Below are 56,718 nucleotides of genomic sequence, written 5' to 3' on the forward strand. Positions count from 1 at the left end.
AACCCCCCGCTGGAGTGGGTGTCGGGGAAACCGGGCGGGGGGGAGGATTGGCCGGTCCCCCCCCCCCGGGGGCTGTGCGGGGGGTGGTGCCGCCGGGGTGGTGCGGTGGTGGGATGTTCCCGGGTCAGCTCCGGGTGGCCACCAGCTGGCTGGAGCCGTCCGGCAGGCCCGCGATGGCGGCGCGCTGGGCCGGGAAGGTGCTCGCGCCGTACGCGCCCTGGACCGCGGCGAAGCCGGACCAGGCGCCGCTGGTGAAGCGGGTCTCGTGGTAGAGGTTGCCGTCGTTGCCGATCACCGCCACCTGGGACGAACCGTCCGGCAGACCGGCGATGCCGACCGCCCGCGCGGCCATGGTGGGCGTGCCGCTGCCGGGAAGCGCGGCGAAGCCGGACCAGTTGCCGTCGGCGAAGCGGGCCTCGTGGTAGATGTTCACGTCGCCGCCGATCACCAGGACCTGCGAGGAGCCGTCCGACAGCCCCGTGATGGCCACCCGCGAGGCCGCCATCCGCGAGCTGTTCACACCCGGGAGCGGGGCGAAGCCGCTCCAACTGCCGTTGGAGAAGCGGGTCTCGTGGTAGACGTTCCCGTCGTTGCCGATCGCCAGGACCTGGGCGGACCCGTCGGGCAGGCCGGCGATGGCGATGTCCGCGGCCCCCATGGTCGGGGTGCCGACCCCGGGGAGTGCCCCGTAGCCGGACCAGTTGCCGTCGGCCGAGCGGATCCGGTGGTAGACGTTGCCGTCGCTGCCGACGGTCACCACCTGCGAGGAGCCGTCCGGCATGCCCGCGATGCCGGTCCGGCGGGCCTGGGTGGCCGGCGTGCCGTCGTCGGGCACCCCGGCGAAGCCGCTCCAACTGCCGTTCGAGGCGCGGACCCCGTGGTAGAGCCGGCCGTCCAGGCCGATGCCCAGCTCCTGCGAGGAGCCGCCCGGCAGCCCGGTGATCGCGGCCTCCGAGCCGCGGAACACGCCCGCGCCGCCCGTCAGCGGGCTGAAGCCGGGCCAGGCGCCCGAGCTCTGGCGCACGCCGAGGAAGAACGCGGAGGACTGGGACGGCGGGGCGGCGGTGAGCTGGATGTCCAGGTAGTCCTGGTCGATCGCGATCGCGTAGCCGCCCCAGGTCTCCGGGTTCTGCGGCGAGGCGTACTGGTGGGCGCGCTGGTGGTTGTTCCAGTAGCCGGCCGGTATCGACGGGTCGGCGGTGTCCTCCTTGCCGTTCCAGTTGGCGCTGAAGACGGCGTCGGGCATGGCGTAGGCGCTGTTGCCGGCGTTCGCGGCCAGGTCCTTCATGCCGGACGAGGAGCTGCTGTAGACGCCGGAGTTGTAGCCCCAGGCGTGCAGTTCGTTGGTCCAGGCGGTGAGGAAGGCGAGCACCGCGGCCGAGTACTGCGGGGTGGTGTACGCCTCCATGTCGTAGTAGAGGATCGTGCCGGGGCCGAAGCCGAGGGCCTGGGCCTGGCTCACCGCGTCGTCGGCGGCGTTGGCGCCCTCGGTGGCGGGGTAGCTGATCTTCGGGGCCTGCACGCCGACGTACATCGGCATGAAGGCCCAGCCCGCGGCCTGCTGCTGCTGGACCCAGGAGGCCGTCAGGTTCGGCTGGGCGCAGGCCCGCCTGACACCGCCGATGTAGACGCCGACCGCCCGGTACGGGGAGGAGGCCATCCACGCGTTCATCGCGGCGCCGGAGGGCGCCGTACAGGCGTCGAAGCCCTTGCCGGTGTAGTTCGTCGCCGACGCGGGAACCGACGCCGCCGCGGCCGAAGCAGCCGGTGCGGCGACTGCGGCCATGGCCTGGCCGGACGGCGCGGCAGCGGTGGACTTCGGGGCGGCGGTGCCGGCGGACTTCGGGGCGGCGGTCGTCCCGGGCCCGGCGGGCGCCGGCTGCGGTCGGTGCGTCGGCGCGGGGGTGAGCCCGGCGCCGGTGATGATCCGCCGCACCAGCGGCTGGTCCGTGTCGTACGTCCCGGTCACCGCGACGACGCCGTCGGTCGCCCGGACCGTCTGCGCGACCGGGTTGGAGCCCTCCCGGTCCGGCGCCGCGCCCTCGGCGGGCTCGACCAGCAGGGCCTCCGTGCGGCCGGTCAACCGCGGCGGGCAGGCCTGCTGCTCGCCCGGGTGGCCGAGGTACACCGCGTGCTGGTCGAAGCGGACGCAGGCCTGCGGGTCCGCGGCCAGGTCCACCACCGGCCAGGCCGAAGGCACCTGGAAGACGCGGCCCTGGTACGTCACCGCCTTGGTGTCCGGGCTTGCGGCGGGAGCTGCGGCGGCGGAGCCTGCGGCGGCGGGCGCCGCCATCAGCACGGCCGCCACGACGGCCGCGGCGCTCCGGAGCGCTGTCATTGGGGACTTCACCCAGTTCTCTCCTGACGTGACGAAAGACCGCACGCCGAGGAGTCGGCCGCGCGGCGTCGGCCACGATATCCACGCCTTCGACGGGTGCCGCCACAGGCCCCTCCCGTCAGCCGACTGTCCGTCAGTCCGGCCGGCCGTCAGCCGCTGGTCCCGGCACGGTCCGACCGGCTCCGGGCCACGGTCCGGACGAGGGCGTCGTCGTCCGGTCCGGAACCGACGACGGGCGGTGAGCGGCCGCCTGGGGGGCGCGCCCGCTCCAGGCGATCGGGCGCGCGGGAGTCGCCCGGTTTCCCCCGGCCCGCTCAGGCCCGCCCGGAGCTCCATCCGCGCTCGTGGAGCCGCGCGAAGCCGTCGAGGAGGAGGTCGAGGGCGAACTCGAACTCGAACTGGTCGTCGCAGCCGCTGCCGACGACCGACGCGCCGTCGTGGGCCCGGGCCATGGCGATCTCGGCGATGTGCGGGTACCTGGCCGCCATCGCCTGGAGCGCGGCGGCCTGCTCCCCGGGCTCGTCTCCCGGAGAAGCCGGGAACAGCTCCTGGGTGAAGCCCCAGACGCGACTGCCCAGCGCGTGCATCGCGTGGTGGGTCAGGTCGACGGAGAGGCCGCCCCCGCGGAACGTGCCGATCACGGAGTCCAGGTAGTCCAGCACGGCGGGGGTGGGGGTGCCGCGGGACTCGATGACGCGCAGGGCCCACGGGTGGCGCAGCAGCGCCCGCCGGGCCGACAGGACGCGCTCGCGGATCGCGCTCCTCCAGTCGGGGCCGTCGGCCGGGGGGTCGATCTCCCCGACGACGAGTTCGACCATGCCGTCGAGGAGCTGCTCCTTGTTGGCCACGTGCTTGTAGAGGGCCATCGGCACGACGCCCAGTTCCTGGGCGAGGCTGCGCATGCTCAGCGCCTCGATCCCGGACTGGTCGGCGCGGGCGACGGCGGCGCGCAGCACGCGGTCCCGGTTGAGCGGCTTCCTCCGCTCGGTGGCCGCCTGTTGGGCGTCTGCCTGCTTGGCCATGGTCCTCACCGATCCCCCTTGACAGGTGTACGGGGTACACCATACCGTCCCGCCGTGAGGTGTACGGCGTACACCTCTTCCCGCCTCCACGGCCGAAGGAGCCCCAAGTGGCCTCACCGAGAACCCTCGCGACAGCGACGGGCACGTGCTTCCTCGTCACCCACGTCACCTCGATCGGCGGGCTCGTCCTGTACGGCCCGATCCTGAAGACCGCCGACTACGTGCTCGGCGCCGGCCCGGACACCCGAGTGCTCCTGGGCGCCCTGTTCGAGGTGCTCCTCACCATCGGCATCGTCGGCACCGCATTCGCGATGTACCCCGTCGCCCGCCGGCACGGCGAAGGCCTCGCCGTCGGGTACCTCGGCCTGCGCACCCTGGAAGCCGCCGTCATCGCCGTCGGCATCGTCAGCCTGCTGGCCGTGGTGACCCTCCGCCAACACCCGCCGCAGGGAGCGGACAGCGCCGCGCTCCTCACCGCGGGGAAGGCCCTGGTCGCCGTCCACGACTGGACGTTCCTGCTCGGCCCCAACTTCATCTGCGGGGCCAACACCGCGGTGCTCGCCTGCCTGCTGTACCGCTCCCGGCTGATACCGCGCTTCATCGCCGTACTGGGGCTCGTCGGCGGCGCACTGATCTTCACCTCCGCGATCGCCGTCCTGTTCGGCCTCTACCCGCAGGTCTCCGGGCCGGGGATGCTCGCCGCCGTTCCGGTCTTCGCCTGGGAGCTGTGCCTGGCCTTCCGGCTGATCACCAAGGGATTCAACCCGACGACCGCCGCCGACACGGGTGACGGCGATGCGCCGTAGTCGCGCAGCCGGATCGGGGTGGTGCGGGTGCTCTCAGGTGCCTGGGCGGCCAGCATGTCCAGAATCCCCTGGGTGGGGGCGGGCATGAAGAACCGCTCTGCGCCCTCGCGACCCAGGGCCTGGTGCTCCGTCACGTAGCCGCGCATCTCGCGCTCGTACGCGGCGAAGGCCGTCGTGTGGTCACCACCGGAGGCGGCGAGTTCGCCGGCCAGGATGTACGCGCCGATCAGGGCCTGCGAGGTGCCGCGGCCGGAGGTCGGGCCGGCGCAGTACCCGGCGTCGCCGAGCAGCACGACCCGCCCCTTGGACCAGGTGTCCATCTCCACCTGGGCGTTGGCGTCGAAGAAGAAGTCCGATGCCCGCGCCATCTCCTGGAGCAGGCGCGGGATCTCCCAGCCGCCGTCCGCGAAGCGTTCGGCGATGAGGCGCTGCTGCCCGGCGCGGTCGTGGCGGTCGTACTCCAGATGCCCGGCGGCGAAGTGGAAGGCGGCGCGGGCCTCGCTGTTGGCGCGGGCGGTGAAGATGTTGGCGGCCCTGCCCGGGGCGGCGTGGAGACGGCCGGTGTTCTGCAGGCCGAGGTAGTTGTCCAGACTGAAGACGGCGGTGTAGATGCCGAGGTGGCGCACGAACTGCTCCTCGGGGCCGAAGGTGAGCGTCCGGGTGCGCGAGTGCAGGCCGTCGGCGCCGACGACCAGGTCGAAGCGGCGGGGAGCGCCGCGCTCGAAGGTGACCTCGACGCCGTGCTCGTCCTCGGTCAGGCTCGCGATGGAGTCCCCGAAGACGTACTCGACGTCGTCGCGGGTGGCCTCGTACAGCATCCTGGTCAGATCGCCCTTGAGGACCTCCAGGTCTCCCGCGAAGATCACGGCCGGCAGGGTCGCGTACTGGCGGCCCTCGGCGTCCACCATCGCCGCGTCGCCCATCTCGGTGTCCAGCTCGCGGATCCGCTCCAGCAGGCCCATCCGGTCCAGCACGTCCAGGGCTTCGCCGCGGAAGTCCACCGCGTAGCCGCCCTCGCGCACCGCTTCGGCGCGCTCCACCACGGTGGGGACGAAGCCGTGGCGGCGCAGCCAGTGGGCGAGCGCCGGGCCGGCCACGCTGGCGCCGGAGATCAGCACAGTGCGGGTTGTGGTGGTGGTGTTCTTGGTCATCCCGGGTTCCTCTCTCAGGTCTGTGCGTACAACGTATGAGGCTCAAGTTCGCCTGTGAAGTGTGAAGATCGAGAAGGAACCCTAGTGCGCTAGGATTCATGCACTAGTACACCAAGGAGTGCATCATGTCGGCCTTGCCGCCGTACGCGAGGATCGCCGCCGAACTTCGGCATCGCATCGAGGTCGGTGAGCTGCGTCCGGGTGACCGGGTGCCCTCCACGCGGGCGGTCACGCAGCGGTGGGGGGTGGCCATGGCCACGGCGACCAAGGCGCTGGCGGTCCTGCGGCAGGAGGGTCTGGTCCGGGCGGTGCCGGGGGTGGGGACCGTGGTTTGCGCCGCCCCCCGTGCGCCGCGGGCGGCCCGAGGGGCGGCCGACCGGCGCACGGAGGGACCGTCGGAGGAGTCGGCGGCGCGCCGACGCCTGGTGCTGGCAGGAATCGCGATCGCCGACGCGGAAGGGGTGGCCGCGCTCACCATGCGGCGGCTGGCCGCCGAACTCGGCACCTCGGCCATGTCCCTGTACCGGCACGTGCAGAACCGGGACCAGCTCCTCGCGCTGATGGTCGACGCGGCCTACGCGCAGGCGCCGCTGCCGACCCCGGCCCCGCCGCACTGGCGGTCCTGCCTGGACCTCTCGGCCCGGGCGCAGTGGCGGCTCTACCAGGAGCACCCCTGGCTGGCGGCCACGATGAACCTCGCCCGGCCGCTGCTCGCACCGAACGGCATGCGCCACATCGAATGGGCCCTGGCGGCGCTGGAGGGCCTCGGCCTCGATGCCGACACCCGCATGCACGCGGCGGTCTCGCTCTTCGGATTCGTCCGGGGCTGCGCGGTCGACCTCGCGGCGGAGCAGGCGGCGGGTCAGGCCAGCGGTGTCACCGGCGATCAGTGGATGCAGGTCCAGGAGGGCCGGATGGCCGCGCTGCTGTCGGACGGCACCTTCCCGGCGTTCACCGCCGCCCGCGCCGACCCCGGCCTGGGCCTGTCCGCCGAATCCCTGTTCACCTTCGGCCTCGACCGCCACCTCGACGGCTTGGCGGCCCTCATCGCCGCCGCGGGCGACCGGTCGAACCTCGGCGGGACGAGCGGCGCGGTCGGCAATCTCCAGTGAGGCCGGTGAAACCTCGCCGAGACGGGACAGCAGGGTCCTACGCGACCCTGACCACGTACTTGCCCCGGACGCCGCCCGCCTCCAGCGCCCGGTGCGCCGCCGCTGTCTCCTCCAGGGGGAAGACCGTGTCCACCGCGGGGCTCAGCTTGCCCTCGGCCACATGGCGGGCGAGGTCGTCGAAGTCCGCCCGCTTGGGGTCGCCGCTGAAGTAGCGCACCCGGCCGGGTCCGTGGACCGTACTGGCCGCGAGGTAGCCGAACGTCGCAGCGGGCCGTTTCGGGTCGAAGGCGATGGTGACCATGCGCCCGCCGGAATCCAGTAGGCGCCGGAAGGCCCGCAGGTCGGTCCCCGCGGTGTCCAGGACCACGTCGAAGCGGCCCAGTTCCGCCGGCCGCACGGTCCGGTGGTCGACGGCCTCGTGCGCGCCGAGCCCGCGGACGAAGTCCAGGCCGGCCGCCCGGGCGAGGGCCGTGACCTCGGCGCCGTACGCCCGTCCGAGCTGGACGGCGGCGTTGCCGACACCGCCCGCCGCGCCCCGGACGAGGAGCCGTTCGCCGGGGCGCAGCCCGGCTTTGTCCCGCAGCGCGGTGATGGCCGTGGTGGCCACCGGCAGCGCGGCGGCCTCCACCGGGTCAAGACCGTCAGGGAGCCGGCCGACCCGCTCGGCGGGCACGGCCACGTACTCGGCGGCGCTGCCGAACCCGGAGGTGCGGCCCAGGACCCCCCATACGCGCTCGCCGGCCGCGAACCCTGTGACTCCGGCCCCCAGTTCGGCGACCTCGCCGGTGAAGTCCAAGCCGACCCGCTTGGGGAATGTCCGGCCGCTCAGGAGGCGGAGACGGCCGGCACGGACGGCCAGTTCGCCGCCGTTGACGCTGAACGCGCGCACCTTCACGAGGACCTCGCCGCGGGCCGGCTCGGGGCGTGGCACGCGGCCCGTGTAGAGCACATCGGGGCCGCCGTAGCGGTCGTAGAGCACTGCCTTCATCATGCGGTCGTTCATCGTTCCGCCTCTGCCGCCGGGAGCCGTACGGGATCTGGCACCGACCGTAAGCTCTCAAGTGGACGCAATCGTCCGCTTGGACCGGAAGCGAGAGACAGTGATGGCGGAATCCTCTCGGATCACAGCCCGGGACGGGATGCGGGCGGACGCCCGGCGCAACCGGGAGCGCGTCCTCGTCGCCGCCCGCGCGGTCTTCGCGGAGCACGGGATCGACGCCCCGATGGCGACCGTGGCCCGTCGGGCCGGGGTCGGCGTGGCGACGCTGTACCGACATTTCCCGACCCGGGACGCTCTGGTGCGGGGCGCGTTCGCGCAGCAGATGGAGACCTGCGCGCGGGCTCTCACCGAGGCACTGGCCGCCCCCGACCCTTGGCAGGGCTTCCAGCAGCTGATCGAGACGGTCTGCGCTCTGCAACGGGAGGAACGCGGGTTCCCGGCCGCGTTCGTCACGGCGTTCCCGGAAAGCACGTCGGAACACGCGCAGTCCCGGCACCAGGCCGAACGGGACTTCACGACCCTGGTACGCAGAGCACAGGCGTCGGGCGCGCTGCGGGCCGACTTCCACCCTTCCGACCTCGTCGTGGTCCTGTTGGCACACGGCGGCCTGGTGACCGCCCTGCCGGATGACGGTGCGGCCTCCCGGCGCCTGGTGGCCTATCTGCTCCAGTCGTTCCGCACCGGCACGGCCGACGAACCACTGCCTCCACCGGCCGCGCTGACACTGCGCAGCCTCCCGATCGCAACGGACAGTCCCCAGGGGCAGCGGCCCACCAGAGCCTGACCCGAGACGGAACCTGCCGCAGGGCACGACCGTCGGCCGTACTGCACGGTGCCGTCCGTGGTGCCGTGCACGCCGCCGTGCTCGTGCCCGGAGGTTCTTCCGAACCCGACATCCGGAAAGCGGCCGTCGTGCAAGGATCGTCGACATGCGGAGCATTCGGACCGAGGCCGCCGGCCTTGTCTCAGTCGAACGTTCGCAGTTCGGGCTGTGGGAGGAGGACGAGTTCGCCGAGGACGGCAGCTGGCTGGAACTGCCACTGGCTGACGGGACTCCTGGAGTCACACTGACCGACGGGGCGGTCAAGGTCCGCAGTTCGATTCGGGAGCACTATGCGGAGGTGACCCTTGAGTTGACCGACCGTCCCGTGCGTCCGGAGGGGTTCAGCCTCCTTGCCAGGGTTCCGTACAGGTCGCGGACGGGCCGCATCGACGTGTGGACCCTCTTCTCGGGTCCTGCCGATGTGGCGCTGGAGTTCGAACTCGAAGGAAAGCCACGCGATTTCACACTCAGCGTGTTCTGGGCACGTGCAGCTGATTCGGACGATCGGATGAGCGCGGACCTGCCCCGCGGGGTGGAAAGGTTCCGCTTCGCGTTCGCGCCGGTGGTGGCAGCGGCGGAATGACCGGCAACCGTCCCGCCGCCGGCCGTGATCCTTCGGGGCCACGACAGGGTCGAGACTCCGCACTTGTCGTCCGGGAACACAGTCGTCCCTGGCATGTGGAGTGACCGGACACCGCAGTGTCACTTCACCCGATCCGGATGGCGGCGACCCTGTTGAGCGATCACCGACGCCCTGCTTCAGGGGCACAGAGGAGCCGTGGATGCGCCACTCCGAATGTCAGCACGACGCACGTCTGGCCGCCTACGGGACCATTGCCACCCGCCTGTCCCTGGTGAGCGACCGGCGTCTCGGCGAGATCGTGGCGTCCGCTCCTCCGGTCGGATCCGGTATCGGCGGCAGGTCGGCGGAGCTGGCCATCGACGGGACGCGGGTCTTCGTCAAGAGAGTGCCGTTGACGGACGTCGAGACCCGGCCGGAGAACGTCCGGTCCACGGCGAACCTCTTCGGGCTGCCGATGTTCTACCAGTACGGAGTGGGCTCGGCCGGGTTCGGTGCCTGGCGGGAGCTGGCCGTCCACATCATGACCACCAACTGGGTCCTCGGGAAGGAGTACGAGGGCTTTCCCCTGATGTACCACTGGCGTGTCCTGCCCGACTCTCCTCCCGAGGGCTTCGTGGACGAGTTCGGGGGCATCGACGGAGCGGTCGCCCACTGGGAAGGCTCGCAGGCAGTACGCGAGCGCCTGGAAGCCATCGGCCGATCCTCCCGCAGCCTGGTGCTGTTCCTGGAACACATGCCGCAGACACTCCGCACCTTGTTGCGCGAGCACGGGGCGACCGCGGTGGCCGGCGGCAGCTCTCCCGCGTGGGTGGAGGATGCTTTGGCGCGGGGCACGGCATTCATGAGCTCTCACGGACTCGTGCACTTCGACGCCCACTTCGACAACCTGCTGACCGACGGCCGGCTGATCTGCTTCGCGGACTTCGGGCTGGCGCTGAGCTCGGGTTTCGAGCTGTCAGCAGCCGAGCAGCAGTTCCTCTCGGACCACCTCGGGTACGACCGCGACTGCACTGCGAGCCATCTGATCCACCACCTCGTCGACCGCGTCCGGGGCGGTATCGAAGCAGACGTGTTCCTTCAGAAGTGGATCGCGGGTCGGAGGCCCGAGGCTGTTCCGCCCGAGATCGCCGCGATCGTCGAGCGGCATGCCAGGGCCAGCGTCGTCCTGGACGGCTTCCACCGCCGGCTGCTGTCGGAAAGCAAGCAGACGCCGTACCCCGGTGCCGAGCTCAACCGCGTCGCAGACGCCGGTGAGACATCGCGCTGACATTCGAAGGAGCGGGCCCCGGCCGCGACTTGTCAAGGAGGCGACCTGCGGGCCCGCAGCCACAGGCCGACGGCATCCCCGGGACTCCAGCGCCTGGACACTCCGCCCCGGTCGGGAAGGTCAGTCGATCCAAAACCGTTCTTCGTGGGCGGCCCGGGTCCTTCGCAAGAGATGTGCGCGTCACCGGATGCTCGGCTGGTCGGTCACCGGTCGCCGCCGGTGTGGTCGGCCTGCGGCGTGCCCAAGGTCCGTGTCGCACATCACATCGAGATCCTCAAGATTTTTTGCCGGAACGGCCTCCGCTCGGGCTTGTAGGTAAAAGAGCTTGATGTTTCGACACCGACCTGGAGACGCGCATGGCCATCATCCCCTCGACTCAGGGCGTTAGCTGCCACCCGCCGACCGCCCCCGGGGCCTGCCTTCGAGGACAGGCGGCAGGCGTGCCTTCCGCGCTTCCCGGCCTCAGCCCCGTTTGTGCTGCCCGGAGGCCGCGGCGGTCGGTGGAGGTGTCGCTCGGGACGGTCGGGGAACGACCCTTCCTGGAGGAGGAGGTGGATCCTTATCGGCTCGTGGGAGCCATGATTGTCGGGCTTCTGCAAAGGAAAGCTGCCGTTGAGGACCGGAGCTCTCTGGATGTCGGGCTGACAGCGCTGTTGGGCGGCTTGCTGTTGAAGGTCGCCGCCTATACGGGTGCGCTCGCCTGCGAGCCGCCGAAGCGAGAGGCCCTGGTGGCCGCGCTCGCAGCCCGCGGCGCCGCCATCAGGGGCAACACCGGCACGGTGAATGAATTCAGCCGGACCTGGCTGGGACTGTCCGACCCGGATCGGTGGCACGCAGCCGTGGAGGCGGCCCTGCTCGGGGACTGGGTGGAGGAACTGGGCAGGGGCTGGAGCGAGGACCCCGAGATCATCACGCTGTTGCGGCGCTGCTCTCGCGAGGAGCACCGCAATTTCCTGCCGCTGTGGGAACGGAAGGCTCAGGGACGGCGGTTGATGCTCCTCGGCCAGCACATCGGTGCGGACCTCACCGTCGCGGACCTGCTGGTCGACCGCCGCGCTCCGGAGGCCGAGGCGCTGAGCGCGGAACTGGCCGACAGCCGGCTCCTCGCGGTCCTTCGGGGCCTGGCCCCTGACGAGGTCGCCACCACCCGGGCCTGGGCCGCCGGCGAGGAGACCTGGGCCCTGGCGGCCCTCGCGGTCGGCCTGCCCGCTGAGTTCGGCGAGCGGGTGCGTCGCAAGCTCAAGCGCCTCGGAACCCGTCACACCGAGCGTGCCCTCGCCGCGGGGACAGTGACGCGATGAGCCGACGGCCGGTTTCTCCCGAGACGGAGCGCGGCCTGCTGGTGCGCGTGCCGGCCGCGCCGACCTGCACCGCCGTGGCCGGTACCGGCTCGGTCGGCGGTGCCCTGCTGTCCGGCACCGTGCCACCCGATTCCCCGCTGGTGTGGCCGCTCATCGTCCTGGCCCTCGGCTCCATGGCCTACGACCTCGGCGTCCGAGCCCTCCGGGGCCGGGACCGCTGACGGTGCGCCCAGGGCCCGGGAAGGAACGTCACCCCGGGGCCTGGGACATCAGCCCTCGGCCCGCCACAGCTTCGATCTCACCGATCCAAGCTTCGGCTTCAGCGCGTTGGCGCCGCCGCGGCAGTTCCTGTCGCGTCGGTGATCATGCGCGCTTCCCGCCTCAGTAGCCCCTGACGAGGAGCTTGGCTCTGGTCTGGGGCCACGTGGTGTGCACGTAGTGGTCCTCGGCGGCGCGCCAACGCCTGATCCACGCCTCGGGGTTCTCGCCGCGTGCTCGCACCCGCTGCAGGCAGACACCTCGCGGGGTGTCGACGTAGGCGGTGAAGTGGTAGTAGCGGGCCAGCTCCGGGCGGGCGGAGTAGACCCCTTCGACGATCACCACGGTTCCGGAAGCGATCTCGCGCCAGGCCCCGAGCTGTCCGGTGGTCCAGTCGTAGACCTGATAGCGGGCGGCCCGGTCGTCCCGCAGCGGGATCAGGACCTGGTCCCGGAGGCGTTCCCAGTCGAAGTAGCGGTGGTAGCCCTGTTCCGCGTCGAGCAGCTCCCGCTCGCGGTCGGGCATCGGACGGTAGAAGTCGTCGACGTGGACGATGACGGCGCCGTCGAGGTGTCCGGCCACCGCGGCAGCCAACGTCGTCTTGCCGGATCCTCCCGTGCCGTCGATGGCGACGATCCTGGTGGCCCCTTGGGTCCGGGACAGCTGCAGGAGGCCGTCGGCAACGTCCTTCGCTCGCTCCGCCACGTCCACGAGTTGCTGACGCGTCCGCAGCTCGGTGGTCCGCGCGGCGCTCGACAGCACAATCTCCTGTGCTTCCCCGAGGCCGACTCCCAGCAGTTCCCGGGTGACGGCGATCGAGTCCATGACCCCGGCCCCGAGGTCCCGCAGCAGCCGCTGGACATGTTCCATGCCCTCGTCCTGGTCCAGCAACGGCCCGCATCGCTCGACCAGGTAGGCCAGTCGTGCGGCACGCTCTGGAGAAACGCCCTGGATGTTTTCGAGCATGAGAACTCCTCGTGGGTGGCGTGCGGGGCGGGGACAAGCTACTTCCTGCGCACCTCGGGCGACCACTTCTTTGCCGGCCGCCTCCGCCGACTGCCCGCTCCCCCGCGGGGTGGTCGTTCTAGGTGCGACGGCAGGACTCCTGGCGCCCGAGCCAGCCGGTCGCGGCGGTGAGTGACGGATCCCCCTCCTTGCGGGTGTCCACGGCCTCGTCCGGCTCGATCGGCCCCGCGTGGATCCGGCCCGTGCGATCCGCCTCGGCGGCGCCCGTGAGCAGGACGACCGCGCCGTCCGACAACCGGTGCGCGGCGTTGCCGGTGGGCACCCCGTAGGTGCGCGCGCCGAAACTGCGGGTGTCCGGGCGGCCGATGAACGCGATGGCGACGGCCTCGCCCGCGCTGCCCGTGCCCGGGCCGGTGAGGACGGCGACGGGCAAGCCCTGCCCCGGGTCACCGCCGGCCCCGGAGGGCTCCGCCTGTGGAGTCCCGTCCAGGAACGGCACGCCCCCGCGCACCGACCAGACGCTGCGGGTGCCGTCCGCCGTGACGAAGGCCCCCACCGGACCGTCCCCGAGCAGCGGAGCCGCCACCGCCAGCGGCGCCCACATCCCGCCGCCGCTCTCCCGGCGCAGGTCCACCACCCAGCCGCAGGCGGTCGCCCCGGCGACGGCGGCGCGGCCGCGGGCGACGTACTCGGCGTAGGTGCGCTCCGAACCGTTCACTGCCGGAAGACTCAACCTGGCGATGCCGCCGGGAAGTTGTTCGACCGTCGGGGCGTCGACCGTCGCGGGGTCGGCATCCACGGCCGCTGCCTCACCGGGCGGGTAGAACCTGCTATGACTGTCCCCGAGAGCCGCGACCGCGCCGCCGACCGCACCGTGGGTGTCGGCCGTCGTCCGCGCCCCGGCCGCCCGCGCGAACGCCTCGTCCCGCAGTTTCGGCCAGTCCACCGTCGCGGTGTTCAACGACTCCCGCTGCAACAGGTCCAGCGCCTCCGACAGGTAGCCGTGCGCCTGCGCCGACATGCCTCCGGATCCCCCGGAATCCCCGGAATCCCCCGAACCTCCTGAAGCGCACCCCGCGACCAGCGCCAAGGCGCCCGCCGCCGCCCCGGCGATCCGCACCGCCCTCATCCGCGCCCCTCTGCCGGTTCGTGCAGCCGTAGCATCCCCGGTCAGGCGTCGAGCACCTGGCCGTCGCGCCTGACGACCGGTCCTTCCGTCGACCACGGGAACTCGATCCAGTCGTCGGTCCTCTTCCACACGTACTCGCACTTCACCAGGGAGTGCGACTTCTCGTAGATGACGGCGGACCGGACCTCGGCGACATGGTCGAGGCAGAAGTCGTGCACGAGCCGCAGTGTCTTGCCGGTGTCGGCGACATCGTCGGTGATCAGGACCTTCTTGTCGGTGAAGTCGATCACGGCGGGAACGGGCGCCAACATGACGGGCATCTCCAGAGTGGTGCCCACGCCCGTGTAGAACTCGACGTTCACCAGGTGGATGTTCTTGCAGTCCAGCGCGTACGCCAGACCGCCCGCGACGAACACCCCGCCGCGGGCGATGCTCAGGACGAGGTCGGGTTCGTATCCGTCGTCGGCGATCGTCTGCGCGAGTTCGCGCACCGCTCGCCCGAAGGTCTGGTAGTCCAAGGTTTCGCGCACATCAGTCACGGCGACCAGTGTCCTCGGCCGTCGGCCGGGCGGCGAGTACCGGCACGCTCAGGAGCGGAAGTGTGGTGTTTCACACCTCGGTCGCACACTCCGGGTCGGGAGCGGGCCGGGACTGGGCCGGAAGGGCCGTGCCCCACTCCCGGGTGCCCCACTCCCGGATCCCCTACTCCCGGATGCCTGCGGCCTCGATCGCCCGGAAGCGGGTCGCGCGCAAGGCCGCTCCCCACCCGGTGATCACGGTGACGAGGGCGCAGAGCGCGACGGTCCCCAGGATCTGCGTCCACGGGATCACCGTCGGTGCCGAGGTGACGAGTTCGCTCAGCGAAACGTGCTGGGTCACCGCGGCGAGCCCGGTCGCCGCGGCCGCGAGCAGCGTGCCGACGACCACCGCCACGGCCGACTCGGCCACGGCCACCTTCGCGATCTGGCCGCGCACCGCGCCGGCCAGCCCGAGCAGGGCGAACTCCCGCCGCCGCCCGGCCATCGCCATGATCAGGGTGTTGGCGACGGCGATCAGCGCGTAGGCCAGCGCGATCCCCAGGATGACCACCGCGGCGTTGTCCGTCTGCTCGGCGGCGCGTGCGCGCTGGGCCTCCAGGTAGGCGTCATGGGTCATGACGTGCGCGCCGGAGCCGGCCAGCGCCTGGTTCACCGCCGCCGTCTGCTGTTCGTCGAGCGGCCGGCCCGGGCCCGTCCGGGAGTCGAGGTAGACCCGGTTCGGCGTCACCGCGCCGGTCAGCGACGCGGACAGGTAGGTGTCGTCGCCGTTCAGGCCGCGTGCGACGACCGCCGCGACGACGGTCGGCACCCGAGCGCCGGTCGGCAGCAGCGTGACCACCTGGTCCCCCACCGACAGACCGTCGGATCGGGCCGCGTGCTCGTCGATGACCAGGAAGTTCTCGGGCAGCGAGGTGAGCGAGCCGGAGAGCACGGGCGGCGTGACGGTCGTGCCCAGCGCGGACGCGGGCACGGCGTTCGTGCTCAGCGAGTCGATCTGGTCGCCCTTCGCGGTGCCGATCCGGATGTTCATCGAGGTGACCGGGGTGACCCGGACCCCGGGCACGGCCGCCAGCTTCTCCAGCGTCCGCGCGTCGATCCCCGTGCCGCCGGGCACCACCACGCCGGCCGCGTGGATCTCCTGCTGCTGTCGGGCGAGCACCACCGCGTCACCGGACTTCTGCACCGTCAGCAGGGTGGCGACCAGTCCGACGGCCACCACGATCGGCGCCACCGTGGCGGCCGTACGCCGCCGGGAGGTGAGGATGTTCTCGCGCACCAGCAGCGGGCCGGCCTTGGCCGAGCCGCGCAGCGGGCCGATCAGCGCCCGGGTGACCGGCCGCAGCAGGATCGGCGCCAGCAGGGTGACCGCGCCCACGTACAGGACCGGAACGGCCTCGTACTTGCGGGCGCTGGCCGCCAGGTACGGCTCGGTCCGGGCGATGACGATCCCGGAGGCGACCGCGCCGATCAGCATCCCGATCCCGAGCAGCCAGCGGATCGGCGTCATCCCGCGGCGCTCCACCGCGCTCTCGCGCAGCACCTCGATCGGCCGGATCAGCGAGACCCGGACCAGGGTGGCGGCCGAGCCGGCCAGCGCCGCGGCCACGCCGATGACGAAGGAGACCAGCAGCGGCAGGGGGTTGAAGGGGATGGTGAACCAGGACGGGGCCACGTTGTGGTCGAGCATCCAGGAGCGCAGCGGCACGGTGCACAGCGGGGCGAGGACACAGCCGACGACCGCCGCCGCCAGGCCGATCAGCAGCGCCTCGCCGAGCACCATGCGCCGCACCTGCCGGGGCGCGGCGCCCACCAGCCGCATCAGCGCCAGTTCACGGCGGCGCTGCTCGGTGGCAAAGGCGAAGGTCGCGATGACGACGAACACCGCGACGAACACCGCCAGTCCGGTCGTACTGCCCGCCATTGCCTGGGCGTTGGCCAGCGCCTGGGCGCCGCCGGTGGAGTCGGCGTCGAGCCGGGTCAGGTCGTCACCACCGAGGACCACGGCCCGGCCGCCCACGAGGGCGGACAGCTGCTGCGGGTTCTGGTCGGTGACCAGGGCGTTGACCCCGGGCGAGAGGCGCTGGGCCTCGGCATCGCTGAAGAAGACGGCGCTCTCGAACCAGCGCGCGTCGGTGACCCCCACCACCTGGTAGCGGCCGGCGTTGTCGGATGTGGCGGCCTCGGCCTGGCGCCCGATCAGCGACTGGTCTCCGCCGCCGACGACGATCTCGTCCGGGGCCTGCGGCGCGCGCCCGGCCAGCAGGCGGTAGCCCGCGAAGGCGGCCGATGACCAGGGATGGCCGGTCGTCCCCCCGGAGCCGGGGTTCAGCCGTACCGGGAAGCTGCGGTCGGGTGTGGCCTTGCCCGAGGCGGTCACCTGCGTCACGACCTCGGCCGGCAACACCGCCGGGGCCTTCATCGGGCGCCCCTCGAAGCCCTGCGGCGCGACCACGACCCGGGCTTCCTTGAACCGCTGCGGCCCCGGGTGCGGCGTGCCGAAGGTGGCCGCCAGGGTCAGCGTCATCATGCCGATCATCGTCGTGCCGAGCGCGAGGGCGAGGAAGGCGCCGACGAAGCCCATCAAGCGGTGACGCAGGGTGGCTACGGCGAGCTTCAGCACGGGTTCGCCCCGCTCCCGCCGGGCTCCAACGCCGCCATCCGCAGCGCCACGGTCTCGGCCGTCGGCTCGAACAGCTCGCCGGTCACCCTGCCATCGGCGAGGAAGACCACCCGCTGCGCGTACGAGGCCGCCACCGGGTCGTGCGTGACCATGATCACCGTCTGCCCGTGCTCCTCGACGACGCCGCGCAGCAGCGCCAGGACCTCCCGCGCGGTACGCGAGTCCAGCGCGCCGGTCGGCTCGTCCGCGAAGATCACCTCGGGCCTGGTCACCAGCGCACGCGCGATGGCGACCCGCTGCTGCTGCCCGCCCGACAGCTCGGCGGGCCGGTGCCCACCGCGCTCGGCCAGGCCGACCTCGGACAGCCCCCGGTCGATCGCCACCGGGTCGATCGGGCGCCCGGCCAACCGCAGCGGCAACTCGATGTTCTGACGGGCAGTCAGTGCGGGGACCAGGTTGAAGGACTGGAAGATGAAGCCCATGTGCTCACGGCGCAGCTCGGTCAGGGCGCGCTCGGAGAGCTCGTGCAACGGCGCGCCGTCGAGCAGGACCTGGCCCGCGTCGACCCGGTCGAGGCCCGCCGCGCACTGCAGCAGCGTCGACTTGCCCGAACCCGAAGGGCCCATGATGGCGGTGAAGGTGCCCGCCTCGAAGCCGACATCCACCCCGTCGAGCGCCCGCACCCGGTTGTCGCCGCGGCCGTACGTCTTGTGTACAGCGGTCAGGCGGACGGTGTCGCCCGCCCGCCCCGCGCCGACGGAGGCCGGGCTCGAAGCCCGTACCGGTAGTGCCTTGTTCCGGAACACTCGCTCGCCTTTTCCATCGGGGCATCGGTCGGGGCATCGGTCACCCGCCGCACCGACGCTACGGCCGTTCACGGTGTCCACACCTCCGGACTGCCCCTGATCTCGCCCCTGAGGAACCCCCGAGGAACCCCTGACCCGGGCAGACGGCGGCCGCACGGCCTGATCGCTCAACGGGCCGACGCGGCACCGTCGTTCGACCGTTCGCCCCGGCCCGCCACCACGGATTCGGACACCGCGGTGAAGGCACGCACGAGGGGACGGTCGTCTCCCCGGCGGGTGGCCAGGAGGACCCGGCTCACGGCGGGCGGCCCGTCGAGTTCGAGGCGCCGTGCGCCCGCGGGGAGCAGCGTGGTGGCGCTGTGGGGGGCGATGGTGACGCCGAGGCCGGCGGCGACGAGCATGATGATGGTGTGCCAGTTGGAGCACTCCTGGGCGACCCGGACGTCGTTGCCGGTGTCCCGGATGGGCTGGGTGTTCACGTCGAAGGCGTGGGCTCCCGCCGAGCGCGGGAAGAGGATCAGGGGGTCGGCGGCCAGCGCCGCCGCTTTCACCCGGCCGTTCCCGGCGGCGGGGTGGTCGGTGGGGACGACCGCGACGAGGCGTTCCGTCGTCAGAGGGGCGAGGTCGATGTCGTCGCGTTCCTCGGCGTCCCGGACGATCCCGATGTCGGCGGTGCCGCGTTCCAGGGCCGTCAGGACGTCGACGGTGAAGCCGTCGTGCAGCCTGACCTGGACGTCCGGGCGGCGGCGGGAGAAGGCGCGGAGGCGTTCGCTGACGATCGCGGTGGCGGAGGTGATGAAGGCGATGTCCAGGCGCCCGGCTTCGCCGCGGCCGACGCGGCCGGCCTCGTCGAGGTCGGCGGCCAGCCGGCCCAGCAGGTCCCCGGCCCGCGGCCGGAACGTCGCTCCCGCGTCCGTGAGACGGACGCTCCGGGAGGTCCGCCGGAACAGTTCGACGCCGACGATCTTCTCCAACTGCCTGATCTGCTGGGACAGGGCCGGCTGGGCGATGTGCAGGCGCTGGGCGGCGCGGCCGAAGTGCAGTTCCTCGGCCAGCGCCAGGAAGTACCGCAGATGGCGGAGCTCGATTCGCTGATCCATATCTCCAGCCTATGGATGGCGGCCGATGTGTGTATTGGACACCTCGGTGGGCGGAGCCGGAGGCTGACATGGTGTCGTTCAGGGAAGGGAACCGCCTCATGCCGTACGCCTCCGCCCCGACCGTGGTCTCCTCGATCGCGTCGCCGAGCGACGCCGACGCGTTCCGCGCGCTGAACGAGGAATGGATCTCGCGGCTGTTCACCCTGGAGGAGGAGGACCGGGCCGTACTCGGGGATCCGTTCGGCCGCATCGTGGACCCGGGCGGCGACGTGCTCCTGGCCCGCGAGCCGGGCAGCGGCACCGTGCTGGGGTGCGTGGCGCTGCTGGCCTACCCGGACGCCGTGTTCGAGCTGGCGAAGATGGCCGTGACCCCCGCCGCGCGGGGACACGGCATCGGCCGCCGGCTCGTGGCCGCGGCGGTCGACCGGGCCCGGGCGCTCGGCGGGGCCCGGCTGTTCCTCGGCACCAACAGCACACTGGCCGCCGCCGTCCACCTCTACGAGGACGCCGGATTCGTCAGGATCACCCGCGACCGCCTCCCGGTGGCCGATTACTACGCCCGCGCCGACATCCTCATGGAACTGGCCTGAGGCACCGACGGTGCGGGCGGAGAACGCGAACGGAGGAGGTCGGCATGGACGGTGGTCACCACGGCGGTGACGGCAACGACTCGTGGCTCAGCAGTGTCGTCGGCGGCGGAGACGGGCCCTTCGGCGGCGGCGGCAACAGCGGCGGGCCATTGGGGACCCTTCTCGTGATCCTCCTGGTCTTCGGCGTGCCGATCCTGGTGGTGCTCCTGCTGGCCGACTGACGGGCGGCGGCCGGGCAGCAGGGCGGCCGGGACACCTGCCCCGGCCGCAGGGCTGATGCGTTCTCAGGAGATGGGACGTGACGGTTCGCCGGCTTCAGGGTGAGGTGTCCGAGCAAAAACAAACAACGCGACGCCAGATGATCAAGGTTGCTGAGACCGAAGACCGACCTGGAGTCGCGTCCGCGTGCCATCCTCAGGTTCGGGCGCAGGTCTGTGTGGTTCAAGCGCGACGGGTCGGCGGCCCTCGTACCGCTCTGTTCCCCGAGGGCCGAACGCCGACGGCCCGCCCACTCGGCAGCCCCCGGTCGCCCCTGCGCCACCCGCACGAAGGCTTCGCCGGCGGGCAGCGCCGGACCCGACCGCGCGATATCCGCCGACCGGCCGTCGGAGGGCCGTGGCATCATGCCGCCATGACGACGAGCGAAGCCCCCGCAACGGCGGCCGAGGCGGTGCGGGAACTTCGGGAGGTCGCCCACGGATGGGTCGACGGCCGACGCGCTGACCCGGATCTTCTGATCCGGGCCGCGCTCCGCGTCCTGGTCGCCGGCGTGGACACCCCGTCGCTGGTCCTCCTCGCCGCGCTCTTTCGCGGTGAGGAGGACCAGGCCTCGGAGCTGTTCGGCCAGGTGATGGACGAGCTCGGCTTCGGCTTCCACCCGCCCGAGGAGTACTGGGAGGGCCGGCTGGCGCTCGCCCGCTGGTGGGCCGCCGAGATCGTCGGCGGGTGGCTCGACCCCGTCGAGGGCGCCGCACTCATCGTCGAGGATGTGGCCGAAGCCTATGGGAAGTGCGAGGAGTTGGCACCCGTGGTCGATGCGATGGTGGCGCTCATGGACCCCGCCGGCGCCGCATACCCGGACGACGTTCCCGCACATCTGACCCGGGCCGCCCACGAACTCCTGGCCCGCATCCCACCCCCGTCCACCCCTCTCTGACGGCATGAGAGCGCCGTGTCCGTCGGAGGTCGGCGTTCGCCCAGGCGTTCGATGCACACGGTTCGGGGGACCGTTGCACGCCCCAGTGGAAACGAACGACGCGGCGCCGGATGATCAAGGGCGCCGGGACCGAAGACCGACCTGAAGTCGCGTCCGCGTGCCGTCCTCCCTGATCACCGTCCTTGCGCGCCACTGCGAGAATGCCACCGCCCTCCGCCCGCCCGCGGAACCAAGGCCGGGCCGGCCGCCCCGGCCGAGGCGCTTGCCGCTGTCCCCGATGGATCCGGTCGAAGATCCCGCCCCCGTCCTGGTCGCTCCGGCCGTCGGCGGCAGGACCGTGCGCGGCTCCCGCACCGACGGTGCAGCCGTCCACCTGCTTGCCGCTGCCCGCCACGACAGCCGGAGCGCGCCCGGCCGCTGCCGCCCGCCGTCCTGGTCGTCGCACCGGGACGGCGGGCGGCTTCGCGAATGGGGGTCACGCCCCGCAGTTGGTGTGCCGCCGGAGTACTTCCAGGCCGTTGAACACGCCGCCCCAGGTGACACACGCGCCCTTCGCGTATATGTAGACGGGGCCGGCGTACTTCGTGTAGTTCCCGGAGTCGGTGACCCGGGAACCGGGGGTGTCGTCACGTTCTATGTACACCGTGATGGACCGCGTCGTGGTCTGGTTGTCCTTTATCCCGACGACGCAATTCTTGCCGGTGGCGGCCGAGTAGGTCAGGTAGACCGTCACCTCCTCGGTCGGCGACTGGATGCCGAACCAGCTCTTGACGTTGTACCCGCTCCCACATGCGCCGTTGTAGGCGGCGGTGGCGGCGCTGGCAGTGCCGGGGATCGCCACGACGCTGGCCGCGGAGATCGCCAGCAGGCCGGCGGCCGTGGCCATCCGGCGCCCCGGTCGGGTGATTCGGATTGATCGCATCCTTTTGATGTTCATTTCCCCCTCTTTTCCGGCTTCTTACGGTGAGGCTAGCGCGGCACGCCAGGCTCCAGAAGAGGAACATTCGGCCACGTTCGACCGTGACCATGAAATCGATACCGGGAAACGGAGGATCGGAATTCAGTTCGTCACATCTCGCCCGGCCGATGGCACCGCCGACGGCCGGGGCCGGCCCTGCGGTGCGCGGGGTCAGGGGCGCGGAGTGCGGTGCGGGCGCGGATCTCCTGGTGCTGGTGGTGCTCACGCCTTCCGGGCCTTCCCCGACTTGCGCGGTTTGCCTCACCTGCCGTACGGCCGGTTCCGGCTCCGTGCCGGCATCGTCGCGTCGAACCCGGCCTTGCTGGTCGCTGTTCGCGGTTCGGATACGAGCGTGGTCGCGGCCGATCGCCACGGGACGGCCGAGGCCCGGCAGCACCCAGGCCGCGAGGCCGCCAGCTTCCCGTAGAGCACCCGACAGGTCCTGGATCTGCGGGATCACACCGCGCGCGCGTACGGCCCGTCGAGGAACGGCACCATGTCGATCACCACCAGGGCGGTGCGGGCCGGGTCGAGCCGGGTACAGGCGTGACGGCGACCGCGGCGTTCCTCCTGGCGGGTGTGCTCGCGCTGCGGGATCGACAGGTGTGCAGCAGGGCGGGGGCTTCGACCGGAGGGGCGCTCAGAGGTGTCCCTCGGGGTGGATGGTGTTGGCGGCCATCAGGACCGACACGGCGGCGCCGGAGAGCAGGAGCCGGCCGTCCATCGCGGCGGCCACCGCTTCGTCCAGCGGCCACCACTCCACGGTCATGCCCGTCTCGGTGCCGGTCAGCTCCTGTTCGCCGATCGTCAGGTTCCGGGCGATGAACATGTGGAGGCGTGCGGTGCTCTTGGTCATCAGAGCGATCTCGCCGAGCCTGTTCCAGGTGGCGGCCGTGATGCCGGCCTCCTCCTTGAGCTCGCGCCGTGCGCCGCCCAGCGGGTCCTCGCCCGCATCGAGGCGGCCGCCCGGCGGGGTGAGGACCTCGCCGTGGACGTAGCTGCGGTAGCGGACCATGGCGATCCGGCCCTGGTCGTCCAGGGCGATCGTCAGGGCGCCGTCGACGCGGGCCTGGTGGAACTCGAAGGCCCCTTCGGTCCCGTCGGGCTGGGTCACCGTGTCGCGGTGGATCAGGTACGAACCGGTGTCCAGCAGGGTGGCACGGCCGTGGTGCTGCCACGGCTCGGGCACGGCCGGCTGGCGGGTGACGGTGGGAAGGTTCACGGGCGGACTCCTTCTGTCTTGGCGGTGGTGAGCAGCGGGAGGTCACGGTGGGGATGAGTGATCGGGCCGGCCAGCGTCGGCCGGTCAGCAGGGTCGGGCGGTCAGGCCCGGTCGGCGGTGCGGGGGTTGCGCTGTCCGGGCAGCGAGGTGGTGCCGTACTGGTGGGCCTGGAGCAGGTAGGCGGTGCGGTAGCTGCCGCGCCCGGGCCGGTCCGGGTCCGGCTCGTTGCCCATGAGCTGGTCGTGGGTGCCCTGTTCGACGAGCTCGCCGCCATCGAGGACGTAGATCAGGTCGGCGGCGGCACTGGCGGCCAGGCGGTGGGTGATCAGAACCACCGTCATGCCCTGGGCGGCCAGTGAGCGGATGCGGTCGAATGCGGCGATCTCGGCGGCCGGGTCGAGCGCGGAGGTCGGCTCGTCGGCGATCACCAGGTGCGGCGGCCTCGCGCCGGGGCCGGCAGTGGAGAACCGGAAGGCCGCTCGGGCGGTCCCGATCCCCTGCCACTGCCCGCCCGACAGCTGCACGCCTCCGATGAAGCCCTTGGCCGCCATGGTGTCCCAGCCGTTCGGCTGCTCGCTCAGCAAGGTGTCGAGCCCGGCGAAGTCGGCCGCGTCCCGGAGAGCCTGGCCGTCCTCCGCGTGTTCGGGGCGTCCGGCCGTGGTGTTGGCCCGGATCGTGAAGGGCCAGCGGACGAAGTCCTGGGCGAACAGGACGCAGGAGGAGAACAGCTGACGGCGGTCGGCGGTCCGGGTGTCCACGTCGTCCCACAGGATCCGGCCCTCGTCGGGTTGATAGAGGCCGACCAGGAGCTTGGCCAGCGTGCTCTTCCCCGCACCGTTGACACCCACCAGGGCCACGACCTTGCCCCGGGGGATGACCAGGGACACGCTGCTCAAGGACGGTGCGGTACGGCCGGGATAGGTGAACGTCACCTTCTCCAGGCGGATCTCGTCGGGCCGCTGCGGCAGGTCCGCACCCCCGGTGGGGATGGCCCGCTCGGCGGCGGCCGTACCGAGCCGCTCAAGATCCCGTACATACAGCGACTCCTCGAACATACGGTTCACACCGGTCAGCAGGGTCCCGACGGTGGCTGCGCCGCTGCGGATGCCGACGATGACGGTGACCGCGCCGGCCATCGGCAGCCGCTGGGAAAGCACGAGCCAGCCCAGCAGCGCGAACGTGAGCAGCGAGGCGGCGCCGGACGCCGCAGCGGTACCGGCCGAGGTGGCGGCCGCGGCCCCGGCCAGGCGCCGGCGTTCCCCCTCGGAGGTGCGCGCCATCTCCTCGTAGCACTCCAGCAGCCACCGGCCCACCCCGTGGACCCGCAACTCGGCCGCGTTCTGAGGCGCGGTGACCTGCTGGCAGATCAGGTTGGAGGCGCGGGCGTGCTGGATCCAGGCCATCACGGAGGCGTGCCTGCGCCGGGCGGTGCGTACCGCACCCCAGGCCCGGGGCGCGGCGATCAGCACCAGCATCGGCAGCAGCATCACGTTCAGGGACAGGATCACCCCGGCGGTCGCCGTCATGGTCAGCACGGCGCCCAGCACGGATACGGCCTCGCTGATCAGGCGCCGCACGGAGTCCGCTCCGAACCGCGCGCTCTCCAGGGTCCGCGCGAACTCCGCGTCCTCCAGGGCGGCGAGCTCGACCGAGTCGGCGTGCCGCAGCAGTGTCAGGGTGGTGATCCGCTCGACCTGGGGCTCCAGGACCGCCGCCGACCACGTGGAGGCCGACGACAGCCAGCTCGCCGCGCCGGTCGCCGCCCCCGCGACCAGCAGCGGAACCAGCGCGCGGTGCAGACTCTGCACGGCGCTGCCGCCGACCAGCAGTTGGGCCAGCACCCGGTTGGTCGCCACCAGCGCGACCGCGGCGAAGACGGCACGGCCGACCTCGGCGCACACCACGCCGACCAGGGGCCGCCGGTCGGCCCGCCAGGCCAGGCGCCAGGCAAGGACCAGCATGGCCGGGATCTGTCGGGCGACGCGGCGCAGCGTGGCATCGGCGGTGGCGCTCTCGTGCCGGGTGAACCCGAAGTCGTAGCCGAACCTGGCCCCGAAGAGGCGGAGTTCGCCGGGCGAGGGCCGGACGTCGGGACGGGGCGTTCGGCGTGGCCATTTCACGGGGCGGCTCCAGTCTCGTCGAGGGCACAGGCAGGGTGGCGGGCGGACACTGGCGTGGGCGGCGGCCGGGCGCACTGGCCTCCTGCGGCCGGGGCGAACCGGCGCCGTGCGGCGATCGCGAAAGGCTCACGGGTCGGCGGGGTCACGTTCACAGCGGCAGCACCCAGTGCAGGCCCGGGCCGCCGACGACGCGCTGCTCCTGGTCGGTCAGCTCCAGCCGGTAGGTGCCCGGTCCTCCGGCAGCGGCCCAGCGCTCGTGGACGTCCTCGGCGAGCTGCCACAGGGCGCGCGGGCCCCACTCGGTGACGGTGGCGCCGTCCGGGGCGATGCACCAGGTCCAGACGATTCGTTCGGGGTTCAACCTCCGCTCTTTCAGGAGAAGTTGGGAACTCACTGGGCCACCCTAGTGTCGGAGGAAAGCCGTCCGGGCCGGCTTGGCAGGGATTCCTCCGCATGGGGGACGAGGCGGCGCGTCGGCTGGCGCACGGTGGGTGCTGCGAGGAGCAGCCCGACGCGTCCGCCCGCTGGGAGGAAGCCGAGCGGCGAACCTCCCATGGGATGTGGGCGGGCAGGTGCCGGGCCGAGTTGTGCGGCGAGGACCGGGCCATCGTCCGGGCATGCCGAAGCGCGGCGGTCCCACGTCCTGCTCGGCCTCGGGGGCGTGGACACCGCCGGGGATCACCGGACGGTGGGGCGCGGCCCGTGGCCGAAGGCACGTTGCTCCTCCCCGCAGAGCGTCACCGGGCGGGGAGCCGTTCCGCTGTCCTGGTCCTGGCGGCACGGCTAGTTGTATTCGAACCAGGTCAGGATGGCCTTCACCCGGCGGTTGTCCTCGCCGGAGGGCATGCCGAGTTTCAGGAAGACGTTCCCCACGTGTTTGGCCACGGCGGCGCCCGAGAGGAACAGCTCTGTCGCGATCTCCGCGTTGGAGCGGCCTTCGGCCATGAGGGCGAGCACCTCCTGTTCACGGGCCGTGAGGCGGGCGAGCGGGCCCCGCGGCGGGTCGGCGCGGGTGACGTGGCGGACCACCTCGGGGTCGATCACCACTCCGCCGCCGGAGACCGTCTCGACGGCCCGCAGGAAGTCCGCCACTCTGCCCACCTTCTCCTTGAGCAGGTAGCCGACGGCCCCGTCGGCGCCCGGGCCGTTCAGGAGTTCGCGCACGTACGGGCCCGTGACGTAGGCGGAGAGGACCAGTACCGGCAGGTCCCGGTGCCGCGACCGAATGTCGATCGCGGCCCGGAGTCCGTCGTCGGTGTTCCCGGGCGGCATGCGGACATCCGTGATCACCAGGTCGGGGGCGGCTCCGGCGGCGGTGAGGTCGTCGACAGCGGCGACCAGTTCGTCGGCGTCCTCGCATTCACGGATCACGTCGTGGGCACTGGAAACCAGGATCTCCCGGATTCCGGCGCGTATCAGCAGACTGTCGTCCGCCAGGATGATTCTCACAATCGATTTCCCATCGCTTTTCCCTGTCGAGTTCCGTCACCACGGGGGTTGGGCCGGGGCGGATGCCACGACCTCCGTTCCGCCGCCCGGCGGGCTGATGATTTCGAGGTTCCCACCGACGCTTCGCATCCGCTCACGCAGCCCGGAGAGCCCGGATCCGGTGCTGATCCGCGCGCCGCCGGCGCCGTCGTCGCCCACCCGGACGCGGACGCCGCTCTCGGTGCACCGCATCTCGATCCGGGCGCTCCCGACGCCCGCGTGCTTGGCGATGTTCGTCAGGGCCTCGGAGACCGTGAAGTACACGGCCGTGGCGATCGGTGAGGAGAGCCAGGCGTCCGTACCGGTGCTGGTCAGTTCGACCTGCAACGGTGATCTGGCCACCAGTTCGCGGACGGCGGCGACGAGACCGAGATCGCTCAGTTCGCTGGGGTGGATGTCGCGCACCGTCTCCCTCAGCCGTTCGAGCGCGCGCTCCGCCTGGGCCTGGGCCTGGCGGGCCAGCTGGACGATCCGTTCCTGGTCGGTGGCCGTCGCTGCGGCTTCCAGGATTCCCAGGCGCATGACGAGGGCGACGAGTTCCTGCTGGGCGCCGTCGTGCAGGTCACGCTCGATGCGCCGGCGCTCGTTCTCGAAGGCCGCCGTCAGCGAGGCCCGGCTGGCGCGGAGTTCCTCCAGTTTCGCGAGCAGGTCGGGGTTCCGGCTCCCCGAGAAGGCCCGCAGGAGCAGGTCGCGGAGCAGGGAGATGCCGGCCAGCGCGCCCACGGTGACCGCACCGAGGGCGATTCCCGCGGGCACCGCCACGAGGGTTTCCCACAGGGCGGCCGGGGTGAACGGGCCGACTTTCGCGGCAATGCCGAAACCCCAGAAGACGGGGGAGAAAACCAGCGCCAGAGCGCCGACGAATCCGAAGAAGCCCACCAACAGCGAGAGCGCGGACAGGAGCGCGGCGGTGACGAACACGGGCAGGTCGGTCTTCCACACCGACCGTGCCCGCAGCCGACCGGCCACCCACTGCGGCCAGCTGCGGTCGACGGGTCGCAGCGGCATCGTCCGGACTCCGCACCACTGCGCCCTGGAGCGGTCCAGTTCGGCCACCACCGGAACCGAGACCGGCGCAGCGAGAACGGAAATCAGGAGAATCGGAAAGGCGGCCGCTGCGACGAATTCGGTCAGCAGTCTCCGGGCAACACGAATCTGCGCCATGATCAACATTTTCGCACAGTTCGGATGGGTCGGACGGTAGATCCAAGTCTACCTCCAATAGCAGTGCGGGCACCCGTGCACTCCACTGCCCGGCCTTGCTTTCCTTGGTTCATGCCATTCTCCACTACCGCTCCCGTGCCGTGCATTCGTTTGCGCGGCCTTCGGATGGAATTCCCCGTTCCCGGCCGCCGGGGCGATACGACGCGCGTCCTGCACGACATCGACCTGGAGATTCCCGAAGGCCGGCTGACCGCCGTCGTCGGCCCCTCCGGTTCGGGCAAGTCGACGCTCCTGCTCTGCACGGCCGGGCTGGAGCGGGCGACCGCGGGGTCCGTCGAGATCCTCGGGACGGACGTCCGCTCGCTCAGCCCCCGCAAGCAGGCCGCGTTCCGCAGCGAGAACATCGGCTTCGTCTTCCAGGAGTACAACCTCGTCAGCTCGCTGACGGTCGAGGACAACATCGCCCTGCCGGCGCGGCTCGCCGGCCGCCGGGTGCCCAGGGCGCGGGTCGAGGACGCCATGGCGCGGCTCGGCATCGCCAAGCACGCGCGGCGACGCCCCGACCGCCTCTCCGGTGGCGAGCGCCAGCGCGTCGCGGTGGCCCGGGTGGTGGCGAACCAGCCGCGGATCGTCTTCGCCGACGAGCCGACGGGTGCGCTCGACATCAAGTCGGGTCATGTGGTGCTCGACTGGCTGCAGGCGCTTCCCGCGCAGGGGAGCACGGTGCTCATGGTCACCCACGACCCTCATGCGGCCGCGCGGGCCGATCAGGTCGTGGTGATGGGGTCCGGGCGGGTACACGCCGTCATCCCCGGTGGCGACTCCCGCGCGGTGGGCGACGCCGTCCTCGCGGCGCAGTCGGCGGACGAGGCGGGCGGGGAGGAGTCGTGATCCGGCTCGTGCTGTCGGACATCCGCCTGCAGGCGTCGATGTGGTGGTGGACGCTCCTGTGCGCCACGGTCGGCGCGGCGTGCTCGGCGGGCTCGGCCATCGCGATGTTCACCGCCGTCTCGGCGGCGCGGGCGGCGGGTGACGCGCGGATGGTCTCCGCGTCGATCGCCCTCGGCGGCAACATCGTCTTCTTCACCGTGCTCGCCGCCGTGGGCATCGTCGCCTCCGCGGTCGGTCTGACGCTGACGACCCAGCGGCGCGAGCACGCCCTGTGGGTGATCCTCGGGATTCCGCGCCACCGGGTCAGGATCATCCTGCGGACGGAGCTGGTGGTGCTGGGCGCGGTGGCCGGCGCGCTGGCCGCACCGCTCGCCCTGCTGGTCGCGGGTGTCACCCTCGCGCAGTGGAAGGGGACGGGTCTCGAACTGCACGGGGCCTCGGTCGGGTTCCGGTTCTGGTACGTCGGCGTGAGCGTGCTGTTCGGACTGGTTCCGTGCCTGCTCGGCGGCTGGGGCGTCACCCGGCGGGCCGCCAGGACGCCGGAGATGCGCGCCTTCCGGGACTTCTCCGATCCCCCGGCGCGGCCGGGCGTGGCCCGCGGTGGCCTCGCCCTGTGCCTGCTCGCCGGTGTGGTCGGGATGTGGGTCCCCGGCCTGGGCCTCGAACTCAAGGGCGGGCTCGCCCAGCGGACGGCCTTCGCGTTCGCCGGGAACCTCTTCCTCGTCTGCCTGCTGCTGCTGATGGGGCCGTGGGTGCTCACCCCGCTGATGAAGCTCTGGACGGCGCTGGTGCCCTCGCGCGGCGTCGCCTGGCACCTTGCCGTGCAGTCGTGCCGGGCCCGCGCGACGAGGAGCGTCACCACGGTGCTGCCCTTCGCGCTCTCCCTGTCGTTCGTCGGCCTCTTCATGGTGATGGGGAAGGTCATGCCCGGAGGCAGCGCCGGGCTGGACAACATCCTGGTCGTGCTGGGCTGGGTCTTCGTCGTGTCCTGGGTCGGGGGCCTCGCCGTGATCGCCCTCGTCGGACGGGAGCGCACCCGTGACTCCGCCGTCGTGACGGTGGCCGGTGCGCGGCCGGGCGTGGTCACCCGGTCGATGGTCTACGAGGGGGCGATCTACGCGGGGACGGCGATCGTCTTCGGCGCGCTGTTCGTCGCCGTGTCGAGTCTCACCATCGCCCTGGGGGCCCGGATCGACGTCGTCCGGGTCCTGGCGGGCCTCCCCTGGGCCACGCTCGGGGCGCTCGCCGCCGGGACGCTGGTCACCACCTGCCTCGCGCTGGTCCTGCAGGCGGCCCGGGTGTCGCGCACGGTCGCGGTCCGGGCGCTGCGCTCGTGAACCGGGGTGCGGGAATCAACACCACCATGTTCGTTGACGAAGGAAGAATTCGATGGAACTGACCACGCGCACGCTTCTCGCCTTCGGCGGAGCCGCGCTCCTCGGCCTCGCCGCCACGGCCTGCACCACGGACGGCCCATCGGCCGACGCGACCGTGGAATCGAAGTCCTTCGACTTCGCCGGTGGCAGCCTGACCGTCAAGTCCGGTGCCGCCGACCTCGCGCTGGTGGCCGCCGACGTCGAGGGCGTTCAGGTGGAACGACGGGTCAGCGGCAGGAAGGTCGGCGGGGAGGTGGGGTCCGGCTGGCAGCTCGAAGGGGGCACGCTCACGCTCTCGCTGGACTGCACGGGGATCTCGGTGGACTGCGGCGCGAAGTACACCGTGAAGGTGCCGCGCGCCGTCGCAGTCACCGCCGAGAGCGGCAAGGGGCGCATCGAGGCCACCGGCTTCACCGCGGACTTCTCGGCCAGGACCGCCGGCGGCGACGTCCGGTTGTCGGATCTCCACGGAGCCGAGCTGGCCCTGGAAGGCGGCGACGGAAGCATCGAGGGCGACGGGATCTCCGCCCGGTCCGTCAGCGTCACGTCGCGGAACGGCCACGTCGACCTGGGCCTGGCCGCCGTGCCCGACCTGGTCGACGTGCAGAGCAGGGACGGCGACGTCGTGCTGGGCCTGCCGGAATCGAAGTACGCGGTCCGCACGGCCGCGAAGAAGGGCGACGTCACCGTGAACGTCACGAAGGACGACGCGAGCGGCCATTCCGTGGCCGTCCGGACCCGCAACGGCAGCATCGCCATCGGCACGGGCCGGAAGTCCTAGCCGCCGCGCAGCAGCCGGGCCGGAAGCGTTCGATCGAGCGCGAAAGTCGAACAGGAAAGAACGAATGTCAAGCAACTCCCTCTCCGGAATCAGGGCACCTCGGGTACGACGGCGTGCAGCCCTGGCGCTCGCCGCTTCGATGACGGCTGCCGTGGCGATGACGGCGTGCTCCCACAACTCCACGGACAACTCGGCCTCTCCGGCACCGGGTGCCGCACGGGTGAGCGCCGACCTGCAGAAGCTCATGAGTGCCGCGCCGTGGTCGTCGGGCCAGTGGGGCCTGCAGGTCGCCGATCTGCAGACGGGGAAGGTCGTCCAGTCCAAGGGCGCCGATTCCCAGTTCATGACCGGTTCGACGGCCAAGACCTTCGCGGTCAGTGCTGCGCTCGACGTCCTGGGCGACGACCATCGCTTCCGTACGCCCGTGGTGCATTCGGGTACGGTCTCCGCGGACGGGCGGCTCTCCGGCGATCTCATCCTGGTCGGGAGCGGCGATCTGGCACTCGGTGGGCGGACCACCGCGTCGGGCGGACTGGACGTCCCCGACTTCGACCACTACGACGCCAACGCCGTACCCGGCATGGCGACCATCACCGGAGAGGATCCGCTGGCGGGTGTCGACGAGCTGGCTCGACAGGTCGCGGCCAGTGGAGTCCGCCATGTCGACGGCGACGTGGTGATCGACAACCGACTCTGGGATCCGGTGTCGATCGGCGGGGTGCCGGTCACTCCGACCATCGTCAACGACAACCTGATCGACGTGCTCATCACACCGGGCGCACCCGGCGAGCCGGCCAAGGTCGACTGGCGCCCGAAGACGGCCGCCTTCGGCGTCGACGCGCTGGTGACGACCACGCCCGCCGGAAGCAAGCCGGCGGTGACGACCGAAAGCGTGAGTCCTGGTCACATTCGGGTGCGAGGCTCCGTGCCCGCGGACGCGAAGGCTCCCTTCGTGACGACCTACCAGGTTCCCGACCCGGCGGCGTTCGCCCGCACCGTCCTCATCGAGGCACTCGCCAGAAACGGCGTCAGCGTATCCGCCCCCTCGCTGGGAGCGAACCCCGACAGCAAGCTTCCTCCGTCGGCGGAAGTGAGCTCGCTGCCGGTATCGGCGACCTACACGTCTCCGCCCTTCAAGGAGTACGCAAAGCTGATCAACAAGGTCAGCCACAACCTCGGGGCGAACCTTCTGCCGCCGCTGATGGCAGCACACGAGGGGCAACGAACCTATGCGGACGGCATGAAGATCGAGAAGGAGTTCCTCGCTCGCGCAGGCGTGGATCCGAATTCGGTGAGCCTCGTCGACGCCCAGGGCCTCCCCGGCGACAAGGCGACGCCGACCGCCCAGGTGGCGCTGCTGCGGCACCTGGCACGACAGGACGACTTCGACGTCTTCTACGACTCCATGCCGAACATGGGCGTCGACGGCTCGCTTGCCGACGTCATCGAGCACACCGATCCCGCCGCAGGACACATCCGTGCGAAGACCGGCACCCTGGTCAGTTCCTACCAGGGCAAGCTGGCTCTCGGCACGAAGGCACTCGCAGGCTATGTCGATGCGAAGGACGGCCACCGCTACGCCTTCGCGATCTACGTGAACAACATTCCGGTGCCCAGTGACTCCGTGAGCGATGCCATCGACCTCGCGCTCAAGGCCAACAAGCAACTGGGAGCGATGGCCGCCACCATCTACAAGTCGCCCAAGGCGTGACGGGCAGCCCGGTAGCCAGGCGCTCGGCTGGGGTCTCCCAGCCCCGCTGCCGGGCCCCGGGGCCGCGCACGCCTCCGGGACCCGGCAGCCACTGTGGCCTCTCCCACCTGCGAATTCAACGAATTGTGACGCGAACACCTCCGCGTGCTGCGGGGGCGTTTCGTCTTCGTGTCCACATGCCCTGATCCCTGGCGCCACCTGTCGCTCGCACACAGACTGGCTTCTGCACGGTCGTGCAAGCACCCCTTGGATCGAGGAAGTTCCATCCGCATGCCCAGTTCCCCCAGACCCGGCGCTCCCCAGCCGCACCCGCCGCATCCGGTGGGGAGGTGCCGTCCGTGCTCCGGTACGTGACACGCAGGGCGGCGGGCTGGTTCCTGGTGATCGCCGTGGCCACCAACGCCACGTATTTCCTGGCCAGTTGGTTCCTCGACCCGCGTTCGAACTTCAAGGAGCTGCGCCCGGTCCGCACCGAGGAGCAGATCTCCCGGGCCCTGGCCCCCTACAACCTCGACCCGCACGAGCCGCTGCTCCACCGCTGGTGGGACTGGCTGACCGGGGTGGTCCTGCGCTTCGACTGGGGCCGCTCCCCCGTCGGGGTCCGGGTGAACGGGGAGATCGGCTACCGCTCCCTGGTCAGCGCCGAACTGGTGATCGGCGCGACGGTCCTGTCCGTCGTCGTCGGCGTCGCGCTCGCGGTCCACACCGCCTCGCGCCAGTACGGCTGGCGGGACCGGGCCGCCCAGGCCCTGTCCATGGCGCTCTTCAACGTCCCGGTGTCCATCGCCGCCCTCGCCCTGGTGCTGCTGGCCATCCGGCTGAACGAACAGGCGGGTTGGCACTTCCTGTACGTCGCGGGGGAGAACTCGCCCGACGTGGAAGGGTTCTGGGCGACGATCGGCGACCGGCTGCTGCACCTGATCCTGCCGACGCTGACGCTCACCCTGACGGGGTACGTGGGCTACCACCTCACCCAGCGCTCCCTGCTGCTGGACGTCATCGGCTCCGACTTCGTGCGCACCGCACGGGCCACCGGGCTCACCCGCGCCCGGGCGATCCGCCGGCACGCCCTGCGCACCGCTCTGATCCCCACCGCCCAGTCCGTGGCCTTCAGCATCCCGGCCGTCTTCACCGGCGCGGTCCTCACGGAGACGATCTTCGGCTGGAACGGCATGGGCCAGTACTTCATCCAGACCATCAGCAAGAACGACGTGCACGGCACCGTGGCGACCGCCGCCTTCGCCGCCGCCCTGACCGCGGTCGGCGCGATCCTCGCGGACATCGCCACCGTTCTTCTCGACCCGAGAGTGCGGGTGAGCTGAGATGAGTACCCCCGTGACCCCTGTGACCCCTGTGAGTCCCGACGCGACCGCCGAAGGCGTCCCGGCCACCGCACCCGGGCCGGCCACCGGTCCGCTGCTCACCGAGCAGGACGGGCGGGACGGGCGGGGCGTGCGCGACGGACATGACCGGCACGACCTCCACGACGGTCGCTACCTGGGACGGCGCCGCCTCTACCTGCGGCGCTTCCTGCGCAACCGGACCGCGGTCGCCGGCGTGGTGATCTTCCTGCTGCTCGTGCTGTTCAGTGCGCTCGGCGACCTGTTCACCCCGTACGGCTACGCGGACACCGACTTCTCGGCCCTGACCCAGTCCCCCGGCGCCGAGCACTGGTTCGGCACCAACCAGGGCGGCAACGACGTCTACGCCGCCGCGGTGCACGGCCTCCAGCGCTCGCTGGTGATCGCCGTGACCGTCTCCCTGCTGACCGTCGCCATCGCCGCGGTCGTCGGCGCGGGCGCCGCCTACTTCGGGGGCCGGGTGGAGAAGGCCACCCTCGCCCTCATCCACTTCCTTCTGATCGTGCCCTCCTTCCTGATCCTCGCCCTGGTCTCGCACCGGCTGGCGGGCGACTGGCGGGTCCTCGTCCTCGTCCTGACGGTGTTCGGCTGGATGTCCACCGCCCGCGTGGTCTGGTCGGTGTCGACGTCCCTGCGCGAACGCGACTACGTGCGCGCCGCGGAGTTCATGGGCGTGCGCCCCCTGCGCATCGTGGTGCGCCACATCATCCCCAACCTGGGCTCCCTGCTCATCGTCAACCTCACCCTGGGCGTGGTCTCCACCGTGCTCAGCGAGACCGCGCTGTCCTTCCTCGGCTTCGGCGTCCAGACCCCCGACGTGTCGCTGGGCACGATGCTCGCCGACGGCGCGGGCACCATCACCAGCGCCCCCTGGCTCTTCGCCTTCCCCGCCGGGCTGACCGTACTGCTCACCGTCTCGATGACCTTCGTCGGCGACGGCCTGCGCGACGCCCTCGACCCCACGTCCACCACCGGCGCGGCCGGAGGCCGACGATGACCCTCGCACCCGCCCACCGCACCGGGCCCACGCCCGGGCCCACCGGCCTCACCGAACCCAGTGGCCTCACCGGCCCCGCCGGGCCCGCACCCGTCCTGTCCGTACGCGACCTGCGCGTCTCCTTCCCCTCCGAGGCCGGACCGGTGGAGGCCGTGCGCGGCGTCGACTTCGACCTCCTGCCCGGGCGCACCCTGGGCATCGTCGGCGAGTCCGGCTCCGGCAAGTCCGCCACCGCCCTCGCCGTCATGGGCCTGCTGCCGCCCACCGCGCGGCTCGGCGGCCGGATCCTGCTGGGCGGCCGCGACCTGGCCGCCATGGGCGACAAGGAGCTCTCCCGGGTGCGCGGCAAGGACATCGGCATGGTCTTCCAGGACCCGATGTCCGCGCTCACGCCCATCTTCAGCGTCGGCCGGCTGCTCTCCGAGGCCCTGCGCGTGCACCGGGAGCTGTCCAGGAAGGACGCCTGGGAGCAGGCGGTGGAACTGCTCGACCTGGTCGGCATCCCCGACCCGTGCGAACGCGCCAAGGCGTTCCCGCACGAGTTCTCCGGCGGCATGCGCCAACGCGTCGTCATCGCGCTGGCCATCGCCAACAAGCCATCGGTGCTCGTCGCCGACGAGCCCACCACGGCGCTCGACGTCACCGTCCAGGCGCAGATCCTCGACGTGCTGCGCCTGGCCCAGCGCGAGACCGGCGCCGGTCTCGTCCTGATCACCCACGACCTGGGCGTGGTGGCCGGCCACGCCGACGACGTCGCCGTCATGTACGCCGGACGGATCGTCGAGCACGCGAGCGTCGACGAGCTCTTCCGCCGTCCGACGATGCCCTACACCGCCCGCCTGCTGGCCAGCATCCCGACCGTGGACGGCGGCGTCCAACGGCCCCTGGTCCCGGTCGGCGGAGAGCCGCCGTCCCTGGTCGGCCTGCCCGGCGGCTGCCCCTTCGCGCCCCGCTGCACGGTGGCCCGGGACGTGTGCCGGACCACCGAACCGGACCTGACCGCGCCGGACCTGACCACGCCGGACTCGACCGCAGCGGACTCGACCGCGCCGGACCTGACCGCACCGGCCGGGCAGCCCGGGCGCGCCGCCTGCCACCGCGCGCAGGAGATCGCCGACGGAAGCCTCGACCCCGTCGGGGCGGCCGCCCCCGTGCCACCGGCCGCGTCCGGGGAGCGGACCGCCGGCGACGTGGTCCTGCGCGTCGAGGACCTGGTCAAGACCTTCCCCGTCACCAAGGGGGCCCTGCTCAAGCGCCGGGTGGGGACCCTGCACGCGGTCAACCACGTCAGCTTCGAACTGCGCGCGGGCGAGACCCTGGGCCTGGTCGGGGAGTCCGGCAGCGGCAAGACCACCACGCTGCGCGAGGTGCTGCGGCTGCGCGCCCCCGAGGGCGGGCGCGTCGAAGTGGCCGGCACCGACGTCGCCACGCTGCGGTCGGCCGCCCAGGTGCGCGAGCTGCGGCGCGAGGTCCAGATCGTCCTCCAGGATCCGACGGACGCCCTGGACCCCCGGCTGACCGTCTTCGACCTGCTGGCCGAACCGCTCCAGGCCGCCGGCGCCGACCGGACGGCCATCCGCTCCCGGGTCACCCGGCTCCTCGACCTGGTGGGCCTGGACCGCGCCATGGGCGACCGCTTCCCCGCCGCCCTGTCCGGCGGCCAGCGCCAGCGCGTCGGCATCGCCCGCGCCCTGGCCCGCGAGCCGAGGCTGCTGGTCCTGGACGAGCCGCTGTCCGCCCTGGACGTCTCCGTGCAGGCCGAGATCATCAACCTGCTCGCCCGGCTGAAGCGCGAACTGGGCCTGGCCTACCTGGTGGTGGCGCACGACCTGGCCGTGGTGCGCTACTTCTCCGACCGCATCGCGGTGATGTACCTCGGACACGTCGTCGAATCCGGCGCCACCGAGGAGATCTTCGCCCGGCCCCGGCACCCGTACACGAAGGCCCTGCTGTCGGCGATCCCGGTCCCCGACCCGGAACGCGAGCGCCACCGCGAGCGCATCGTCCTCGCGGGCGAGCAGCCCAGCGCCGCCCGGCTGCCGCAGGGCTGCGTGTTCGTCGACCGCTGCCCGCTCCACCGGGAGGCCGACGAGAGCGTACGGGCGCGCTGCCGCACCGAACGGCCGGCGACCGTCGGCACCCCGGGCGGTGCCGACCACCAGTACGCCTGCCACGCGGTCTGACACCCGCCACCCCGCACCGCCTCATCCCGCCCCGTTCCGCCCCACCCTTCCCCTTCTCACCGATTACCACCAAGGACATCCCATGCGTCGCAAGCTCGCCCTGCCCCTCGCGCTCGCCGCGGCCGTCTCGGTCGCCGCCACCGCGTGCTCCTCCTCGTCCTCCTCCGGCGGCTCCCCCAGCGGCTCCCCCGGGCAGGACGCCAAGAACACCGCCCAGGTCGCGTCCTCGGTCACCGACTACAACCCCCAGCCGTACGAGAACATCAAGGACGGCGGCACCTACACCTCCGCGGGGACCTTCGACGAACAGGGCAACCCCTTCAACGTCAACGGCACCCTGAACGCGCTGCGGATCTGGTCCTGGTACAACGCCGACGCCATCACCTACTCGCCCACCGGCGAGGTCCAGTACAACCCGGACTACTACAGCGACGTGAAGGTCACCGTCGAGGGCGGCGACCAGAAGGTCGTCATCACCCTCAACCCCAAGGCCGTGTTCAACGACGGCACCCCGATCGACTGGCGGGCCATCGAGGCCACCTGGAAGGCCAACAACGGCTCGGACAAGGACTACGCGGCCTCCTCCACCGACGGCTACGACCGCATCACCTCCGTCACCCGGGGCACGGACGACAAGCAGGCGGTCATCGCCTTCAAGGGCGTCAACGCCTCCTGGTCCGCGCTGTTCACCACCTTCCTGCACCCCCAGGCCGCCACCGTCGACAACTTCAACAAGGCGTACGTCAAGACGGCCCACCCCGAATGGGGCACCGGACCGTACACCGTGGGCACCTGGGACGAGCACTCCGGCAACATCACCTTCGTGCGCAACCCCACCTGGTGGGGCCGGACGGGCAAGCTCGACAAGCGCGTCTACGTCAACCTGGAGAGCGCCGCCTCGATCAACGCCTTCAAGAACGGCGAAATCGACTACGCCCCCGTCGGAACCGCCGAGAACCTCAAGCAGGTGAAGACGGTCAAGGACGCCGGGATCCGCAGCGGCGGCAGTCCCTTCGAGTACGCGCTGTACCTCAACACCAAGTCCCCGCTCCTCGGCGACGTCCAGGTCCGCAAGGCGGTGCAGGAGAGCATCGACCGCACGCAGATAGCGAAGATCCGCTTCCAGGGCCTCGACTACACCGAGCCGCTGCCCGGCTCGGCAGTGCTCTACAGCTTCCAGCAGGGCTACCAGGACAACGTCGCCGCCCTGCTGAAGTACGACCCGGAGGAGGCCCGGAAGACCCTGGACGCGGCCGGCTGGCAGCCCGGGGCCGACGGCATCCGCGCCAAGGACGGCAAGCAGCTCGAACTCGGCTACACCCTGCTCGGCGACGGCCCCATCGAGAAGGCCACCGCCGGAGCGTTCACCGCGATGCTCAAGGCCGTCGGCGTGAAGGTGGACGTCAACAAGGTCTCCGAGAACGACTTCTCCAAGGTGCTCAGCGACCGCCGCTTCGACCTGTTCATCTCCGGCAACCGCTCGACGGACCCCTTCGGCGCCCGGTACCTGTGCGACTTCTACTGCTCGGACCGTGACTCCAACATCACCGGCTCCGGCACCCCCGAGCTGGACAAGGAGATCCGCGCCACCGGAGAGATCGCCGACCTCGGCCAGCAGATCGCCGCCGTCAACGAGATCGAGCGGAAGGCCCTCCAGCAGTACGCCTTCCTGCCGCTCTACAGCGGCCCCTCCACCTACGGCATCCGCAAGGGCCTCGCCAACGTCGGTGCCACCATCTTCTACAGCCCGCTGCCCGAGACCATCGGCTGGCAGAAGTAGCACCGGCGGAACAGGCGTCAGAGGGCTGGTGGCCAGGGGCCGGCGAGCAGTCGTGCGGCCTCGGCGACGATCCTCGCGGCGATGGCCTCCTTCGACTCGGCGACGGCGGGGCTCCAATCCTCGTACTGGATGCCCTCGCTGACGATCGGCTGCAGCGCGTCGGGGTGGCCGAGCGGTGACCACACCTCGTGGCCCAGGAGGTCGGCGCCGATGGCCGGGTGCATGCCGCCCTTCACGATCAGGGTGAGCCACCAGCGGGCGAGCTCCCAGCGGATCTCGCGTTCCTCCGTGGGGGCGTCCGCCAGCAGATCGAGCTCGTCCATCACCTGGTCGAAGAGCTGGGCCGCCTCCGGCTCCTCGGAACGCCCGAGCCCAGCGAGCAACCGCAGCGAGGGCGTGTCGACATCCAGAACGAGCGCCACCAGGCCGGCCCGGATCAGCTGATCCGCGCTGACGCGGCGTCCCAGGACACGTTCGAGAGCCAGCATCCGCAGGTCGGTGAGCGCCTCCCGCGAGGTGCGGGCGCAGGGGTCGTACGGCGTCGTGCAGAGGGCCGGACGCGGGGTGCCGTTGTTCTCCGCGAGAACGTAGGACCAGAAAGGGACAGTGGCACGGGCGGAGTCCAACTGCCCGGGCAGGCCGGCGAACTCGTGGCGGAGGTAGTCGGTGAGGTCGGCCCCGTAGAAGATGATGTCGGTCTGGTGGACCGACAGGACCGGGTGTCCGACCTGTCCGGGAATCCCCGGCAGGTAGCGGTGGCCGAAGACCGGGACGAGCTGGGGGACATCGGCCAGGAAGGACCGCGCGACCCTCACCGCGGCCTCGGCCTCCTGCGGCCGCTCGCCCCACGCCGGATGCCAGAAGCCGTTGTGACGGACGTCGAAGAGCGTGCCCTCGACCGGCCGGTCGAGGCGCTCCCGCAGCACGGCCGGATCGCCGTCGCGCCAGTCGGGCCAGCCCTCCCCCAGCGGAAGCCCCGCCCCCAGGAAGACCCGGTGGTCGGCAGCGAACCGGAAGCCGAACCGCGCCTCCACGGCGTCCAGCTCCCGCTCGCCCATGCCGGCGGAGATGTCGGCACCGTGCAGGCGGTGGAGGGCCCGCGCGGCTGCGGCCGTGAGAGGACGAGGCGGCTGAAGAGTCACCTACTCAGCCTAATCGGCCCGCGCCCTGGCCCCCGCCGCAGCGCAACGTCCGGGGCCCGCACGTTCGAGTCGCGAGGGGCGGCCGGCCGGGCCCGCACCCAGGAAGCCTGCCATCAGGACCTCTCGCCGCCGGCGGCACCGAGCAGGCAACGCTTCGCGCCGCAGTGTCACAATTCGGTGACTGGGTGTCATAGGCGTGTTCTAGAGTTCCTGACGAAGAGCCGCAGACGGTGGTGTGGTGCAGAAGGGTGGCCGTGTGGAATCGAGGGGCCTGTCCGTCGCGGACTGCGGACGTCTACCGACCGGTGTCGTCGCCGAGGCCGCAGAGTCGGACTTCGAAGTGCTCGTGCGGACGGCGATCGCCGACGCCACGCGCCCTCCCGTCCGGCGCAGCACCAGAGCGTGGCTGCGGTCGCTGGAGATGCACCTGGACTGGGTGGACGCGCTGTTGTTCGCCGAGGGTGAGCTCCAGGTCGCCGTGGAGCGGCTCTCGTACCAGCGGGACCCTCGGGTCGAGGCGAACGAGAACCGGCTGCGGTGGGTCCGCCGGGCCCTGGCCGAAGCACGCGCTCTGGCCAACGACTACAGGCTGGAGGTTCACCGCTCCCGCGAGGATGTCCGTGACCACCTCGACGCCGTCCACGTCGCCCAGCGGTGGCTGCGCCGGCACTTCACCGAGGAAGGCGACCTGATCAGGGAGGCCCTCTGCGGAAAGGCCGGAATCGCCGCGCACGTTCCCAAACCCCCGGACGCCAGGGACGGCCTGCACGCAATCGAGATGGCCGCCGCGAGTGGAGCGATCGACGCCCCGCTCACCACCGCGGTCTCCATGCTGATCAAGGCGCCGTGGGAGTCCTTCCGCAGCGCGGTGGCCCGTGACATCAACCAGCAGGATGCCCGCAACACCCTGCTGCGGCACCCCCTTCTGCTGCGCCGCTGGCACCAGGCCCTGCTGGAACTGCTGGAGGAGTGCACGCCCCGGGCCCACGCCGTCTCCGCACGCGCGTTGGGCGACCTCGAGATCGATCTGTATGTGCTGGGGCACGCCGAGGCCATGCGGACCCTGAACAACCGACGGTTCTTCGTCGCCGTGCTCCAGCGCCTGGCCGAGTACGAGCGCACCGTCCGGAGGCTGTCCAAGGAAGTGGCCCGATGGGACCTCAAGCGCAAGGAGCCGTGGGCCGGCATCGAGCCCGAGGTCCAGGCCGAACTCGCCCGCCGGCACCCGGGCGAGTACGCCTTCGTCCGCCGTTCCCTCGACCCGTACGGTGAGGAGTTCGGTAGCCGCACCCTCGATCCGACCTGGCGGAACAACCATCAGCGCTGGTCCGAGCTTCGACGCCAGGTGATGGCCGCGCTCGCGGACGGAACGTGGCAGACCGCAGTCCTGCCGAAACAACGCGCGGACTCCGACGTCAAGGACGACGTCGACCGCGCGACTCGCAACGCCGAGCTCAGGCGGAAGGTCCAGGCCGGCCTGCTGACCCCCAAACAAGCCAAACGCAAGCGCGAGCAGGACAACCGGCGACGCCGCGCCCTTTGAACCCCGGACGCCCGTTCCCGGAAACGGGCAGCGACCACCGGGACCCCGGGGCGCCCCCGTTCCCGCGGCCCCGGCCGGCCGTCACGGCCTGGCACTGCGCACCGGCCCGGCGGCCACGGCCACCAGTAGCGAGAAGTGGACCGGGGAGCGAACCCACCGCGAGTGACGCCGCCGACGGGCCCCCGGGCCGTCGGCGGCGCACCGTTGGCCCCCGGACTCCGGAAACGTCGCCCCCGCCGGGTTCACCGGTCTCGTGCGCGATGCGCCCGACATGGTTCGTGTGATCACTATTGGTCTACTCCAATCTGTCCTGAATACGTCGTCACAGCAGGCCCCGGACTGCCGTTCACTGTTCCTCCCGAGCAGCCGGGTTCGCTGCCGCAGGACCGGTCGACATGGGAGGCGGGATGCGAAGGGCCGTACGCTGTCTGGCCGTTGGGGTTGCCGCCGTACTCGGAGCCGGTGCGGTGGTGGCCGTGCACGTCGACGGGCGGACGCCGCTCGTGCCCGCCCTGTACCTGGACGGGCTCCTCGCGGTCGGCTGGCTGTCGCTCCTCGCCCTGGCCGTACCGCGGCGACGGTCCGCGGGCCCGTCGGTGGACGACGGCGGCGGGCCGCCGCAGCAGGCCGACCTGCCCCACCGGACGGACGCCGAGCCTCGCGCGACCTCGCACTGGAGGGGTCGCCACGGGCCCTGACCCCGACCCCGGCCCGATCGCGGCCCCGCTCCCGGCCCCGACCCTGTGGAATCCGGCCGAGGTCGCGTCGCGGTCTTTCCGCCGTGGACGGCTCCTGCCACCATGACGCGAGGACCCCGGAGCGAGGGAGAGCTGTGGTACCGACGGTGCGCGTGAGTTCGGCGGTCATGACCCACCCGGTACGCCTGGTTCAGGCCCGCGAGCTGGCCGAGCGGCTCGGGCTGGACGGCCTGGCGCTCGATCCGGAGCCGGACGGCCCGCCGTCGGCGCTCCGGACGGCCCTGGTCGCCTGGGCGGCGGCGGACTCCGGGGGGAGCCATCACCTCGTCGTCCAGGACGACGTCTCCGCCCCGGAGGACATGGTGGCGCTCGTCGGCCGGGCGGCCACCCGGTTCCCCGACGAGGCCCTGGTGTTCTACACCAACTGGCACGCGCGCAACGGCGGCGCCGCCCGGCTCGCCGCGCTCGCCGGAGCCTCCTGGGTACGGGCGGTGCCGGACGAGTTCACGCCGTCCCTCGCCGTCTGTCTGCCGCTCGACACGGTGCAGGACTTCCGCCGGTTCGCCACCGGCAGCGCCGAGCGCCACGACGACGAGCTCTTCTCGGTCTTCTTCCGCGAGCGCGGCCGGATGAGTCTGATCGCCGTGCCCAACGTGGTGGAGCACATCGGCACCAGCAGCATCAACGGCCATGCCACCCAGGGGATCCGGCTCGCCGTCTGCCCCGTGGACGCCGCCGACGCCGCACCGCTGCTGGAGCGGGGCCGCGTCCTGGAGGAGCCGGGGTGGATCCCGTACATGCGGTACGGCGAGGGCTACGTCCGGCTGGTCGGCCAGGAGCACGGCCCGGACGGCGGACGGGGTCACCACCGCTGGCTCGACGCCCTGCCGGCGACCGGCATCCCGGAGCGGGCCGTGCGCGACGCGGTGGCGGCGGACATGCCGGAGGAGCTGGCGTCGGAGGTGGCGCGGCGGTTCGGCCGGAGCTTCGCCGAGGAGCTGTGGATCCACTGCCTCCTGCTCGGCCGGCAGGCGGCCGAGGCCGCCCGCCGGCTGTCCGGCGACCCCGGCCACCCCGGCCACGCCGGCGACGTCCCGCAGGACGCCCTCGCCCGGCTGCGGGAGGCGGCGGTGGCCACCGCCGGCCCCGCCGGTCTGCCGCCCGAGCGCCGCCCCGAGGCCGGTCCGGACGAGGTCCGGCTCATGTCCGCCTTCGCGTGGACGGCCGTCAGGGCCGGGGAGCGGCTGCCTACGGCGTGACCACCGGCATGACGCCCGACGAGTCCTCTGACGAGTCCTCCGACAAGTCCTCCGCCGCGACCGGGTGGGTGATCCACACCCCGGGCTCCCAGTACGAGCCGAGGTCCCGTGCACGCTCGATCCGCAGCGTGGAGAGGCCTCCCGGGAAGACGTAGTCGCCGTCCTCCGGGAAGGCGAGGCCGGTCCAGCGCTCCCATTCGGCCACCGTCCCGGTGATCCGCGACGACTGTTCCGAGGCTCCGGCGATCGTGCCGCCGGCACCCACCTGGGTGCGGATCCACGGGTCGAGCGGGGCCCCGTCCGCGCGCCGCCAGCCCGCGTACCGTTCGATCGGCACCAGCGGGTACCGGTCCTTCCAGGTGGGCCGCACCGGTACCAGCACCGTCTCCAGGGCGGCCCGCCGCGCGACTTGGCGCATCGCGTCGAGGAGCACGGTGGAGAACCCCTTGCGCTGGTAGTCCTCCGCGACCTCGATGCCCAGCGCGCACAGGGCGCCGGCGGTCCGGCCCGCCGCGCGGTCCGCGAACGCCCGGGCGATGGAGTCGTCCAGGCCGGGGCCGAGGTCGGCGGCCGTGCCGTCCCAGGTGCGCGGCAGCGAGCGTCCGGCGCCCGCCACCACCTCGCGCACGTCGTCGTACAGGACGAACTGGTAGTCGGGGAACTCCTCGAACAGCCGGTTCCAGTAGGCGTCGTTGACGTCTCCGTGCAGGTTGTACTCGGGCACGATGCCGGCGAACCGTTCCGGCATTCGGTCCCACAGTTCGGGGCGCTCCGCGTGGGTCACCACGACCAGGGCCATCGGACCGTTCTCCTCTCCTCGTGAACCTACGGACCCGCCGGACCTACGCGGGGACTTCGACGTCCCAGACGATGACGATCGGCAGCCCGTCCCAGGCCGCCCGTGCCGCGTCCGCGATGAACTCCTCGTAACCGCCGGGCGCGAGGCGCCCGTTGAAGAGCGGTTCGTGGCAGGCCCGCACCCGCAGCCCCGCTCCGGTGAACGCCTCCAGGTACCGCCCGGGGAGGTGGACGTGGTTGCGGATGAAGGCGAGCCGGTCGGAGCCGTGCACGAAGAGGCACTGTCCCTGCAGGGCGATGACGAAGGGGTGCATGTCCGAGACGAGGATCCGCCCGCCCGGCCGGACCACCCGGGCCAGCTCGGACACTCCCGCCGCGAGGTCCGGCAGGTGGGTCATGGCCAGCGAGCAGACCGCGAGATCGACCGAGTCGTCGTCGAGCGGCAGCTTCTCCAGGTGCCCGAGCCGGTAGTCGGCCTCGGGGGCGCGCTCGCGGGCTCTGGCCAGCATCTCGGGCGACTGGTCCACGCCGATGGTGCGGTGCCCGCGGGAGACGAGGGCGCCGGTCTGGCGACCGGTGCCGCAGGCGGCGTCGAGGGCGGTGCCCGTGGGGAGGGTGTCGAGGAGCCCGTGCAGCACGGGCTCCTCGACCTCGATGTACGAGCTGGGCAGCGAGTCGTACACCGCCGACCAGGAGGCGTAGCCCTCGGCGGCGTCGAGTTCGCTGACGTCGGCGCCGCCGTCCGGCAGCCGCCCGTCACCCGACGCGAAGCGCCGGATGTCCTCGACGCGTTCCCGCAGGAACGTCTCGTCCCCGTCCACGGCGTGGCGCAGGAGCGCCAGCCCCTCGATTCCCAGGACGAGTTCCCGTACCCGGAATTCACTGCTCATGAGAGCCCCTTGTCGATGACCGGAGGTGACGGATTTCGCGGTAGCCGGTCGGGTGCGGCTGGATTTCGCCCTACCCCGTTCGGCCGGAAGAACGCGGCCGGCCCGGCCCGCTGTCCGAAAGGCGGCTCCGAATTGACCGGTTCACGGACCCGTTGCCCGGAATTCCCGCACCCCCTACGATGGCTTGCCGAATCGGCCGGAATACCCATTCGAGGGCCGGTCGTTCTGCTGGGGAGGCGGAATGATAGAGGGATATGTCGGGCGGGAAAGCGTCACCTCGGGGGGAGACTCGGGGGGAGGGCTGACGGTTCACGTCTCCACCGACGCCGCCCGGTTCCGGCTGAGGTTCTACCGGCTGGGCGCGGACCTGGACCTGGTGGCGGAGACCGGCTGGTACCCCGGTTCGCTCCACCTGCCGCCCCCGCACCCCGACGGCGTGCCCGGCCGGGCCTCGCCCGCCCACGGCTGGGGCTGGCCGCCGCTCGACCTGCCGGTGCCCACGCACTGGACTCCGGGGATGTACCTGGTCGAGTTCGTCGAGGAGGACGGCGAGGGCCTGCCGCCGCTGGACGCGGGCAGCATCGAGGGCCCCGCCCGCGAGTTCTTCGTGGTGCGGCCCCAGCGGGCCGGCAGCCGGTCCCGCATCCTCTACAAGAAGTCGACCTTCACCCGGCACGCCTACAACCGCTCCGACCGGCCGGGCGAGGAACGCGCCGTCAGCCTCTACGACCACCCCGTGTACCTGGCGGACGCCGCTCCCCGCGGGCACAAGGTGAGCCTGCACCGGCCCGGCGGAGTCATCGACCTCGCCTACTGGGACGCCCCGTTCATCGGCTGGCTGGAGCGCAACGACTACCCGGTCGAATTCTGTACGGATCTCGACCTCCACGAGGACCCGGAACTTCTCTCCTCGTACGATCTGCTGCTGAGCGTCGGCCATGACGAATACTGGAGCGAGGCGATGCGCGCCCACGCCGAGCGATTCGTCCACGACGGCGGGAACATCGCCTTCCTCAGCGCCAACACGTGCTGGTGGCGCATTCATCCGACCGACGGGAACACCGCCTTCGTCTCCGACACCGACCACCACGTGGGGGACGAGTATCCGCACCTGCCGGCGACCGACCAGTGGTGGCCGGCGCCGCCCCACGGCGCGGGCCGCCCCGAGAACTCCCTCACCGGGGTGAGTTTCCGCAACGGCGGCATGTGGCCGAGCACCGAATGGCCCGGGGACCGTCCGCGCGAGGGGTACACCGTCCAGCACGCCGACCACTGGCTGTTCGCCGGCACCGGGCTGCGCGACGGGTCCGACGGCGGCGAGCCCGACCGGCTCGGCGCGGGCACCGCGCTGATCGGGTACGAGTGCGACGGCGCCGCCTACGCCCGGGACGCCCGGGGTGTGGCCCGGGCGACCGGCGAGGACGGCACTCCCGCCTCCTTCCTCATCCTCGGGATCCACGTCCTCGATCCGGTCCACGAGGACTTCCACCACTTCAAGTGGGGCCACTGGAACGGCCCGGTCCGGGAGCCGGGCCTCTCCGGCCCCCGGGCCGCGACCATGGGCGTGCACACCGCCGGCGGCACCGTGTTCACCGCGGGCACCACCGACTGGCCGGTGGTCTGCGGGAGGGAGCAGGACGCCGGCGTCGTGCGGGTCACCCGCAACCTCCTGGACCGGCTGCGGCACCGCGCGGCGCGCCCCTGAGCAGGTCCCGCAGTCCGCGGATCCGGGCCGCCCCGGCCGGCAGGGGCGGTTCGGCTCCGCGCACCGCCGGGTCCTGCCGGCACAGGTGGACGGGCCGCATCCCGGCGGCGAGCGGTCCGAGGACGTCGGGCGCCCACATGTCCCCGACGAACAGCACCTCCCCGGCCCGCAGCCCGCACCGCTCCAGCAGCGCCCGGTAGATCAGCGGGTGCGGCTTGCGCGCCCCCGCCCGGGCGGAGCCGACGACCACGTCGACCACCGCGCCGAGGCCGACCTCCTCGACGCAGTCCTCCAGGTTCCAGAACCAGTTGGAGCAGATGCCCACCAGCAGGCCCCGGTCGCGGAGCTCCCCGAGGACGGGGCGGGCGTCCTCGAAGAGCTCCAGCGTGACGGCCTTCATGGCCCGGTCGATCTCCTCGACCAGGTCGTCGAGTTCGCGCTCCGGCACCCCGCAGGCCCGGGCCCTGCGCAGCAGCCGGTCCAACTCCCAGCGGTGGTAGGCGGTTTCACCGACCGAGTGGGCCACGTGCTGCTCGCCCTCGCCGGGGCCCACCGCCCATTGGTCGCCCCAGCGGGCGCCCTGGGCGGCGAGGCCCCGGCGTTCGAAGATTCCGCGGTGGTCGGGCGGCAGCGGCTCGACCATCCGCACCAGCGTCCCGTAGAAGTCGAAGACGACGGCACGGACCTGCGGCGGCAGCACGTTCGGCACCCGCCCTGCCTCAGTACCGGCCGTACCGGCGCGGGAAGTAGTCCTGGAGTTCGCCGTCCCGCTCGATGTCGACGGTCGCGCAGTGCAGCCCGCCGCCGAACGGCCCGACCGCCCGGAACGGCACCGGGACGATCTCGAAGCCGTACGAGGAGAGTTGCTCCGCCAGCCGGACCTCGTTCTCCTCGATGCACAGGGTGTTCTCGTCGAGGTTCAGCATGTTCCCGGCGAGCCACGGGCTGCAGAACGACAGCTTCGGCGGGTGGTCCCAGCTCGCGGGCTGCACCGCCTCGACGATCTCCCAGTCGTTGAGCCGGAAGAACTCCATCAACTCGGCGTCCGCGAGCCGCTCGCCGCAGTGCAGCACCAGGCCGGGGCGCAGCGGCACCCAGGTGGCGTCGATGTGCAGCGGGTGGGTGTTGGTGGAGGTCACGGCGTGCACCCGGTGGTCGGGGAAGTGGCGCTTGAGCCACTGGTAGCCGCTGCGGTTGGTGACGAAGGACAGCTGGACGAACAGGTCCTTGCCGAAGCGGGCGACGTCGGCGGCGTCGAACAGCGGCTCGGCCTCGGTCAGCACCAGGTCGTAGTCGCGGACCCGGGCCAGCTGTTCCTCGGTGGACAGGTCGTTGTAGGTGTCCCAGAACCCGGTGTGGTACGAGGCGTCGGTGAGCCGCGGCTTCGGGGCGGCCTCCCAGCGCATGCGCTCGTCGGCCTCGAACAGGCCCTGCAGCACGGGCCGGTAGCACAGGTACTCGTGCCAGCGGCTGCGGTAGGACATGGTCGCTTCCAGGACCTCGTTGCCGACGGTCAGCAGCAGGTCCCGGGGCGGCATGCAGCCGAACATGGAGTCCTGGGTCCAGTCGGGGGTGCCGACCTGCTGGGTGAAGTCGACGGGGGTGGGGCGGTCGACGCGGATGCCGCGGCGGCGCAGCAGTGCGGCGAAGTCGTCGAGCTGCTGCTCGGCCTCGGCGACCATGTCGGCGGGCATCGGGCCGTGGGTTCCCAGGGGGAAGCCGTCGTCGGGGTAGTCCCGGCGGACCGCGTGCTCGGGGGCCTGGACCACGGTGCCCTCGGCGCGCCCGACGATCACATGACGCAGGGGGTCCCAGCCGTTCCAGGCGTTGACCCGCACCGGCCGTTCGGTGGTGTCGGGGGTCGCATCGGGCGCGGTCGTCGTCTGCTCGGTCACGTACAAGCCCTTCGATGGGGGTCGCGTGGGTGACGCAGAGGCCCAACCTGCGGGGACCACCCGGGAGGAGTCAAGGCGCTGCGCCCTCTGTGGGACACCGAACGTCATCTTCCGGCCGAATGTCCGCGCCTCCGCGCCGCGAGGTGATCGGACGGGTAGTCAGAAGACCACCCCCATAGCGAACTTGGAGACCCCATGGCCATTCGCGTGCCCTCTCGCCCCTTGGTTCTCACATTGCTCCTGGCCCTGGCCGTGGCCGGGTGCGGTTCCGGATCGGGCGGCGGCTCCGGAGCCGGCGGCAAGCTGACGGTCTGGCTGGCCGTGGACGCCCAGGAGAGTTGGCCACAATTGGTCCAGTCCACCAACGACCGTTTCGCCAAGGACCACCCCGGGATCCAGGTCGACGTCCAGTACCAGCAGTGGACGACGAAGAACCAGAAACTGGACGCCGTCCTCGCCGGGAAGAACGTGCCCGACGTGGTGGAGATGGGCAACAGCGAGACCACCAACTACATCGTCAACGGTGCCTTCGCCCCCCTCGAACCGGCCCGCTTCGACCAGTCGGACGCCTGGCTGCCGGCGCTCGCCGACGCCTGCCGCAACAACGGGAAGACGTACTGCGTGCCCTACTACGTCGGGGCCCGGGTCGGTGTCTACCGCACCGACTACTTCGCCCGGGCGGGTGTGCCGGGCGCCCCGGGGACGTACCCCGAACTCCTTTCCGCGTTCGACAAGTTGAAGAGCACCGTCGGCGCCCAGGACCCGAACTTCTCCGCCTTCTACATGCCCGGCCGCTACTGGTACGCGGCGATGGCCTTCGTGAAGGACGCGGGCGGCGAGATCGCGGTGAAGGACGGCGACCGCTGGAAGGCCTCGCTGTCCTCGCCGAAGTCCGTCGCCGGGCTCACCGAGTGGAAGCGGCTGATCGACGCCTACTACGTGGGCGACCGTGCCAAGGACAACGGCGACCAGCCGGCCGTCGTCGGCCAGGGCCACGTGGGCGTCTTCTACGGCAACACCTGGGAGGCCGACGCCGCCGCCGACGAACGCTCCGGCGGGGATCCGAAGCTGAAGGACAAGTTCGCCACCTTCCCCTTCCCCGGCCCGTCCGGGAAGCTCCTGCCGCCGTTCCTCGGCGGCTCCACCCTGGCCGTGCCGGCCAAGTCGACGCGCAAGGACCTGGCCGCCGACTGGATCAAGCTGTTCACCGACCGGGAGTCGCAGAAGACGCTGATCGCCGCGAACACCCTGCCCAACAACACCGTCCAGCTGGCCGAGGTCGCCGGCGGCGGCATCAACGGCCCGGCCGCCCAGGCCGCGGCCACCGGGGGCTGGATGACCCCGTTCGCGCCGGGCTGGACGTCGGTGGAGAAGTCCAACGTCCTGCCCGAGATGCTCGAACGGATCGCCAACGGCAAGGCGTCGGTGCAGGACGCCGCGCGGGAGGCGGACCAGCGGATCGACGAAGTGGTCAATGAGCGCTGACCGGGGCCGGCGGCGGCGTCCGCTGCTGCCGTACCTCCTGATCGGCCCGACCGTCCTCGCGCTCGTCCTGGTGCTCGGCTACCCGCTCGTGGACATGGTCGTCCTCTCCTTCCAGGACATGACCCGCGAGCAGCTGTTCAGCGGCACGTCGCCGCCGTGGGCCGGGCTGGACCAGTTCCGCCGGATCCTCGGTGACGGGTTCTTCTGGACGGTGGTGGCCCGTACGGTGCTCTTCACCGCGGTGTGCGTCGTCCTCACCGTGCTCTGCGGGCTGTTCACGGCCCAGCTGATGCACCGGGTCTCCCCGTGGGTGCGCGCCGTCATCGCCGGGGTGCTGGTGACCGTGTGGGCGATGCCCGTCATGGTCGCCGCGTCGATCTTCCGCTGGCTCTTCGACGCCGACTACGGCGTGGTGAACTGGCTGCTCTCGAACCTGCCCGGGGTCGACCTGAACCGCCACAACTGGTTCACCGACCCCTGGCAGGGGTTCTCCGTCATCGTCGCCGTCGTGGTGTGGGGCTCGCTGCCGTTCGCCGCGATCACCCTGCGGGCCGCGCTGGCCCAGGTCCCGCCCGAGTTGGAGGAGTCCGCGGTGCTCGACGGGGCCCGGCCGTTCCAGGTCTTCCGGCACGTGACCCTGCCGGTGATCAGACCGGTCCTCGTCATGGTCACCACGCTGTCGGCCATCTGGGACTTCGGCGTCTTCAACCAGATCTGGCTGATGCGCGGCGGCCAGCCCGAACGGGAGTACTACCTGTTGGGCGTCTACTCCTTCATCGAGTCCTTCGCCGTCAACCGGTACAGCACCGGGGCCGCGATCGCGCTGGTGACCGTCGTGCTGCTGCTCGCCGGTTCGGTCGTGTACCTGCGTCAGATGTTCCGGACGGGAGAGGTCGAATGAGGCGGCGGCGGTCCCTGGGCCGCGACCTCCTCGGGCTGCTCGTCGCCGCGGTGATCGGCTTCCCCGTCTACTGGATGGTGCTCACGGCGTTCCGGCCGGCCACCGAGATCCTGCGCCTGCCGCCGGAGTTCTGGCCGGGCCGGTTCACGCTCGACAACTTCGCCCGGGCGCTGGGCACCGAGACCTTCTGGGCCAACGTCCGCTCCAGCGTGGTCATCGGCCTCGGCACCGTCCTGGTGTCGCTGGTCGTCGGCGCCCTCGCCGCCTTCGCCCTCGCCCGGTTCCGCTTCGTCGGCCGCAGGGCCTTCGTCGTGGTGATCCTGATCGTCCAGATGGTCCCGCTGACGGCCCTGATCATCCCGGTGTACCTGCTGCTGAACGACGTCGGGATGACCGACAGCCTCGCCGGCGTGATCCTCACCTACCTGGTGTTCACGCTGCCCTTCACGGTGTGGATGCTGCGCGGCTTCATCGCCGGCGTCCCGGTGGAACTGGAGGAGGCGGCCATGGTCGACGGCTGCGGCCGCCTCGGCGCCTTCCGCCGGGTGGTGCTGCCACTGCTCGCCCCCGGCATCGTCGCCACCTCCGTCTTCGCCCTCGTCCAGGCGTGGAACGAGTACGTCCTCGTCTACGTCCTGCTGTCGAGTCCGAAGAAGCAGACCGTCAGCATCTGGCTGGTCTCCTTCCAGACCAGCTTCGGGACCGACTACGGCGGTCTCATGGCGGGCGCCACGCTCACCGCCCTGCCCGTCGTGGTCTTCTTCCTCGTCGTCCAGCGCAGGATCGCCTCCGGCCTCGCGGCCGGCGCGGTCAAGGGCTGACCGCGAGCGCAGCAGGCCCCGCTCTCCCGGCGGCACCCCGTTCACGTCCACAGGAGGATTCCGTGACGCACGACCGCCTCGATCTCGTGTCCAAGCTGTACCAGCCGTCCGGCTGGCCCCGTGTCCTGGAGGCCGCCTCGGGAGCCGCCTCCGGCGCGCCACTCGTCGTGGACCTCGATCCGACGACCTTCTGCGACCTGGCCTGCCCCGAGTGCATCAGCGGAAAGCTCCTCAACCAGGGCCGCTTCACCCCCGAACGGCTGGCGGCGCTCGCCGAGGAGCTGGTCGCCCTGTCCGTCCGGGGCGTGGTGCTGATCGGGGGCGGCGAGCCGCTCGCCCACCGGGGCACCCGCAAGGTCCTGCGCATCCTCGGTGAGGCGGGCCTGGCCGTCGGGGTCGTCACCAACGGCACCATGATCGACAAGAACCTCACCGAACTCGCCCGCTACGCCACCTGGGTCCGCGTCTCCATGGACGCCGGCACCGCCGGGACGTACGGGCTCTTCCGCCCCGACCGCAAGGGCCGCAGCGTCTTCGACAAGGTCGTCGCGAACATGCGGCTGCTCGCCGAGGCGAAGAGCGGCGCCCTCGGCTACTCCTTCCTCGTCATGACCCGCCGGGAGCCGGACGGCCGGACCGTCAGCAACCACACCGAGGTGCTGCGCGCCGCCGAACTCGCCCACGACATCGGCTGCGACTACTTCGAGACCAAGGCGATGTTCGACGAGGAGCACCACGTCATCCAGGTGTCCCAGGACATCCTCGACGCGGTCGACCGCCAGCTCGCCGAGGCGGCCCGGCTGGAGAGCGACACCTTCCAGCTCGTCAACTCCTCCACGCTCACCTCCCTGCGCCGCCACACCGGACCCGTCCAGCCCAAGGAGTACCACCGCTGCCGGGTCGCCGAACTGCGCACCCTGATCACCCCGTCCGGCGTGTACGTCTGCGCCTACCACCGCGGCAACCCGATGGCCAGGATCGGCGACGCCGTCACCGACAGCCTGGCCGACATCTGGCAGGGCTCCGACCGCGGCATCATCGACCCGAGCCGGGACTGCCGCTTCCACTGCGCGCGGCACCGCTCCAACCTGGAACTGGAGCAGATCGCGGAGGGAACGGGCGCAGTCCCCCTCCAGGAGGACTACGACCCGTTCCTGTGACCGTCGCCGTGACCGTCACACCGCGCTGACGCCGACCCGATCCCCCGCCCGGGCACCGCGGCTCCCCGCCGCCGCCCGGGCGGGGATCACCCGCGCCCCGGGGTACCGGCCGCGCAGCGCGCCGGCCAGGCCCGCCACCACCGCGGGCGCGTCGCCCGCGCGGCACACCCCGACCAGCGAGCCGCCGCCGCCGGCCCCGCTGAGCTTCAGCGGCAGGCCGACGGCGCGCAGCGCCACCGTGCGCAGTTCCTCCAGGAGCGGGGTCGACATGCCCTGGAAGTCGCGCATCGCCGCGTGCGCCCGGGCCATCGCCTCCCCCAGCGCCTCGTGGTCGCGCCCGCGCAGCGCCGCCCACGCGGCGGCCGAGGCCCGGTCGGCCTCGGACCGGTACGCCGCGAGCGCGGGATCGCCGGCCGCGAGCTGCGCCCGCACCGTACGGATGTGGTCGCCGGTGTTCTTCCGGGTGCCCGAATCCACCACGACCACCCGCCAGTCGTCCGGGAACTCCAGCCGCTCCCTGACGACCGGCAGCCCGCGCTCCCGGCCGTCGATCAGCAGCGCGCCGCCCTCGGCCACGGCGAGGTGGTCCATGCCGCCGCCGTTGAACCGGGCGAACTCGAACTCGTACGCCCACTGGACGATCGAGCGCTCCGGCACCCGCTCGCCGGCCGGCGCCCCGGCCTCGGCGAAGGCCCGGAACAGCGCCACGATCAGCGCGGTGGACGAGGACAGCCCGCTCGCGGGGGGCGCCTCGCTGCGGACGCGCACCGGCGGCGGGGCGGGGGCCAGCCCGGGGAGCCGGGCGCGCAGGAAGGTCCACACCTCGGCCGGCCAGTCTCCGGCGGTCTCCGCGCCGGCCGTCGCTCCCGGCAGCACCTCGACCGTGGTCGGCAGGTCGAGGGCGAGGCTGACCGATCGGCCCGCCCCCAGCCAGTCCAGGTCCTCCCCCGACAGGCACGCCCGGCACGGCACCGCGGCGCGGATCGGATGCTCTTCGCTCGTCCGGCGCTCTTCGCTGATCCGGTGCTCCTCGCTCATCCGGCCTGGAACCTCCCCTCGGCGACGAACGCCCGGTACATCGACAGCACCACCGCCGTGGGCGGGTGCAGCGGCCCCGGCGGATCGTCGAGGCGCCGGAACTCCGCCCGGCGCACCTCGTCCGCCCCCGGGGCGAGCTCCCCCGACCAGCGCCGGGCCACGAAGCACAGCGCGAAGCAGTGGGTGACGTCCCCGTTCGGATAGGTCAGGGTGTGCACGGCCGGATCGGACAGCGACCCGAACGCGACCAGGTCCTCCTTCTCCACCCGCAGCCCGGTCTCCTCCGCCACCTCCCGGACGGCCGCGTCGGCGAAGCCCCCGTCCTCCTCGCAGGCGCCCGCCGGCAGCTCCCACACGCCGTTGTCGACCCGCTGCTGGAACAGCCCCCGGCCGGCCGCGTCGAGCAGCAGGACCTGGGCCCCCGGCATCAACAGCTTTCTGCCGCCCACCTTCTGACGCAGTGACCAGGTGTACGACCCGACGTAACCCATGCCCGCACCGCCTCCTTCGCGGCCCGCCCCACGGCGGACGTCCACGGGGCCACAGACTGTCACGCGTTCTCCTCCACCAGCCAGCGCGGCACCGCCTCGGGTGTCGACTCCAGCCACCGCACGTACCGGTCCACGCCCTGCGCCACGTCGATCCGGGCCCGCCAGCGCAGCAGCTCCCGGCACCGCTCCGTGGAGGCGTAGCCCCCGAGCGGATCGCCCTCGGGACGCGGGGTGACGATCCGGCGCGCCCCCGGGAAGTAGGGGGTGAGCAGGTCCGCGACCTCCCGGACGGACGTCGGGCGGCCCGTCCCCACGTTCACCGTCCGGCCCGCCATCCCCTCCTCCACGAGCGCCAGCGCCGTCGCCTCGGCCACGTCCTCGACGTGGACCAGGTCGCGCACCTGGACGCCGCCCCCGTTCAGGCGCATGGGACGGCCGAGCCGGGCCTGCAGGGACAGCCACGGGACCATCCAGGAGTGGCTGCCCGGCTTGGGGATCTGCGGCTCCCCGTACACCGAGAAGTACCGGACGATCGCGTGCTCGCACCCCGACGACGCCCCGAGCAGCAGCCGGGTCTGGTGCTCCGCCCACAGCTTGCCGTTCGCGTACACCGACAGCGGGAACAGCGGCTGGTCCTCGTGGAACACGTGCGGGCCGGGCGAGTCGGCGGGGCCGTCGCCGTACACGGACGCGGACGAGACCAGCACCAGGCGGCGGACCCGCGCCCGGGCCGCCTCCTCCAGGACGACCTGGGTGCCCTGCACATTGGCCCGGAAGGCGATGCCGGGATTCCGGGTGCAGGCGGCCACGTCCGCGTAGGCGGCGGCGTGGACCACGAAGTCGGCCTCCCGGACCAGCCCGGCGACCGTGTCGCGGTCGCACACGTCGCCGACGACCAGGCGGGCCCCGCTCCCCTCCACCCCGAAGACCGCGTGCCCGGACTCGGGGTAGGCGTCCATCCGGTCCAGGACGGCCACCTCGGCACCGGCCCGGCACAGCAGGGCGCTGAGCCGGCTGCCCACCAGGCCCCCACCCCCCGTCACGACGACGCGGGCGTCGCGCAGTTTCTCCAGCCGGGCCTCGACGCTCTCGCCCCCGTCGGCTCCGGCTTCGTTCGATGGCGCGTGCGATCCAGCGGACATGTGTGTCCCTTTCCGTGGAGACGGCGAACTCGATGCGCACTCACACACAGCCACAGGCTTCACACGGAAGGTGGCGTGCCAGCCCAGCATCCGTGGATCTCCAACCGCTCCGCCAGTGCGAATTCGGCACTCTTGCCAGCCCTCGGCGCGATCCGTACTGTCCGGAACCGGTGGCACCCGCAGTATCCGATCGCTCCAGTGGATCCACCAAGTCCCTTACGCCCCACCAGAGACAGGGAAATGAGATGACGCTCCATCAGCTCAGCGGGGTGGTCATGACCCACCCGAAGCGCCGGCGGGCCGCCGAGCGGATGGCCCTGGCGGCGCCCCCGGGCGCGCTGCGCGTCGTCATGGACCCGGACCCCACCGGCACCCCCTCGGTGCTGCGCACGGCACTCGCCGCCTGGGAGGCCGTCGAGGACGGCGCAACCCACCAACTGGTCGTCCAGGACGACATGCTGTTGTCCGAAACGTTCTTCGAACGGGTCCGCCTCGCCGTCGACGCGATGCCGGACGCGGCACTGGCCCTGTTCGCCCTGTGGGACTCCCGCAACGGGGCCGCGGCCCGCTTCGGCGCCATGGCCGGCGCCCGCTGGATCGGCGCGGTCAACGAGTACTTCCCGTGCGTCGCGATCGTGCTCCCCCGGGCCGTCGCCGAGGGCTTCGTCCGCTACGGCCGCGAGCGCCTCGGCGGCTGGCCCGACGACATCCTGATGCACCGCTACCTCCGGGACGCCGGCGTCCCCCGCTACGTCTCCGTCCCCAACCTCGCCGAGCACCAGGACCGCGGCTCGATCTCGGGCAACGCCTTCCGGGGGCCGCGCCGTTCGGTCTGCTTCCTGCCCGGCGACCGGCCCGGCGACGAGGGGAACCGGCTGACCGGCCTGACGGTCCTGCCGTTCCTCAAGTACGGCGTCGCCCGCTGCGCGGTGCGGGTCACCGGGCCGGGCCCCGAACGCTGGCTGCACCTGGACTGCGAGCAGTACCTGCACGGCCTCGGCCTGCCCCGCACGCTGTTCGCGCCGCCCGGGCCGGAGCCGGACGCGCCGGACGTCCGCGGGACCTGGCTCACGGCCCTCGCCATGGGCCACGAGGCCGCCCGCCTCGGCCTGGACGTCGACGGCTCCGCACCCGCGGTACGGGCCGAGGTG

General features: G+C 71.9%; 50 protein-coding genes and 1 pseudogene (1 of these 51 only partly in view). 27 read left to right on the top strand and 24 right to left on the bottom strand.

Going from position 1 to position 56,718, the window contains the following annotated elements; translation table 11 throughout:
* Positions 1–124: 124 nt before the first annotated feature.
* Entirely contained in the window at positions 125–2,338 is a 2,214-nt protein-coding gene (locus tag ACFVGO_RS08150) for a glycoside hydrolase domain-containing protein (RefSeq protein ID WP_380631120.1), read from the bottom strand.
* 314 nt (positions 2,339–2,652) lie between these two features.
* Positions 2,653–3,360, bottom strand: a complete 708-nt coding sequence (locus tag ACFVGO_RS08155) for a TetR/AcrR family transcriptional regulator (RefSeq protein ID WP_380631121.1) — start codon at positions 3,358–3,360, stop codon at positions 2,653–2,655.
* 107 nt (positions 3,361–3,467) lie between these two features.
* Here ACFVGO_RS08155 and ACFVGO_RS08160 point away from each other — a divergent pair.
* Positions 3,468–4,058, top strand: a pseudogene (locus ACFVGO_RS08160) (DUF4386 domain-containing protein); the annotation flags it as partial.
* Here ACFVGO_RS08160 and ACFVGO_RS08165 read toward each other — a convergent pair.
* Complete coding sequence (locus ACFVGO_RS08165) at positions 4,028–5,317, bottom strand: FAD-dependent monooxygenase (RefSeq protein WP_380631122.1); 1,290 nt, start codon at positions 5,315–5,317, stop codon at positions 4,028–4,030. The pseudogene ACFVGO_RS08160 and the gene ACFVGO_RS08165 overlap by 31 nt on opposite strands.
* A 125-nt stretch (positions 5,318–5,442) precedes the next feature.
* Between ACFVGO_RS08165 and ACFVGO_RS08170 the strand changes: the two genes are divergently transcribed.
* Complete coding sequence (locus ACFVGO_RS08170; RefSeq protein ID WP_380631123.1) at positions 5,443–6,429, top strand: TetR/AcrR family transcriptional regulator C-terminal domain-containing protein; 987 nt, start codon at positions 5,443–5,445, stop codon at positions 6,427–6,429.
* A 37-nt stretch (positions 6,430–6,466) separates the two neighbouring features.
* On the opposite strand, the gene ACFVGO_RS08175 is transcribed toward ACFVGO_RS08170, so the two are convergent.
* A complete protein-coding gene (locus tag ACFVGO_RS08175; RefSeq protein ID WP_380631124.1) occupies positions 6,467–7,432 on the bottom strand; it encodes an NAD(P)-dependent alcohol dehydrogenase in 966 nt (321 codons plus the stop codon).
* Positions 7,433–7,532: 100 nt separating this feature from the next.
* Here ACFVGO_RS08175 and ACFVGO_RS08180 point away from each other — a divergent pair, with 100 nt between their 5' ends.
* The 5 genes from ACFVGO_RS08180 (at position 7,533) to ACFVGO_RS08200 (ending at position 11,624) form a co-directional block, all read left to right on the top strand.
* Positions 7,533–8,213: a TetR/AcrR family transcriptional regulator gene (locus ACFVGO_RS08180; protein ID WP_380631125.1), complete on the top strand. Its 681-nt coding sequence runs from the start codon at positions 7,533–7,535 to the stop codon at positions 8,211–8,213.
* Between the two features lie 145 nt (positions 8,214–8,358).
* Complete coding sequence (locus ACFVGO_RS08185) at positions 8,359–8,835, top strand: hypothetical protein (protein WP_380631126.1); 477 nt, start codon at positions 8,359–8,361, stop codon at positions 8,833–8,835.
* Positions 8,836–9,034: 199 nt separating this feature from the next.
* A complete protein-coding gene (locus ACFVGO_RS08190; protein ID WP_380631127.1) occupies positions 9,035–10,102 on the top strand; it encodes a protein kinase family protein in 1,068 nt (355 codons plus the stop codon).
* Between the two features lie 500 nt (positions 10,103–10,602).
* Positions 10,603–11,403: a hypothetical protein gene (locus ACFVGO_RS08195; protein WP_380631128.1), complete on the top strand. Its 801-nt coding sequence runs from the start codon at positions 10,603–10,605 to the stop codon at positions 11,401–11,403.
* Entirely contained in the window at positions 11,400–11,624 is a 225-nt protein-coding gene (locus ACFVGO_RS08200; protein ID WP_380631129.1) for a hypothetical protein, read from the top strand. Before ACFVGO_RS08195 ends, ACFVGO_RS08200 begins: the two co-directional genes overlap by 4 nt.
* 160 nt (positions 11,625–11,784) lie before the next feature.
* On the opposite strand, the gene ACFVGO_RS08205 is transcribed toward ACFVGO_RS08200, so the two are convergent.
* From ACFVGO_RS08205 to ACFVGO_RS08230, 6 genes are all read right to left on the bottom strand, one after another.
* On the bottom strand, positions 11,785–12,627 hold the full coding sequence (locus ACFVGO_RS08205; protein ID WP_380631130.1) for a hypothetical protein: 843 nt from the start codon (positions 12,625–12,627) through the stop codon (positions 11,785–11,787).
* 118 nt (positions 12,628–12,745) lie between these two features.
* A complete protein-coding gene (locus tag ACFVGO_RS08210; protein WP_380631131.1) occupies positions 12,746–13,648 on the bottom strand; it encodes a S41 family peptidase in 903 nt (300 codons plus the stop codon).
* 149 nt (positions 13,649–13,797) lie between these two features.
* Positions 13,798–14,295, bottom strand: a complete 498-nt coding sequence (locus tag ACFVGO_RS08215; RefSeq protein WP_380631132.1) for a phosphoribosyltransferase — start codon at positions 14,293–14,295, stop codon at positions 13,798–13,800.
* A 163-nt stretch (positions 14,296–14,458) separates the two neighbouring features.
* Positions 14,459–16,915 carry an FtsX-like permease family protein gene (locus tag ACFVGO_RS08220; RefSeq protein WP_380631133.1) on the bottom strand — a complete coding sequence of 819 codons (2,457 nt, stop codon included), beginning with the start codon at positions 16,913–16,915 and terminating at the stop codon, positions 14,459–14,461.
* Positions 16,909–17,640, bottom strand: coding sequence for an ABC transporter ATP-binding protein (locus ACFVGO_RS08225; RefSeq protein ID WP_380631190.1), 732 nt, complete (start codon positions 17,638–17,640; stop codon positions 16,909–16,911). Before ACFVGO_RS08225 ends, ACFVGO_RS08220 begins: the two co-directional genes overlap by 7 nt.
* Before the next feature lie 248 nt (positions 17,641–17,888).
* Entirely contained in the window at positions 17,889–18,821 is a 933-nt protein-coding gene (locus ACFVGO_RS08230; RefSeq protein ID WP_380631134.1) for a LysR family transcriptional regulator, read from the bottom strand.
* Positions 18,822–18,919: 98 nt separating this feature from the next.
* Between ACFVGO_RS08230 and ACFVGO_RS08235 the strand changes: the two genes are divergently transcribed.
* From ACFVGO_RS08235 to ACFVGO_RS08245, 3 genes are all read left to right on the top strand, one after another.
* On the top strand, positions 18,920–19,411 hold the full coding sequence (locus ACFVGO_RS08235) for a GNAT family N-acetyltransferase (RefSeq protein WP_380352007.1): 492 nt from the start codon (positions 18,920–18,922) through the stop codon (positions 19,409–19,411).
* Between the two features lie 44 nt (positions 19,412–19,455).
* Positions 19,456–19,632 (top strand): hypothetical protein, encoded by a 177-nt coding sequence (locus ACFVGO_RS08240; RefSeq protein WP_380352009.1) that lies wholly within the window; start codon positions 19,456–19,458, stop codon positions 19,630–19,632.
* A 410-nt stretch (positions 19,633–20,042) separates the two neighbouring features.
* A complete protein-coding gene (locus tag ACFVGO_RS08245) occupies positions 20,043–20,567 on the top strand; it encodes a hypothetical protein (RefSeq protein ID WP_380352011.1) in 525 nt (174 codons plus the stop codon).
* 475 nt (positions 20,568–21,042) lie between these two features.
* Here the strand turns inward: ACFVGO_RS08245 and ACFVGO_RS08250 are convergent, their stop codons facing one another.
* The 6 genes from ACFVGO_RS08250 to ACFVGO_RS08275 form a co-directional block, all read right to left on the bottom strand.
* Positions 21,043–21,489 (bottom strand): spore-associated protein A, encoded by a 447-nt coding sequence (locus ACFVGO_RS08250; RefSeq protein ID WP_380631135.1) that lies wholly within the window; start codon positions 21,487–21,489, stop codon positions 21,043–21,045.
* Between the two features lie 676 nt (positions 21,490–22,165).
* The gene (locus tag ACFVGO_RS08255; protein WP_380352014.1) at positions 22,166–22,747 is read right to left on the bottom strand and encodes an NUDIX domain-containing protein; all 582 of its coding nucleotides are present in this window, start codon (positions 22,745–22,747) and stop codon (positions 22,166–22,168) included.
* Between the two features lie 101 nt (positions 22,748–22,848).
* Entirely contained in the window at positions 22,849–24,867 is a 2,019-nt protein-coding gene (locus ACFVGO_RS08260; RefSeq protein ID WP_380352016.1) for an ATP-binding cassette domain-containing protein, read from the bottom strand.
* A 148-nt stretch (positions 24,868–25,015) separates the two neighbouring features.
* Positions 25,016–25,228: a hypothetical protein gene (locus ACFVGO_RS08265; RefSeq protein WP_380631136.1), complete on the bottom strand. Its 213-nt coding sequence runs from the start codon at positions 25,226–25,228 to the stop codon at positions 25,016–25,018.
* Positions 25,229–25,650: 422 nt separating this feature from the next.
* Positions 25,651–26,319: a response regulator gene (locus ACFVGO_RS08270; protein ID WP_380352068.1), complete on the bottom strand. Its 669-nt coding sequence runs from the start codon at positions 26,317–26,319 to the stop codon at positions 25,651–25,653.
* Positions 26,320–26,352: 33 nt separating this feature from the next.
* On the bottom strand, positions 26,353–27,528 hold the full coding sequence (locus ACFVGO_RS08275; RefSeq protein ID WP_380631137.1) for a histidine kinase: 1,176 nt from the start codon (positions 27,526–27,528) through the stop codon (positions 26,353–26,355).
* Positions 27,529–27,684: 156 nt separating this feature from the next.
* Between ACFVGO_RS08275 and ACFVGO_RS08280 the strand changes: the two genes are divergently transcribed.
* The 8 genes from ACFVGO_RS08280 to ACFVGO_RS08315 all read left to right on the top strand — a co-directional run bounded on the left by ACFVGO_RS08280 (position 27,685) and on the right by ACFVGO_RS08315 (position 38,599).
* Positions 27,685–28,410 (top strand): ABC transporter ATP-binding protein, encoded by a 726-nt coding sequence (locus tag ACFVGO_RS08280; protein WP_359904691.1) that lies wholly within the window; start codon positions 27,685–27,687, stop codon positions 28,408–28,410.
* Positions 28,407–29,747, top strand: a complete 1,341-nt coding sequence (locus tag ACFVGO_RS08285; RefSeq protein ID WP_359904688.1) for an ABC transporter permease — start codon at positions 28,407–28,409, stop codon at positions 29,745–29,747. Before ACFVGO_RS08280 ends, ACFVGO_RS08285 begins: the two co-directional genes overlap by 4 nt.
* A 52-nt stretch (positions 29,748–29,799) precedes the next feature.
* Positions 29,800–30,567, top strand: coding sequence for a DUF4097 family beta strand repeat-containing protein (locus ACFVGO_RS08290; protein WP_380631138.1), 768 nt, complete (start codon positions 29,800–29,802; stop codon positions 30,565–30,567).
* A 220-nt stretch (positions 30,568–30,787) separates the two neighbouring features.
* Positions 30,788–32,278, top strand: a complete 1,491-nt coding sequence (gene dacB / locus ACFVGO_RS08295; protein WP_380631139.1) for a D-alanyl-D-alanine carboxypeptidase/D-alanyl-D-alanine-endopeptidase — start codon at positions 30,788–30,790, stop codon at positions 32,276–32,278.
* 338 nt (positions 32,279–32,616) lie between these two features.
* Positions 32,617–33,600 (top strand): ABC transporter permease, encoded by a 984-nt coding sequence (locus ACFVGO_RS08300; RefSeq protein WP_380631140.1) that lies wholly within the window; start codon positions 32,617–32,619, stop codon positions 33,598–33,600.
* A gap of 175 nt (positions 33,601–33,775) precedes the next feature.
* A complete protein-coding gene (locus ACFVGO_RS08305; RefSeq protein WP_380631191.1) occupies positions 33,776–34,636 on the top strand; it encodes an ABC transporter permease in 861 nt (286 codons plus the stop codon).
* Positions 34,633–36,819, top strand: a complete 2,187-nt coding sequence (locus tag ACFVGO_RS08310) for a dipeptide ABC transporter ATP-binding protein (protein ID WP_380631141.1) — start codon at positions 34,633–34,635, stop codon at positions 36,817–36,819. Before ACFVGO_RS08305 ends, ACFVGO_RS08310 begins: the two co-directional genes overlap by 4 nt.
* Before the next feature lie 82 nt (positions 36,820–36,901).
* Entirely contained in the window at positions 36,902–38,599 is a 1,698-nt protein-coding gene (locus ACFVGO_RS08315) for an ABC transporter family substrate-binding protein (RefSeq protein ID WP_380631142.1), read from the top strand.
* A gap of 17 nt (positions 38,600–38,616) precedes the next feature.
* On the opposite strand, the gene ACFVGO_RS08320 is transcribed toward ACFVGO_RS08315, so the two are convergent.
* Entirely contained in the window at positions 38,617–39,741 is a 1,125-nt protein-coding gene (locus tag ACFVGO_RS08320; RefSeq protein ID WP_380631143.1) for a hypothetical protein, read from the bottom strand.
* Positions 39,742–39,997: 256 nt separating this feature from the next.
* On the opposite strand from ACFVGO_RS08320, the gene ACFVGO_RS08325 reads away from it, so the two are divergent.
* The 3 genes from ACFVGO_RS08325 to ACFVGO_RS08335 all read left to right on the top strand — a co-directional run bounded on the left by ACFVGO_RS08325 (position 39,998) and on the right by ACFVGO_RS08335 (position 43,241).
* Positions 39,998–41,284 (top strand): hypothetical protein, encoded by a 1,287-nt coding sequence (locus ACFVGO_RS08325; protein WP_380631144.1) that lies wholly within the window; start codon positions 39,998–40,000, stop codon positions 41,282–41,284.
* A 467-nt stretch (positions 41,285–41,751) separates the two neighbouring features.
* Positions 41,752–41,982 (top strand): hypothetical protein, encoded by a 231-nt coding sequence (locus ACFVGO_RS08330; protein WP_380631145.1) that lies wholly within the window; start codon positions 41,752–41,754, stop codon positions 41,980–41,982.
* Between the two features lie 152 nt (positions 41,983–42,134).
* Complete coding sequence (locus ACFVGO_RS08335; protein WP_380631146.1) at positions 42,135–43,241, top strand: hypothetical protein; 1,107 nt, start codon at positions 42,135–42,137, stop codon at positions 43,239–43,241.
* On the opposite strand, the gene ACFVGO_RS08340 is transcribed toward ACFVGO_RS08335, so the two are convergent.
* Both ACFVGO_RS08340 and ACFVGO_RS08345 read right to left on the bottom strand, forming a co-directional pair.
* Positions 43,231–44,040 (bottom strand): N-acetyltransferase, encoded by an 810-nt coding sequence (locus ACFVGO_RS08340; protein WP_380631147.1) that lies wholly within the window; start codon positions 44,038–44,040, stop codon positions 43,231–43,233. The two genes, ACFVGO_RS08335 and ACFVGO_RS08340, sit on opposite strands and share 11 nt — an antisense overlap.
* Before the next feature lie 43 nt (positions 44,041–44,083).
* Complete coding sequence (locus ACFVGO_RS08345; protein ID WP_380631148.1) at positions 44,084–44,929, bottom strand: class I SAM-dependent methyltransferase; 846 nt, start codon at positions 44,927–44,929, stop codon at positions 44,084–44,086.
* Positions 44,930–45,170: 241 nt separating this feature from the next.
* Between ACFVGO_RS08345 and ACFVGO_RS08350 the strand changes: the two genes are divergently transcribed.
* On the top strand, positions 45,171–46,634 hold the full coding sequence (locus ACFVGO_RS08350; RefSeq protein WP_380631149.1) for a N,N-dimethylformamidase beta subunit family domain-containing protein: 1,464 nt from the start codon (positions 45,171–45,173) through the stop codon (positions 46,632–46,634).
* On the opposite strand, the gene ACFVGO_RS08355 is transcribed toward ACFVGO_RS08350, so the two are convergent.
* Complete coding sequence (locus ACFVGO_RS08355; protein WP_380631150.1) at positions 46,585–47,343, bottom strand: HAD family hydrolase; 759 nt, start codon at positions 47,341–47,343, stop codon at positions 46,585–46,587. The two genes, ACFVGO_RS08350 and ACFVGO_RS08355, sit on opposite strands and share 50 nt — an antisense overlap.
* A gap of 10 nt (positions 47,344–47,353) precedes the next feature.
* On the bottom strand, positions 47,354–48,529 hold the full coding sequence (locus tag ACFVGO_RS08360) for a serine/threonine protein kinase (RefSeq protein ID WP_359904648.1): 1,176 nt from the start codon (positions 48,527–48,529) through the stop codon (positions 47,354–47,356).
* Positions 48,530–48,751: 222 nt separating this feature from the next.
* On the opposite strand from ACFVGO_RS08360, the gene ACFVGO_RS08365 reads away from it, so the two are divergent.
* From ACFVGO_RS08365 to ACFVGO_RS08380, 4 genes are all read left to right on the top strand, one after another.
* A complete protein-coding gene (locus ACFVGO_RS08365) occupies positions 48,752–50,014 on the top strand; it encodes an extracellular solute-binding protein (RefSeq protein WP_380352039.1) in 1,263 nt (420 codons plus the stop codon).
* Positions 50,004–50,915, top strand: a complete 912-nt coding sequence (locus ACFVGO_RS08370) for a carbohydrate ABC transporter permease (RefSeq protein WP_380631151.1) — start codon at positions 50,004–50,006, stop codon at positions 50,913–50,915. The genes ACFVGO_RS08365 and ACFVGO_RS08370 overlap by 11 nt, the downstream gene beginning before the upstream one ends.
* Positions 50,912–51,736 carry a carbohydrate ABC transporter permease gene (locus tag ACFVGO_RS08375; RefSeq protein WP_380352041.1) on the top strand — a complete coding sequence of 275 codons (825 nt, stop codon included), beginning with the start codon at positions 50,912–50,914 and terminating at the stop codon, positions 51,734–51,736. The genes ACFVGO_RS08370 and ACFVGO_RS08375 overlap by 4 nt, the downstream gene beginning before the upstream one ends.
* 62 nt (positions 51,737–51,798) lie before the next feature.
* Positions 51,799–52,896, top strand: coding sequence for a radical SAM protein (locus ACFVGO_RS08380; protein ID WP_359904638.1), 1,098 nt, complete (start codon positions 51,799–51,801; stop codon positions 52,894–52,896).
* A gap of 15 nt (positions 52,897–52,911) precedes the next feature.
* On the opposite strand, the gene ACFVGO_RS08385 is transcribed toward ACFVGO_RS08380, so the two are convergent.
* From ACFVGO_RS08385 to ACFVGO_RS08395, 3 genes are read right to left on the bottom strand one after another with little or no spacing between them, the layout of a single operon-like run.
* Positions 52,912–53,934, bottom strand: coding sequence for a galactokinase (locus ACFVGO_RS08385; RefSeq protein WP_380352045.1), 1,023 nt, complete (start codon positions 53,932–53,934; stop codon positions 52,912–52,914).
* Complete coding sequence (locus tag ACFVGO_RS08390) at positions 53,931–54,425, bottom strand: NUDIX domain-containing protein (RefSeq protein WP_359904633.1); 495 nt, start codon at positions 54,423–54,425, stop codon at positions 53,931–53,933. Before ACFVGO_RS08390 ends, ACFVGO_RS08385 begins: the two co-directional genes overlap by 4 nt.
* Before the next feature lie 59 nt (positions 54,426–54,484).
* Entirely contained in the window at positions 54,485–55,567 is a 1,083-nt protein-coding gene (locus ACFVGO_RS08395; protein ID WP_359904631.1) for an NAD-dependent epimerase/dehydratase family protein, read from the bottom strand.
* Positions 55,568–55,812: 245 nt separating this feature from the next.
* Between ACFVGO_RS08395 and ACFVGO_RS08400 the strand changes: the two genes are divergently transcribed.
* A protein-coding gene (locus tag ACFVGO_RS08400) for a hypothetical protein (protein WP_380631152.1) crosses the window boundary here: on the top strand, positions 55,813–56,718 show its 5' portion. Its footprint extends 774 nt past the window's final position; 906 of the gene's 1,680 nt are visible here — the first part of the coding sequence; its start codon is at positions 55,813–55,815; its stop codon lies off the right edge, out of view.

It is taken from the genome of Kitasatospora sp. NPDC057738 (genome assembly GCF_042798815.1).
GTDB classification, from domain to species: Bacteria; Actinomycetota; Actinomycetes; order Streptomycetales; family Streptomycetaceae; genus Kitasatospora; species Kitasatospora lactacystinica.

Coding starts and splice junctions, on each gene's coding strand:
- ACFVGO_RS08155 (WP_380631121.1), bottom strand. CDS start 3,360: ATGGCCAAGCAGGCAGACGCCCAACAGGCGGCCACCGAGCGGAGGAAG.
- ACFVGO_RS08250 (WP_380631135.1), bottom strand. CDS start 21,489: ATGCGATCAATCCGAATCACCCGACCGGGGCGCCGGATGGCCACGGCC.
- ACFVGO_RS08310 (WP_380631141.1), top strand. CDS start 34,633: ATGACCCTCGCACCCGCCCACCGCACCGGGCCCACGCCCGGGCCCACC.
- ACFVGO_RS08240 (WP_380352009.1), top strand. CDS start 19,456: ATGGACGGTGGTCACCACGGCGGTGACGGCAACGACTCGTGGCTCAGC.
- ACFVGO_RS08230 (WP_380631134.1), bottom strand. CDS start 18,821: ATGGATCAGCGAATCGAGCTCCGCCATCTGCGGTACTTCCTGGCGCTG.
- ACFVGO_RS08150 (WP_380631120.1), bottom strand. CDS start 2,338: ATGACAGCGCTCCGGAGCGCCGCGGCCGTCGTGGCGGCCGTGCTGATG.
- ACFVGO_RS08245 (WP_380352011.1), top strand. CDS start 20,043: ATGACGACGAGCGAAGCCCCCGCAACGGCGGCCGAGGCGGTGCGGGAA.
- ACFVGO_RS08180 (WP_380631125.1), top strand. CDS start 7,533: ATGGCGGAATCCTCTCGGATCACAGCCCGGGACGGGATGCGGGCGGAC.
- ACFVGO_RS08205 (WP_380631130.1), bottom strand. CDS start 12,627: ATGCTCGAAAACATCCAGGGCGTTTCTCCAGAGCGTGCCGCACGACTG.
- ACFVGO_RS08190 (WP_380631127.1), top strand. CDS start 9,035: ATGCGCCACTCCGAATGTCAGCACGACGCACGTCTGGCCGCCTACGGG.
- ACFVGO_RS08385 (WP_380352045.1), bottom strand. CDS start 53,934: ATGAGCGAGGAGCACCGGATCAGCGAAGAGCGCCGGACGAGCGAAGAG.
- ACFVGO_RS08390 (WP_359904633.1), bottom strand. CDS start 54,425: ATGGGTTACGTCGGGTCGTACACCTGGTCACTGCGTCAGAAGGTGGGC.
- ACFVGO_RS08375 (WP_380352041.1), top strand. CDS start 50,912: ATGAGGCGGCGGCGGTCCCTGGGCCGCGACCTCCTCGGGCTGCTCGTC.
- ACFVGO_RS08345 (WP_380631148.1), bottom strand. CDS start 44,929: ATGAGCAGTGAATTCCGGGTACGGGAACTCGTCCTGGGAATCGAGGGG.
- ACFVGO_RS08370 (WP_380631151.1), top strand. CDS start 50,004: ATGAGCGCTGACCGGGGCCGGCGGCGGCGTCCGCTGCTGCCGTACCTC.
- ACFVGO_RS08340 (WP_380631147.1), bottom strand. CDS start 44,040: ATGGCCCTGGTCGTGGTGACCCACGCGGAGCGCCCCGAACTGTGGGAC.
- ACFVGO_RS08280 (WP_359904691.1), top strand. CDS start 27,685: ATGGAATTCCCCGTTCCCGGCCGCCGGGGCGATACGACGCGCGTCCTG.
- ACFVGO_RS08200 (WP_380631129.1), top strand. CDS start 11,400: ATGAGCCGACGGCCGGTTTCTCCCGAGACGGAGCGCGGCCTGCTGGTG.
- ACFVGO_RS08395 (WP_359904631.1), bottom strand. CDS start 55,567: ATGTCCGCTGGATCGCACGCGCCATCGAACGAAGCCGGAGCCGACGGG.
- ACFVGO_RS08175 (WP_380631124.1), bottom strand. CDS start 7,432: ATGAACGACCGCATGATGAAGGCAGTGCTCTACGACCGCTACGGCGGC.
- ACFVGO_RS08275 (WP_380631137.1), bottom strand. CDS start 27,528: ATGTTGATCATGGCGCAGATTCGTGTTGCCCGGAGACTGCTGACCGAA.
- ACFVGO_RS08235 (WP_380352007.1), top strand. CDS start 18,920: ATGCCGTACGCCTCCGCCCCGACCGTGGTCTCCTCGATCGCGTCGCCG.
- ACFVGO_RS08170 (WP_380631123.1), top strand. CDS start 5,443: ATGTCGGCCTTGCCGCCGTACGCGAGGATCGCCGCCGAACTTCGGCAT.
- ACFVGO_RS08350 (WP_380631149.1), top strand. CDS start 45,171: ATGATAGAGGGATATGTCGGGCGGGAAAGCGTCACCTCGGGGGGAGAC.
- ACFVGO_RS08290 (WP_380631138.1), top strand. CDS start 29,800: ATGGAACTGACCACGCGCACGCTTCTCGCCTTCGGCGGAGCCGCGCTC.
- ACFVGO_RS08165 (WP_380631122.1), bottom strand. CDS start 5,317: ATGACCAAGAACACCACCACCACAACCCGCACTGTGCTGATCTCCGGC.
- ACFVGO_RS08185 (WP_380631126.1), top strand. CDS start 8,359: ATGCGGAGCATTCGGACCGAGGCCGCCGGCCTTGTCTCAGTCGAACGT.
- ACFVGO_RS08315 (WP_380631142.1), top strand. CDS start 36,902: ATGCGTCGCAAGCTCGCCCTGCCCCTCGCGCTCGCCGCGGCCGTCTCG.
- ACFVGO_RS08210 (WP_380631131.1), bottom strand. CDS start 13,648: ATGTCGGCGCAGGCGCACGGCTACCTGTCGGAGGCGCTGGACCTGTTG.